This window comes from Enterobacter sp. BIDMC 27, from assembly GCF_000534415.1.
In the GTDB taxonomy this organism is placed as follows: Bacteria; Pseudomonadota; Gammaproteobacteria; order Enterobacterales; family Enterobacteriaceae; genus Enterobacter; species Enterobacter hormaechei_C.
The window spans coordinates 3,685,998-3,743,271 of record NZ_KI973178.1 but is presented as its reverse complement, the minus strand read 5'-3'; the positions used below and the strand labels follow the sequence as shown (position 1 = coordinate 3,743,271).

58 protein-coding genes and 3 tRNA genes (2 of these 61 only partly in view) are annotated in these 57,274 nt (G+C 54.4%); 41 read left to right on the top strand and 20 right to left on the bottom strand.

The window, feature by feature from the left end:
- On the bottom strand, positions 1–1,074 hold the 5' portion of the coding sequence (fliF, locus tag L463_RS05105; protein WP_017383346.1) for a flagellar basal-body MS-ring/collar protein FliF. It extends 609 nt beyond the left edge of the window; the window shows 1,074 of its 1,683 coding nt (coding positions 1–1,074); the start codon lies at positions 1,072–1,074; its stop codon lies beyond the left edge, outside the window.
- Between the two features lie 228 nt (positions 1,075–1,302).
- Between fliF and fliE the strand changes: the two genes are divergently transcribed.
- Positions 1,303–1,617 (top strand): flagellar hook-basal body complex protein FliE, encoded by a 315-nt coding sequence (gene fliE, locus L463_RS05110; protein WP_023294952.1) that lies wholly within the window; start codon positions 1,303–1,305, stop codon positions 1,615–1,617.
- A 75-nt stretch (positions 1,618–1,692) separates the two neighbouring features.
- Complete coding sequence (yedD, locus tag L463_RS05115; RefSeq protein WP_003859613.1) at positions 1,693–2,106, top strand: lipoprotein YedD; 414 nt, start codon at positions 1,693–1,695, stop codon at positions 2,104–2,106.
- 102 nt (positions 2,107–2,208) lie between these two features.
- Here the strand turns inward: yedD and amyA are convergent, their stop codons facing one another.
- The 4 genes from amyA to fliD form a co-directional block, all read right to left on the bottom strand.
- Entirely contained in the window at positions 2,209–3,696 is a 1,488-nt protein-coding gene (amyA, locus tag L463_RS05120; RefSeq protein WP_032104238.1) for an alpha-amylase, read from the bottom strand.
- Positions 3,697–3,794: 98 nt separating this feature from the next.
- Positions 3,795–4,166 carry a flagella biosynthesis regulatory protein FliT gene (gene fliT / locus L463_RS05125; RefSeq protein ID WP_006811148.1) on the bottom strand — a complete coding sequence of 124 codons (372 nt, stop codon included), beginning with the start codon at positions 4,164–4,166 and terminating at the stop codon, positions 3,795–3,797.
- Positions 4,166–4,576, bottom strand: a complete 411-nt coding sequence (gene fliS / locus L463_RS05130; RefSeq protein WP_003859616.1) for a flagellar export chaperone FliS — start codon at positions 4,574–4,576, stop codon at positions 4,166–4,168. Before fliS ends, fliT begins: the two co-directional genes overlap by 1 nt.
- A 30-nt stretch (positions 4,577–4,606) precedes the next feature.
- A complete protein-coding gene (fliD, locus tag L463_RS05135) occupies positions 4,607–6,019 on the bottom strand; it encodes a flagellar filament capping protein FliD (RefSeq protein ID WP_017693218.1) in 1,413 nt (470 codons plus the stop codon).
- Positions 6,020–6,288: 269 nt separating this feature from the next.
- Here fliD and L463_RS05140 point away from each other — a divergent pair, with 269 nt between their 5' ends.
- From L463_RS05140 to sdiA, 8 genes are all read left to right on the top strand, one after another.
- Positions 6,289–7,557, top strand: a complete 1,269-nt coding sequence (locus tag L463_RS05140; RefSeq protein WP_023294951.1) for a FliC/FljB family flagellin — start codon at positions 6,289–6,291, stop codon at positions 7,555–7,557.
- 163 nt (positions 7,558–7,720) lie between these two features.
- Positions 7,721–8,440 carry an RNA polymerase sigma factor FliA gene (locus L463_RS05145; RefSeq protein ID WP_003859623.1) on the top strand — a complete coding sequence of 240 codons (720 nt, stop codon included), beginning with the start codon at positions 7,721–7,723 and terminating at the stop codon, positions 8,438–8,440.
- A gap of 54 nt (positions 8,441–8,494) precedes the next feature.
- Entirely contained in the window at positions 8,495–9,046 is a 552-nt protein-coding gene (fliZ, locus tag L463_RS05150; protein ID WP_015570235.1) for a flagella biosynthesis regulatory protein FliZ, read from the top strand.
- 86 nt (positions 9,047–9,132) lie between these two features.
- Entirely contained in the window at positions 9,133–9,933 is an 801-nt protein-coding gene (gene tcyJ, locus L463_RS05155) for a cystine ABC transporter substrate-binding protein (protein ID WP_003859627.1), read from the top strand.
- A gap of 103 nt (positions 9,934–10,036) precedes the next feature.
- Positions 10,037–11,023, top strand: a complete 987-nt coding sequence (gene dcyD / locus L463_RS05160) for a D-cysteine desulfhydrase (RefSeq protein ID WP_032104236.1) — start codon at positions 10,037–10,039, stop codon at positions 11,021–11,023.
- Between the two features lie 21 nt (positions 11,024–11,044).
- Positions 11,045–11,713, top strand: coding sequence for a cystine ABC transporter permease (gene tcyL, locus L463_RS05165; RefSeq protein ID WP_003859632.1), 669 nt, complete (start codon positions 11,045–11,047; stop codon positions 11,711–11,713).
- A complete protein-coding gene (gene tcyN, locus L463_RS05170; RefSeq protein ID WP_003859634.1) occupies positions 11,710–12,462 on the top strand; it encodes an L-cystine ABC transporter ATP-binding protein TcyN in 753 nt (250 codons plus the stop codon). The genes tcyL and tcyN overlap by 4 nt, the downstream gene beginning before the upstream one ends.
- A gap of 223 nt (positions 12,463–12,685) precedes the next feature.
- Complete coding sequence (gene sdiA / locus L463_RS05175; protein ID WP_017384479.1) at positions 12,686–13,408, top strand: transcriptional regulator SdiA; 723 nt, start codon at positions 12,686–12,688, stop codon at positions 13,406–13,408.
- A 64-nt stretch (positions 13,409–13,472) separates the two neighbouring features.
- Here sdiA and L463_RS05180 read toward each other — a convergent pair whose 3' ends face one another.
- Positions 13,473–13,697: a DUF2594 family protein gene (locus L463_RS05180; RefSeq protein WP_003859644.1), complete on the bottom strand. Its 225-nt coding sequence runs from the start codon at positions 13,695–13,697 to the stop codon at positions 13,473–13,475.
- A 464-nt stretch (positions 13,698–14,161) separates the two neighbouring features.
- Here L463_RS05180 and uvrY point away from each other — a divergent pair, with 464 nt between their 5' ends.
- From uvrY to L463_RS05215, 7 genes are all read left to right on the top strand, one after another.
- A complete protein-coding gene (uvrY, locus tag L463_RS05185; RefSeq protein ID WP_017384478.1) occupies positions 14,162–14,818 on the top strand; it encodes a UvrY/SirA/GacA family response regulator transcription factor in 657 nt (218 codons plus the stop codon).
- On the top strand, positions 14,815–16,647 hold the full coding sequence (uvrC, locus tag L463_RS05190; RefSeq protein WP_017384477.1) for an excinuclease ABC subunit UvrC: 1,833 nt from the start codon (positions 14,815–14,817) through the stop codon (positions 16,645–16,647). Before uvrY ends, uvrC begins: the two co-directional genes overlap by 4 nt.
- A 56-nt stretch (positions 16,648–16,703) precedes the next feature.
- On the top strand, positions 16,704–17,252 hold the full coding sequence (pgsA, locus tag L463_RS05195) for a CDP-diacylglycerol--glycerol-3-phosphate 3-phosphatidyltransferase (protein ID WP_003859652.1): 549 nt from the start codon (positions 16,704–16,706) through the stop codon (positions 17,250–17,252).
- Positions 17,253–17,415: 163 nt separating this feature from the next.
- Positions 17,416–17,491, top strand: a tRNA-Gly gene (locus L463_RS05200).
- Positions 17,492–17,542: 51 nt separating this feature from the next.
- Positions 17,543–17,616 (top strand) — tRNA-Cys (locus tag L463_RS05205).
- An 11-nt stretch (positions 17,617–17,627) separates the two neighbouring features.
- Positions 17,628–17,714, top strand: a tRNA-Leu gene (locus L463_RS05210).
- Between the two features lie 250 nt (positions 17,715–17,964).
- Positions 17,965–18,891 carry a LysR substrate-binding domain-containing protein gene (locus L463_RS05215; protein WP_032104235.1) on the top strand — a complete coding sequence of 309 codons (927 nt, stop codon included), beginning with the start codon at positions 17,965–17,967 and terminating at the stop codon, positions 18,889–18,891.
- A gap of 5 nt (positions 18,892–18,896) precedes the next feature.
- On the opposite strand, the gene L463_RS05220 is transcribed toward L463_RS05215, so the two are convergent.
- The 6 genes from L463_RS05220 to L463_RS05245 form a co-directional block, all read right to left on the bottom strand.
- Positions 18,897–19,367, bottom strand: coding sequence for a hypothetical protein (locus L463_RS05220; RefSeq protein WP_032648789.1), 471 nt, complete (start codon positions 19,365–19,367; stop codon positions 18,897–18,899).
- A gap of 165 nt (positions 19,368–19,532) precedes the next feature.
- Positions 19,533–20,249 (bottom strand): ABC transporter ATP-binding protein, encoded by a 717-nt coding sequence (locus L463_RS05225; protein WP_017384431.1) that lies wholly within the window; start codon positions 20,247–20,249, stop codon positions 19,533–19,535.
- Positions 20,246–21,121, bottom strand: a complete 876-nt coding sequence (locus tag L463_RS05230) for an ABC transporter ATP-binding protein (protein ID WP_015570244.1) — start codon at positions 21,119–21,121, stop codon at positions 20,246–20,248. Before L463_RS05230 ends, L463_RS05225 begins: the two co-directional genes overlap by 4 nt.
- A complete protein-coding gene (gene livM / locus L463_RS05235) occupies positions 21,118–22,392 on the bottom strand; it encodes a high-affinity branched-chain amino acid ABC transporter permease LivM (RefSeq protein WP_032104234.1) in 1,275 nt (424 codons plus the stop codon). Before livM ends, L463_RS05230 begins: the two co-directional genes overlap by 4 nt.
- Before the next feature lie 11 nt (positions 22,393–22,403).
- Positions 22,404–23,318 carry an ABC transporter permease subunit gene (locus L463_RS05240; RefSeq protein WP_003859667.1) on the bottom strand — a complete coding sequence of 305 codons (915 nt, stop codon included), beginning with the start codon at positions 23,316–23,318 and terminating at the stop codon, positions 22,404–22,406.
- 68 nt (positions 23,319–23,386) lie between these two features.
- A complete protein-coding gene (locus L463_RS05245) occupies positions 23,387–24,508 on the bottom strand; it encodes a branched-chain amino acid ABC transporter substrate-binding protein (RefSeq protein ID WP_003859669.1) in 1,122 nt (373 codons plus the stop codon).
- 411 nt (positions 24,509–24,919) lie between these two features.
- Here L463_RS05245 and L463_RS05250 point away from each other — a divergent pair, with 411 nt between their 5' ends.
- Complete coding sequence (locus L463_RS05250; protein ID WP_003859671.1) at positions 24,920–25,588, top strand: YecA/YgfB family protein; 669 nt, start codon at positions 24,920–24,922, stop codon at positions 25,586–25,588.
- A gap of 316 nt (positions 25,589–25,904) precedes the next feature.
- On the opposite strand, the gene tyrP is transcribed toward L463_RS05250, so the two are convergent.
- Complete coding sequence (tyrP, locus tag L463_RS05255) at positions 25,905–27,116, bottom strand: tyrosine transporter TyrP (RefSeq protein WP_032104239.1); 1,212 nt, start codon at positions 27,114–27,116, stop codon at positions 25,905–25,907.
- Between the two features lie 191 nt (positions 27,117–27,307).
- Here tyrP and L463_RS05260 point away from each other — a divergent pair, with 191 nt between their 5' ends.
- A complete protein-coding gene (locus L463_RS05260; protein ID WP_003859673.1) occupies positions 27,308–27,544 on the top strand; it encodes a YecH family metal-binding protein in 237 nt (78 codons plus the stop codon).
- A 36-nt stretch (positions 27,545–27,580) separates the two neighbouring features.
- On the opposite strand, the gene ftnA is transcribed toward L463_RS05260, so the two are convergent.
- Positions 27,581–28,078, bottom strand: a complete 498-nt coding sequence (gene ftnA, locus L463_RS05265; RefSeq protein WP_003859676.1) for a non-heme ferritin — start codon at positions 28,076–28,078, stop codon at positions 27,581–27,583.
- A 200-nt stretch (positions 28,079–28,278) separates the two neighbouring features.
- Positions 28,279–28,617: a YecR family lipoprotein gene (gene yecR / locus L463_RS05270; protein WP_032104233.1), complete on the bottom strand. Its 339-nt coding sequence runs from the start codon at positions 28,615–28,617 to the stop codon at positions 28,279–28,281.
- 245 nt (positions 28,618–28,862) lie between these two features.
- On the opposite strand from yecR, the gene L463_RS05275 reads away from it, so the two are divergent.
- A complete protein-coding gene (locus tag L463_RS05275) occupies positions 28,863–29,501 on the top strand; it encodes an RpiB/LacA/LacB family sugar-phosphate isomerase (RefSeq protein ID WP_003859680.1) in 639 nt (212 codons plus the stop codon).
- Between the two features lie 42 nt (positions 29,502–29,543).
- Here L463_RS05275 and L463_RS05280 read toward each other — a convergent pair whose 3' ends face one another.
- A complete protein-coding gene (locus L463_RS05280) occupies positions 29,544–30,962 on the bottom strand; it encodes an MFS transporter (protein ID WP_032104232.1) in 1,419 nt (472 codons plus the stop codon).
- A 214-nt stretch (positions 30,963–31,176) separates the two neighbouring features.
- Between L463_RS05280 and azuC the strand changes: the two genes are divergently transcribed.
- Entirely contained in the window at positions 31,177–31,260 is an 84-nt protein-coding gene (azuC, locus tag L463_RS24350; RefSeq protein ID WP_003859682.1) for a stress response protein AzuC, read from the top strand.
- 106 nt (positions 31,261–31,366) lie between these two features.
- Entirely contained in the window at positions 31,367–31,618 is a 252-nt protein-coding gene (locus L463_RS05285) for a DUF2766 family protein (protein ID WP_003859683.1), read from the top strand.
- Positions 31,619–31,698: 80 nt separating this feature from the next.
- Here L463_RS05285 and L463_RS05290 read toward each other — a convergent pair whose 3' ends face one another.
- Positions 31,699–33,042 carry an anaerobic C4-dicarboxylate transporter gene (locus L463_RS05290; RefSeq protein ID WP_017693227.1) on the bottom strand — a complete coding sequence of 448 codons (1,344 nt, stop codon included), beginning with the start codon at positions 33,040–33,042 and terminating at the stop codon, positions 31,699–31,701.
- Positions 33,043–33,618: 576 nt separating this feature from the next.
- The gene (locus tag L463_RS05295; protein ID WP_017384424.1) at positions 33,619–34,122 is read right to left on the bottom strand and encodes a non-heme ferritin-like protein; all 504 of its coding nucleotides are present in this window, start codon (positions 34,120–34,122) and stop codon (positions 33,619–33,621) included.
- Positions 34,123–34,625: 503 nt separating this feature from the next.
- On the opposite strand from L463_RS05295, the gene L463_RS05300 reads away from it, so the two are divergent.
- The 6 genes from L463_RS05300 to otsA all read left to right on the top strand — a co-directional run bounded on the left by L463_RS05300 (position 34,626) and on the right by otsA (position 41,427).
- Entirely contained in the window at positions 34,626–35,183 is a 558-nt protein-coding gene (locus L463_RS05300) for a DJ-1 family glyoxalase III (RefSeq protein ID WP_032103973.1), read from the top strand.
- 317 nt (positions 35,184–35,500) lie between these two features.
- Positions 35,501–36,490 (top strand): arabinose ABC transporter substrate-binding protein AraF, encoded by a 990-nt coding sequence (araF, locus tag L463_RS05305; protein WP_017384422.1) that lies wholly within the window; start codon positions 35,501–35,503, stop codon positions 36,488–36,490.
- 71 nt (positions 36,491–36,561) lie between these two features.
- Entirely contained in the window at positions 36,562–38,076 is a 1,515-nt protein-coding gene (gene araG, locus L463_RS05310; protein WP_003859688.1) for an L-arabinose ABC transporter ATP-binding protein AraG, read from the top strand.
- Positions 38,077–38,090: 14 nt separating this feature from the next.
- A complete protein-coding gene (araH, locus tag L463_RS05315) occupies positions 38,091–39,071 on the top strand; it encodes an arabinose ABC transporter permease AraH (RefSeq protein WP_003859689.1) in 981 nt (326 codons plus the stop codon).
- Between the two features lie 153 nt (positions 39,072–39,224).
- Complete coding sequence (otsB, locus tag L463_RS05320) at positions 39,225–40,028, top strand: trehalose-phosphatase (RefSeq protein ID WP_017384420.1); 804 nt, start codon at positions 39,225–39,227, stop codon at positions 40,026–40,028.
- Positions 40,003–41,427: an alpha,alpha-trehalose-phosphate synthase gene (otsA, locus tag L463_RS05325; RefSeq protein WP_032103962.1), complete on the top strand. Its 1,425-nt coding sequence runs from the start codon at positions 40,003–40,005 to the stop codon at positions 41,425–41,427. The genes otsB and otsA overlap by 26 nt, the downstream gene beginning before the upstream one ends.
- A gap of 15 nt (positions 41,428–41,442) precedes the next feature.
- Here otsA and uspC read toward each other — a convergent pair whose 3' ends face one another.
- Positions 41,443–41,871, bottom strand: coding sequence for a universal stress protein UspC (gene uspC / locus L463_RS05330; RefSeq protein ID WP_017384418.1), 429 nt, complete (start codon positions 41,869–41,871; stop codon positions 41,443–41,445).
- Between the two features lie 796 nt (positions 41,872–42,667).
- Between uspC and flhD the strand changes: the two genes are divergently transcribed.
- From flhD to cheW, 6 genes are all read left to right on the top strand, one after another.
- Positions 42,668–43,018: a flagellar transcriptional regulator FlhD gene (gene flhD / locus L463_RS05335; protein ID WP_003859693.1), complete on the top strand. Its 351-nt coding sequence runs from the start codon at positions 42,668–42,670 to the stop codon at positions 43,016–43,018.
- Between the two features lie 2 nt (positions 43,019–43,020).
- The gene (gene flhC, locus L463_RS05340) at positions 43,021–43,599 is read left to right on the top strand and encodes a flagellar transcriptional regulator FlhC (protein ID WP_003859695.1); all 579 of its coding nucleotides are present in this window, start codon (positions 43,021–43,023) and stop codon (positions 43,597–43,599) included.
- A gap of 123 nt (positions 43,600–43,722) precedes the next feature.
- Positions 43,723–44,610, top strand: a complete 888-nt coding sequence (motA, locus tag L463_RS05345; protein WP_003859696.1) for a flagellar motor stator protein MotA — start codon at positions 43,723–43,725, stop codon at positions 44,608–44,610.
- Complete coding sequence (gene motB / locus L463_RS05350) at positions 44,607–45,536, top strand: flagellar motor protein MotB (RefSeq protein WP_017693230.1); 930 nt, start codon at positions 44,607–44,609, stop codon at positions 45,534–45,536. Before motA ends, motB begins: the two co-directional genes overlap by 4 nt.
- Before the next feature lie 4 nt (positions 45,537–45,540).
- Positions 45,541–47,550 (top strand): chemotaxis protein CheA, encoded by a 2,010-nt coding sequence (cheA, locus tag L463_RS05355; RefSeq protein WP_032673253.1) that lies wholly within the window; start codon positions 45,541–45,543, stop codon positions 47,548–47,550.
- Positions 47,551–47,569: 19 nt separating this feature from the next.
- Positions 47,570–48,073, top strand: coding sequence for a chemotaxis protein CheW (cheW, locus tag L463_RS05360; RefSeq protein WP_003859699.1), 504 nt, complete (start codon positions 47,570–47,572; stop codon positions 48,071–48,073).
- A 96-nt stretch (positions 48,074–48,169) separates the two neighbouring features.
- Here cheW and L463_RS05365 read toward each other — a convergent pair whose 3' ends face one another.
- Positions 48,170–49,429 (bottom strand): dicarboxylate/amino acid:cation symporter, encoded by a 1,260-nt coding sequence (locus L463_RS05365; protein WP_017384415.1) that lies wholly within the window; start codon positions 49,427–49,429, stop codon positions 48,170–48,172.
- Positions 49,430–49,856: 427 nt separating this feature from the next.
- Between L463_RS05365 and L463_RS05370 the strand changes: the two genes are divergently transcribed.
- From L463_RS05370 to tap, 7 genes are all read left to right on the top strand, one after another.
- On the top strand, positions 49,857–50,429 hold the full coding sequence (locus L463_RS05370) for a Csu type fimbrial protein (RefSeq protein WP_017693232.1): 573 nt from the start codon (positions 49,857–49,859) through the stop codon (positions 50,427–50,429).
- Between the two features lie 7 nt (positions 50,430–50,436).
- Complete coding sequence (locus tag L463_RS05375) at positions 50,437–50,985, top strand: Csu type fimbrial protein (RefSeq protein ID WP_032103963.1); 549 nt, start codon at positions 50,437–50,439, stop codon at positions 50,983–50,985.
- A 16-nt stretch (positions 50,986–51,001) separates the two neighbouring features.
- Positions 51,002–51,763 carry a fimbrial biogenesis chaperone gene (locus L463_RS05380; RefSeq protein WP_015570266.1) on the top strand — a complete coding sequence of 254 codons (762 nt, stop codon included), beginning with the start codon at positions 51,002–51,004 and terminating at the stop codon, positions 51,761–51,763.
- Positions 51,739–54,123: a fimbria/pilus outer membrane usher protein gene (locus L463_RS05385; RefSeq protein ID WP_032673252.1), complete on the top strand. Its 2,385-nt coding sequence runs from the start codon at positions 51,739–51,741 to the stop codon at positions 54,121–54,123. The genes L463_RS05380 and L463_RS05385 overlap by 25 nt, the downstream gene beginning before the upstream one ends.
- Entirely contained in the window at positions 54,120–55,082 is a 963-nt protein-coding gene (locus L463_RS05390; protein WP_017384412.1) for a Csu type fimbrial protein, read from the top strand. Before L463_RS05385 ends, L463_RS05390 begins: the two co-directional genes overlap by 4 nt.
- Positions 55,083–55,167: 85 nt before the next feature.
- Positions 55,168–56,835 carry a methyl-accepting chemotaxis protein II gene (gene tar / locus L463_RS05395; RefSeq protein ID WP_032103964.1) on the top strand — a complete coding sequence of 556 codons (1,668 nt, stop codon included), beginning with the start codon at positions 55,168–55,170 and terminating at the stop codon, positions 56,833–56,835.
- Between the two features lie 44 nt (positions 56,836–56,879).
- Positions 56,880–57,274, top strand: partial view of a methyl-accepting chemotaxis protein IV gene (gene tap, locus L463_RS05400; RefSeq protein WP_017384410.1) — the start only. The gene runs 1,207 nt beyond the window's last position; 395 of the gene's 1,602 nt are visible here — the first part of the coding sequence; its start codon is at positions 56,880–56,882; its stop codon lies beyond the right edge, outside the window.

Below are 57,274 nucleotides of genomic sequence, written 5' to 3'. Positions count from 1 at the left end.
GCTGTTACGCGGGCCGGTACTGTTCGCGGTCGAGGTCGTCTGCTGATTCGTTTGCTGACCGTTCTGCGGGTTTGCCGGCGGGGTGGAGATTGGCGCGGCGTTGGCAGGCGCAGGCTGGTTAGAGAGCGCGCCCGGCACACCGCCAGGATACTGGCCGCCGACCTGTTCCGTCTCATTGATCTGACGCGAGCGTAACACGGCGCGGGAGGCATCCCCGTTCGGAGCGTACTGCTCTTCGGTCTGTTCTTTATTCGAGAAATCAATCTGCGCGGTGACCTGCGCGTGTACGTTGCTGCTGCCGACCACCGGGCCCAGAATCGCTTCGATGCGACGCTGGAGACGGCCTTCCACATCCGCGGCGTATTTCAGCTGAGCGTCGTTGAGATCGCGCCCGGCGGTGTTGGACTGCGTCAGCAGATGACCACTCTGATCGACAAGCGTAACGTTACCCGGCGGCAGACCGGCCACCGCACTGGAGACCAGGTGCGTGACGGCGCTGATCTGCCCTTCATCCAGCGCACGGCCAGGTTCGAGGTTAACGGTCACAGAGGCCGAAGGGGACTTTTGTTCACGGACAAACAGGGACGGCTTAGGCATCGCCAGGTGCACGCGGGCACTTTTCACCGGGCCTAAGGTTTCAATCGTACGGGCCAGCTCACCTTCCAGTGCGCGCTGATAGTTAACCTGCTCGCTGAACTGACTGATGCCGAATTTTTCCTGATCCAGCAGCTCAAACCCAACCGCGCCGCCTTTTGGCAGCCCCTGCTGGGCGAGACGCAGGCGAAGCTCGTGCACTTTATCTGCCGGTACTTCAAGCGCACCACCGTTATCGGCAAAGCGATACGGGATGTTCATCTGGGTTAACTGGGTGACGATGGCACCGCCATCCTGGTCGGAAAGGTTGCTGTAGAGCGTGCGGTAATCCGGGCTTTTTGCCCATAAGACCATCGCGACAACGATCGCAATGGCGGCAGCGCCTGCCACAATCAACGGGATCTTAGGGTTGGCGCGAAGGCGGTTCATCCACTCGAGTGATTTATTCTGTGGCGCTGTCGATGCTGCTGTCGCACTCATTGCGCACCTCTTAAATCCTGGTGGTTTACGTTATTCGTGTAGAGAAACAAAACTGACTCCCGGGTCGGCAAACACGACAAAAGTTCCATACTGATGGCCCTGCCATTATTTGATGATTCGGGATTTTCTATGCGTCAAATAACCTGGTTTTTTAACGCTATTTACCGCCATTATCTTATTGACAAGCTGTTAGTCTTGACCTCGTAAAAAACCATCCAGGGGAGAGTCATGGCTATACAGGGCATTGAAGGGGTACTCAGTCAGTTACAGGCAACGGCGATGACCGCCCGTAATCAGAGCGTGGCTGACCAGCCGCCGGGCGTTAGCTTCGCCGGTCAACTGCATGCGGCGCTGGACCTGATCAGCGACAAGCAAAACGCGGCCCGTACCCAGGCTGAGAGATTTACCCTTGGCGAACCCGGCGTGGCGCTCAACGATGTGATGGCCGATCTGCAAAAAGCGTCGGTGTCATTGCAGATGGGGTTGCAGGTGCGTAACAAGCTGGTGTCGGCATACCAGGAAGTGATGGGGATGCAGGTTTAATCAATACCTATCTTACGCTGGCAGCCTGATGGCTTTAATGCCACAATATTTTTTTCTTCGCATGCAGGAAAGATGATGAAAAAAGTAGCAATTGTGGCTGCGATGCTGACGTTAGCGGGATGTGTTCAGGTAGATAACTATCAGGAAGTGATTAAGCACCCGGTACCTTCGCAACTGGCAGGTTACTGGCAGTCGAAAGGGCCGCAGAGCGCGATGGTGAGCCCGGAAGCGATCGCCACGCTGGTGGTGACGCCAGAGGGGGATACGCTGGATTGCCGTCAGTGGCAGCGCGTTATCGCGGTGCCGGGTAAGATCATGCTGCGTTCAGATGATTATTACAACGTGACCCGTAAGCTGGATGTCTATCCGCTGGAGCGTGATGGGGCGGCGCTGGAGTATGACGGTATGGAACTGTACAAGGTTGACCGTCCAACGGTGGAATGCGCAGATTACCTGAGCAAGAATCCGCTGGAGAGTAAGCTTCCGTAGCGGTAAAAGCAAAACGGCAATCATATTGCCGTTTTTAGGGTTTGCTCCCTCTCCCGGTGGGAGAGGGTCGGGGTGAGGGCATCAGGCCGCACTTTCCCAGCACTACAGCGCTTCCTCAATCACCCAGACGCTGACGCTTCCCCCGTTACAGAAGAACGTCCCTTCGCCATCCGCCGCCGTGGTCACGGTTTCCTCGCGGTTGCCTAAAAAATCACGCCAGGTCTTATTGCCGTAATTTTCCCCGAGGCAGATGGTCTTCTCGCCGTCATCACCATTTGACAGCACCACCACACAGCCCGGGTGCTCCTCAGTCCCGCTGCGGCTGAACGCAATGCAGTTTGGATGGTCGAAAAAGAGCGTCTGCACGCCGTGGGCAAAACGCTGCCGGGCGAGGATCAGCTCGTGGAGCTGTTCAATCACCGGCATATCGATGTGATACGTCTCGCCATCCCCGCCGGTGTCGTCATAGCTGGCGCCAAAAAGATCCGGGTAGAATACGCTCGGCACGCCGTTTTCACGCAGCAGGATGAGCGCGTAGGCCAGCGGTTTGAACCAGGCTTCAACCGGGGCTTCCAGCGCCTGCAAGGGTTGGGTATCGTGGTTGGCTACCAGGGTCACGGCATGGAACGGATCGGCTTCCACCAGCGTACCGGTGAAAATCTGGCTCATATCGTAGTCGCGTCCCTGGCGTGAGGCTTCGTGAAATTTCATTTGCAGTGGCGCATCAAACAGCATGGTTTTACCGTCCACCTGATTGATGTAGTGCTGCAATTTATCCACTTCGTGAGACCAGTATTCCGCCACGATAAACAGCGGCTGCGGGGCCACCTCCTGGACGTGCTCAATCCACTCTTTATAGAACCAGGCCGGGATGTGTTTTACCGCGTCCAGGCGGAAGCCGTCGCAGTGGGTTTGCTCCATCACCCAGCGCGCCCAGTATTTGATCTCCTCCGTCACCGCATGGTTGCGAAAATCGATATTTTCACCCATCAGGTAATCGAAATTGCCCATCTCGTCGTCGACCTGATCGTTCCAGCCTTCGCCGGTGTAGTCGTTCACGATTTTGAAGATACCGTCCTCATTGGGGTTTTCAATGTGGTCGATACCGCTGAAGCATTTGTAATCCCAGATGAACTGCGAATACTGCCCGGCCCGAACGGGGAAGGTGTAGCGCGTCCAGGCTTCGCATTCGATGATCTCATCGCTGATTTGGGTGCGATCCTGAGCATCCACGCGCTGCACGCGGACGGGTTCCTTTTCATCGGCCCCCATTTTATGGTTGACCACCACGTCCAGAAGCACCGCAATCTGGTTGCTTTTTAAGGCGTTGATGGCCTCCAGCAGCTGGGCTTTATCGCCGTATTTGGTGGCGACGCTGCCTTTCTGGTCAAACTCACCGAGGTCGAAAAGGTCATAAGAGTCATACCCGACGGAATAGCCGCCGGATGCCCCCTTATATGCCGGCGGTAACCAGACCATATTGATGCCGATTTCGTTCAGGTTGGGGGCTAATGCCGTGACTTCTCGCCACAGTTCACCGCCGGTGGGGTAGTACCAGTGAAAACATTGTAAAAGTGTTGGGTTGCGCATGCACCATCTCCATGAGGTCGCGAAACTCAAGTATGGAGCAGGTTTGGCAGAAATGCCTGGCGAACGAAACGGTTAACGCTCGAACGCCAGTTAAATGGCTAATTAATATCGCTATTACTTTGCGGAACCAGGACATGACCGCCCTGGTTACCGTAGGTGGAGAGAACGGTTTTCTGGATGGAGGATTGCCCAACCAGCTTCGCCAGTTCATCCATTCTGGCTTGCAGCAACGTTTTTACCTGGCCTTCGTTGTCCAGGATCACCCGCAGCGTCGGGCGAAGCTGCTCCTGAATCTGCATCGAAGGCTCACTTTCCTGAGTGAGACGAGCCAGTGAGTGCACCGCATTAACATAGTCGGTTTCACAGATGATCAGATCATCCCATAGTCCCTGCCGGGCCAGTCGCAACATCAACTGGCTCTGCTCAAGGAGTTGCTGATAAAGGGCATAAAGTTGCGGTGCGTTACTCATTAGACGGCGTCCTGCATCAGTTGTGGCGTACCGGCAACCTCCTTCCACCCGTCAGCGATATTGCGCAGCAAGTTTTCCACCTCTTCGATGGCGCTGGCGTCGTTATTCACGTTGGCGTGCAGGAGGCGACGTACCATATAGGCATAAAGGGCAATCAGGTTTTGCGTAAGCTCATCACCGTTATTTTCCACCAGGCCAACCTTCAGCCCGTTTTCGATAATGTTGATGGCTTTTGAGAGCGCCAGCCCTTTTGCCGGGATATTACCGTCTGCCAGGAACAGACGCGCGCGTACCAGCGCGCTGAGGGCTCCATCAAATAGCATGATAACCAGCTGCTGCTGGCTGGCGCTCATCACCGCGCTTTCAACTTCTATCTTTGCGTAGGCTTGCGTGCCTTTTGCGCCGTACATGTTATCCCCCTCGGGTCTGATTAGCGTTTACTACTTGTTGCTGGACGTATTTTCGAACTGCTGCGTCAGGTAGCTGCTGGTGTTGTTCAGCGAGGTCATCAGTACGTCCAGCTGGGTAAACTGGGCTTTGTACTGCGCCACTCTCGCGTCAATACGTTCGCTCACGGCGTTATATTGATCCGTTAACTTGTTCAGCGTTTTGCTGACGCCATCTTTGGCCGCCTGGATAATGCCTTTACTGGAAAGCCAGTCAGTCAGATGGGTGGCCATGGTGGTAGTGATCCCGGTGGTTTTACCGTCACCCACAACCAAATCTTTCACGGCAGACGGGTTATCCGTCAGCGCTTTTTTCAGCTTGTCGCTGTCCAGCTCCAGCTTACCCGTACTTGGATCGGAGGTAATGCCGACCTGAGACAGCGTTTTATAGGCGGTTCCGCCGACGGAGTTGCCCAGCATGGTTTTCAGCTGCGTCTGGATAGTACGCAGCGTACTGTCTCCGAGCAGGGCACCGTTGCTGGAATCCTGCGCATCTGTACCCGCATCAACCGCCGTATATTTGGTTAATGATGCAAAGCTGTCCTGAAGGGTGTTGTAGGCATCCACCCAGGCTTTCATCGCCGTTTCCGCTTTCGATGTATCTTTAGCGATCGTCAGCGTCTGGTTACCGGTGGTGACATCGTTCAGGTTCAGGGTGATATCTTCCAGCGCATCGCTGATGGTGTTGCTGCTGTTTTCGATATCGACGTTATTCACCTTCAGCTTGGCGTTCTGCGCGGTGACGCTTTCTGTCATGCCGTTGCTGGCGTCGGTGCTGGTGCCGTTGTAACCCATAAAGGATTGCAGGGCGCTGTCGCCGCTCACGCTGATGCTGACCGCGTTGTCCGCCCCGGTTTCGGTGGAGGTGATGGACAGACGGTACTGACCATTACCGACGTTAATAATACTGGCGGTCACGCCGGCGTCAGCTTTGTTAATCGCATCGCGAATGCCGGTCAGCGAGGAGTTTGCCGCGCTGATATCGACGGTCACCGGATCTTTACCGTTACCGGCGGTAAAGGTGATCTTGCTGTCAGCCGTGGCAATGGCCGTTTTGGTATCCGGCTGCGCGTTTTTGGTCGTCAGGGTTTGCGCCTGCGCCAGCTGCGACACGCTGATGGTGTATTTACCGGCAATCGCGCTGCCGGTGGTGGTGGCGCTGAATGCCGTGGTACTGCTCGACGTGCTGGTCGCTGTAAACAGATCGGCTTTATTCAGCGCGGTGTTGGCGGTCTGAAACGCTTCCAGTGAACTTTTCAACGTGCCGTAAGCGCTCAGCTTGGCGGTATACGATGTCTGTTGTTTGGAAATTGGCGTCAGCTGTGCTTTTTCGGCCGTGGTCAGACTATCCAGAATGTCTGCTAACTTAAGACCCGAACCAATCCCCAATGATGAAATACTTGCCATATTTATTCCTTAATCTATCGACACGTAGAACGAATAGTGGGGTTATCGGCCTTAATGGGGGAAAGTTTACGGTTAATTTCTTTTTTTTAATGGCGGGAATAACGGTAATAGAGAAGAGCTTTTCCGTGGCTAAAAAAATTAACGCGATCCTGAAAAAATATCTAAAGGTTGGTTTGGACCAGACGATAACACCTTTGACGGCGATGAAGCCGAAGGGTGGAAACCCAAATCTAACCAAACAGATTTGATGAACAACAGGAATCGAAATCATGGCACAAGTCATTAATACCAACAGCCTCTCGCTGATCACTCAGAACAACATCAACAAGAACCAGTCCGCTCTGTCTTCTTCTATCGAGCGTCTGTCTTCTGGTCTGCGTATCAACAGCGCGAAAGATGACGCTGCGGGCCAGGCTATCGCTAACCGCTTCACCTCTAACATCAAAGGTCTGACTCAGGCTGCACGTAACGCTAACGACGGTATCTCTCTGGCGCAGACCACTGAAGGCGCGCTGTCTGAAATCAACAACAACCTTCAGCGTGTTCGTGAACTGACCGTTCAGGCCTCTACTGGTACGAACTCTAAAACTGATTTGTCTTCAATCCAGGATGAAATTCAATCTCGACTGGATGAAATCGACCGTGTTTCAGGACAGACCCAATTTAACGGTGTCAATGTCTTGGCTAAAGACGGTTCTATGCAAATTCAGGTTGGTGCCAATGATGGGCAAAACATTACCATTGATCTGAAAAAAATCACAGCCTCAACTTTGGGTCTGACTGGTTTCGATGCCACCAAACTTGCTACAACCGTCAGTAATGGTACTAAGTTAAATGCTACTGTAGATTTTGCTTCCGCCACAGTTAGCAATACAGGGACTACGAATACTACAGCAACTGGTGATTCTTTAGTTCAAGATGATGCAGGTAATTATTTTGTTAAAGGCAGTGATGATAAGTATTACGCAGCAACGGTCGATTATACAGCAAATACCATCAAATTTAATGCAGATACAGCTGGCACGGTATCTGGTTCCGTATCTTCTGTTGCAGCAGCAACAGACACTGTAAGCGCAAAAATTGCTGTTGATACAACTACTTTAGGTGCAACTGAGTCACTGGTTTCATATAAAGATACGAGCGGCAATAACGCATATGCAGTTTATGATTCTGCTGCTAATACCTTTACTTCAGCGACCATTGACAGCACTGGTAAAGTGACTGCGGCTGCGGCTGCAAATACTGCGCTGAGCGATCTGAATTTGGATCCTTTAGATAAACTGGATGCTGCTATCTCTGATGTTGATAAATTCCGTTCTTCACTGGGTGCGGTACAGAACCGTCTGAGCTCTGCCGTAACCAACCTGAACAACACCACCACCAACCTGTCTGAAGCGCAGTCCCGTATTCAGGACGCCGACTATGCGACCGAAGTGTCCAACATGTCTAAAGCGCAGATCGTTCAGCAGGCCGGTAACTCCGTGCTGTCCAAAGCTAACCAGGTTCCTCAGCAGGTTCTGTCTCTGCTGCAAGGCTAATCGCCTGATGACGCTTAAACCCCGCTTCGGCGGGGTTTTTTCTGTCCGCATTTACGCGTAACCCCCCAAATAACCCCTCATTTCACCCACTATTCACCCGATTAAAACCCCTCCAGAATCGGATAATCATGCCGATAACTCAACTAACGCAGGGCTGTTTATCGTGAATTCACTCTATACCGCTGAAGGTGTAATGGATAAACACTCGCTGTGGCAGCGTTATGTTCCGCTGGTGCGTCACGAAGCATTGCGCCTCCAGGTGCGTTTGCCGGCGAGCGTGGAACTGGACGATCTGCTACAGGCGGGCGGTATCGGGTTATTGAATGCAGTTGACCGGTACGACGCTCTGCAAGGAACGGCATTTACGACTTACGCAGTGCAGCGTATTCGTGGTGCGATGCTGGACGAGCTGCGCAGCCGCGACTGGGTGCCGCGCAGCGTTCGCCGCAACGCGCGCGAAGTGGCGCATGCGATGGGGCAGCTGGAACAGGAGCTGGGGCGCAACGCGACGGAAACCGAAGTAGCGGAGCGTCTGGGCATTCCTGTTGAAGAGTATCGCCAGATGTTGCTCGATACCAATAACAGCCAACTCTTCTCTTATGATGAGTGGCGCGAAGAGCATGGCGATAGCATCGAGCTGGTGACCGATGAACATCAGCAAGAAAACCCGTTACACCATTTACTGGAAGGGAATTTACGCCAGCGCGTGATGGAAGCGATCGAAGCTTTACCGGAACGTGAGCAACTGGTGTTAACCCTCTATTACCAGGAAGAGCTCAATCTCAAAGAGATTGGCGCCGTGCTGGAGGTGGGCGAGTCTCGGGTGAGCCAGCTGCACAGCCAGGCCATTAAACGCCTGCGCACAAAACTGGGTAAGTTATAGGTGAGTTATTCGCCTTGGAAATGCCGCACAACGTATTGACAACCAGGAGTTATCATGACGGTGCAGCAATCTAAAAGACGGCCTTTAAGCCGCTACCTGAAAGACTTTAAACACAGCCAGACGCATTGCGCCCACTGTAAAAAATTACTCGACCGCATCACGCTGGTTCGTCGCGGTGAAATCGTGAATAAGATTGCGATTTCCCGCCTCGACACGCTGATGGATGAAGCCGCCTGGCTTGAAGAGCAAAAAGAGTGGGTAGCGCTTTGCCGTTTCTGTGGCGATCTCCATTGCAAAGAGCAAAGCGACTTCTTCGATATTATCGGCTTCAAGCAATTCCTGTTTGAACAAACGGAGATGAGTCACGGCACCGTGCGTGAATACGTGGTTCGCCTGCGCCGCCTGGGTCAGCATTTGACCATGCAAAATATCTCCCGCGATCTGCTGACGACCGGATACCTGGATGAAAATCTGGAACCCTGGTTGCCCGCCACCAGTACCAATAATTACCGCATCGCGCTGCGAAAGTACGCGCAATATAAAGTCCAGATGCCGGGCGTCATAAAGCAGAAAGTCCGCGCCGGAACAACTTCTGATATATATTAAAAAAGAATAAGATGTAGCGCAGCCGCCTTTGACGTTGCAGGCGATTTCTCTACACTACTCAAAAATTCCACTGTATCGGGGTACTTATGAAATTAGCACTTCTGGGTCGTCAGGCGCTGATGGGGATGATGGCCGTTGCGCTGGTCGCGGGGATGAGCGTGAAAACGTTCGCGGCAGAGAATCTGCTCAACAAAGTTAAAGAGCGCGGCACGCTGCTGGTTGGGCTGGAAGGAACCTATCCTCCGTTCAGCTTCCAGGGCGACGACGGTAAACTGACCGGTTTTGAAGTGGAGTTTGCGCAGGAGCTGGCAAAACACCTCGGCGTTAAAGCCTCCCTGAAACCCACCAAATGGGACGGGATGCTGGCGTCACTGGATTCCAAACGTATTGACGTGGTGATTAACCAGGTAACCATTTCTGACGAGCGTAAGAAGAAGTATGACTTCTCCACGCCGTACACCGTGTCCGGTATTCAGGCGCTGGTGAAGAAAGGTAACGAAGGCAGTATCAAATCCGCAGCGGATCTGAAAGGTAAGAAAGTCGGCGTCGGTCTGGGCACCAACTACGAGGAGTGGCTGCGCCAGAATGTGCAGGGCGTGGACATCCGTACCTACGATGATGACCCGACGAAATACCAGGATCTGCGCGTAGGCCGTATTGACGCCATTCTGGTTGACCGCCTGGCAGCGCTGGATCTGGTGAAGAAAACCAACAATACCCTGGCTGTCGCGGGTGATGCGTTCTCCCGTCAGGAATCCGGCGTGGCGGTGCGTAAAGGTAACGAGGATCTGCTGAAAGCCATCGACGGCGCCATTGCTGAGATGCAGAAAGACGGTAGCCTGAAGGCGCTTTCTGAGAAGTGGTTTGGTGCAGACGTGACGAAATAAGTCTCTGACTGACAAAAAAAGGCGCTTTTAAAAGCGCCTTTTTTATTTCTCGCGCGTCTGCGTGCATAATGAAATAACAATTGTTTGCGTGACCGGAGGAACCATGTCACTACAGAATTTAACGCGCTTTCCCCGTCTGGAATTTATCGGCGCACCCACGCCGCTGGAGTATCTGCCGCGATTTTCTGACTACCTGGGGCGCGATATATTCATTAAGCGTGACGATGTGACGCCCATGGCGATGGGCGGAAATAAGCTGCGCAAGCTGGAATTTCTCGCCGCCGATGCCCTGCGCGAAGGCGCGGACACGCTGATCACCGCCGGGGCAATTCAGTCTAACCACGTTCGCCAGACGGCGGCAGTGGCGGCGAAGCTGGGACTCCACTGCGTAGCCCTGCTGGAGAATCCGATCGGCACGCAGGCAGAGAATTACCTGACTAACGGTAACCGTCTGCTGCTGGATCTGTTCAACGTGCAGGTTGAAATGGTCGACGCGTTGACCGACCCGGCTGCACAGCTCGACGAGCTGGCGACGCGTCTGGAAGCGCAGGGTTTTCGTCCGTACGTGATCCCGGTTGGCGGCTCGAATGCGCTGGGTGCCCTCGGCTATGTTGAGAGCGCGCTGGAATTCGCTCAGCAGTGCGAAGGCGCGGTAAGTTTATCCTCGGTGGTGGTGGCGTCCGGCAGTGCGGGAACCCATGCCGGTTTAGCGGTCGGGCTTGAGCAGCTGATGCCAGACGTCGAGCTGATTGGCGTGACCGTTTCCAGAAGCGTTGCGGACCAGAAGCCGAAAGTCGTCACCCTGCAACAGGCGGTGGCTGAACAGCTTGCGCTTCAGGCGAAGGCGGAAATAGTGCTGTGGGATGACTATTTCGCGCCGGGCTATGGCACCCCCAATGATGAAGGGATGGAGGCGGTTAAGCTGCTGGCCCGTCTCGAAGGTATTCTGCTCGACCCGGTCTATACCGGCAAGGCAATGGCGGGCCTGATCGACGGCATCGCCCGCAAGCGCTTTAAGGATGAAGGACCCATTTTGTTTGTTCATACTGGCGGAGCGCCTGCGCTGTTTGCCTATCATCCTCATGTCTAAAAATCAGGTAGAAAAATAATAATGCAAGAAAGTATTCAACTGGTTATTGATTCGCTGCCGTTCTTGCTTAAGGGCGCGGTGTTTACTTTACAGCTCAGTATCGGCGGGATGTTCTTCGGGCTGGTGCTCGGGTTTGTGCTGGCACTGATGCGCATGTCGAACATCTGGCCGGTGCGGTGGCTGGCGCGGTTTTACATCTCCGTGTTCCGCGGAACGCCGCTTATCGCCCAGCTGTTTATGATTTACTACGGTCTGCCACAGTTCGGTATTGAGCTGGATCCGATCCCGGCGGCGATGATAGGCCTGTCGCTGAATACCGCGGCGTACACCTCTGAAACGCTGCGTGCGGCGATCTCCTCCATCGATAAAGGACAGTGGGAAGCGGCGGCCAGTATCGGGATGACCCCGTGGCAGACGCTGCGCCGGGCGATCCTGCCCCAGGCGGCGCGCGTGGCGCTGCCGCCGCTGAGCAACAGCTTTATCAGCCTGGTGAAAGACACCTCGCTTGCGGCGACCATTCAGGTGCCGGAGCTGTTCCGTCAGGCGCAGCTGATCACCTCGCGCACGCTGGAAGTGTTTACCATGTATCTGGCGGCCTCTCTGATTTACTGGGTGATGGCGACGGTGCTGTCCGCTCTGCAAAACTATTTTGAAAACCAGCTTAACCGCCAGGAGCGTGATCCAAAATGAGTGCAATTGACGTTAAAAACCTGGTGAAAAAATTCCATGGACAAACGGTGCTGCATGGCATTGACCTTGAAGTTGAGCAGGGCGAAGTGGTGGCCATTATCGGCCCGAGCGGATCAGGCAAAACCACGCTGCTGCGCAGCATCAATTTACTGGAGCAGCCCGAAGGCGGGACGATCCGCGTGGGTGATATCACCATTGATACCGGGAAACCCATCAGCCAGCAAAAAGGGCTGATTCGCCGCCTGCGCCAGCATGTCGGCTTCGTGTTCCAGAGCTTTAATCTCTTTCCGCACCGCACGGTGCTGGAAAACATTATTGAAGGGCCGGTCATCGTCAAGGGGGAACCTAAGGAAGACGCGACGGTCCGCGCCCGCGAGCTGCTGGCGAAGGTTGGGCTGGCAGGGAAGGAGACGAGCTATCCGCGTCGCTTATCTGGCGGGCAGCAGCAGCGTGTCGCCATTGCGCGCGCGCTGGCGATGCGCCCGGATGTGATCCTGTTTGACGAACCCACATCCGCGCTCGATCCTGAGCTGGTCGGGGAAGTACTGAACACGATCCGACAGCTGGCGCAGGAGAAACGCACGATGGTGATTGTGACGCATGAAATGAGCTTCGCTCGCGACGTTGCCGATCGGGCTATTTTCATGGATCAGGGGAGAATAGTTGAGCAGGGGCCGGCTAAAGCGCTGTTTGCCAATCCGCAGCAGCCCCGAACCCGTCAGTTCCTTGAAAAATTCTTAATGCAGTAGCATTTTAGCGTTCAATTTGCTCCAGATGCCGCTTCTGGAGCAAATTATCCTCCCTTAAACTCCGTTCTGTTGCTTTTTTATTCCGCCTGATGTGGATAAGCCATCGCCAAATTAAAGATAATCTGCCTGTGGCCGATATTTTATATAAATAATCATGCTTTATGTGTTAGGTTATATTCACCATAATAATGATTATCTTTATCAGAGGCTTCATTCAGTAAGTATGAGGGATATAGACTTTTTCACCTGGCGACGGGAATGCTTCCTCCGGTTTCAGGAAATGACCTGTGCCGAAGAGGTATATCAGGAACTTCAGCGACAAACGCAGGCGCTTGAATTCGATTATTATGCGCTTTGTGTTCGACACCCTGTGCCATTTACCCGCCCGCGAACCTCCGTCCATTCCAGTTATCCGCAACAATGGATGGCGCAATATCAGTCCGAGAATTATTTCGCCATTGACCCGGTGCTGAAGCCCGAGAATTTCATTCAGGGACATTTGCCCTGGACGGATGAATTATTCACGGATGCCCAGCAATTATGGGACGGCGCGCGGGACCACGGATTACGCAAGGGAATAACGCAGTGTCTGATGATGCCAAATCATGCGCTCGGTTTCCTCTCCGTGTCATGTACCAGCTTACAGGCACACTCGATATCCAGTGAAGAAGTTGAGCTGCGTTTACAAATGCTCGTCCAGATGGCGCTCACCACACTGTTACGCTTTGAACATGAGACGGTGATGCCGCCTGAAATGAAATTCAGCAAGCGTGAGCGGGAAATTCTGAAGTGGACCGCAGAAGGGAAGACGTCGGCAGAAATCGCCATCATTCTCTCCATCTCGGAAAATACCGTCAATTTCCATCAAAAGAATATGCAGAAGAAATTCAACGCACCGAATAAGATCCAGATAGCGTGTTATGCCGCGGCGACGGGGCTTATCTGACTGATATCACGTTCTGCGTGTCAGACGAGAAAACGGCTGAATGCTTTGCATCCAGCCGTTTTTGTTACTGGCGGTAGGCTTGTTTAATTTGCTTAACCGTATTGGCAAAAACAGCGGATTCCGCCTGGTCTTCCATCTGCGCGATCTGTTTTTCCATTTTAATGATCACACGACCAGCATCAGCCTGGCCCATCGCTTGTAGCATTAGCGTCAGCAGCGACTTCAGGCAGTTTACTTCCTGTGCCAGTTCCTGGTTATTCTCGGCAGTGGCAAATTCAGGTGTGCTCATTTATTTTCCTCATTATAAAACAGCGCATGAGCGCGACGATGAAAGTTAAGGCGGCGGAGTATACCACAAGCTACGGCAAAAAATGCAGTGGTTGTTTTTTATACTTATCGCGCAGTGATTATTGGGCGGCGCGGATTATGAAGGTACTCTGTCCAATATGTTAGCGACAATTAAATGTTTATCCCCGGTTCGCCATTCGTTAATTGTTGTTACAAAAAATCGCGCGCTCTTTTTCGTTTGAGTTAACAACTGTTTTAGTAACTTTTCGAATGTCGATGCTATAAAATAGAGGTAAAAGCCCAGCGGGCAAGGGTTTTCTTTCCACTTACTGTACAGCTTAATTTCCAAAAACGAGACAAGAATCGAATAGCCGATTTTTTAGCGTTTTAATCTTGCATGGAAAACCGTTAATATAAACCCAATTAGCAGTCAGTAGCGTTATCCCTATTCTGGAGACATTTCCTTTGATCAACGTCCTTCTTGTTGATGACCACGAACTGGTGCGCGCAGGGATACGACGCATTCTTGAAGATATAAAGGGTATTAAAGTTGCCGGCGAGGCGTGCTGTGGCGAAGATGCCGTTAAATGGTGTCGCGCTAACTCCGCAGACGTGGTGCTGATGGATATGAACATGCCCGGTATTGGCGGGCTTGAAGCCACGCGCAAAATCGCGCGCATGTTCGTTGATACCAAAGTTATCATGCTGACCGTCCATACCGAAAATCCGCTGCCTGCCAGGGTTATGCAGGCGGGTGCTGCCGGGTATCTCAGTAAAGGCGCCGCGCCGCAGGAAGTCGTCAATGCGATCCGCACCGTACACGCCGGGCAGCGCTACATCGCTTCTGATATTGCTCAACAGATGGCTCTGAGTCAGATTGAACCGGAAAAAACGGAATCTCCGTTTGCCAGTTTGTCTGAGCGCGAATTGCAGATTATGCTGATGATCACTAAAGGTCAGAAGGTGAATGAGATCTCAGAGCAACTGAATCTCAGCCCGAAAACGGTCAACAGCTATCGCTATCGAATGTTCAGTAAACTGAACATTCACGGTGATGTCGAACTGACTCACCTGGCCATTCGCCATGGTTTGTGCAATGCGGAGTCGTTAATAAGTCAGTGAGTGAAGCGTTCGATTCAAAAGCATTTCTGAAAACCGTCACCAGCCAGCCAGGCGTCTACCGTATGTACGATGCTGGCGGTACGGTTATCTATGTCGGTAAGGCGAAAGATCTGAAGAAACGCCTTTCCAGCTATTTCCGCAGCAACCTTGCTTCCCGTAAAACCGAAGCGCTGGTCGCACTTATACATAACATTGATGTCACCGTAACGCATACGGAAACGGAAGCGCTGCTCCTTGAGCACAACTATATTAAGTTGTATCAGCCGCGCTACAACGTTCTGCTGCGCGATGACAAATCCTATCCGTTTATCTTCCTGAGCGGCGACACGCACCCGCGGCTGGCGATGCATCGTGGCGCTAAGCATGCGAAAGGTGAATATTTCGGCCCGTTCCCGAACGGTTATGCCGTGCGGGAAACGCTGGCGCTTTTGCAAAAAATCTTTCCTGTTCGCCAGTGCGAAAATAGCGTTTATCGCAACCGCTCCCGGCCATGCCTGCAATATCAGATTGGCCGCTGCCTGGGGCCGTGCGTTGAAGGGCTGGTGAGCGAAGAAGAGTACGCGCAGCAGGTGGAATATGTCCGCCTGTTTTTAGCCGGGAAAGACGATCAGGTGCTGACGCAACTGATTGCCCGTATGGAAAAAGCCAGCGCGGCGCTGGAATTTGAGGAGGCCGCACGCATCCGCGACCAGATTCAGGCGGTGCGCAGGGTGACCGAGAAGCAGTTTGTTTCCAATACGGGCGACGACCTCGATGTTATCGGCGTAGCCTTTGACGCCGGTCTGGCCTGCGTTCATGTGCTTTTTATTCGTCAGGGCAAAGTGCTCGGCAGCCGCAGCTACTTCCCGAAAGTGCCGGGCGGCACTGAGCTGGGTGAAGTGGTGGAGACCTTCGTCGGCCAGTTTTATTTGCAGGGCAGCCAGATGCGTACGCTGCCCTCGGAGATCCTGCTCGACTTCACGCTCGATGATAAAACCCTGCTGGCGGAGTCGCTTTCAGAGCTGGCAGGCCGCCGGGTGAATGTTCAGACGAAACCGCGCGGCGATCGCGCGCGTTATCTGAAGCTGGCGCGAACCAATGCCGCCACGGCGCTGACCACCAAACTGTCCCAGCAGTCGACCGTCAGCCAGCGTTTAACCGCGCTTGCTACGCTGCTTAAGCTGCCGGAAGTGAAACGCATGGAATGCTTCGACATCAGCCATACGATGGGTGAGCAGACCGTGGCGTCGTGTGTGGTCTTTGATGCCAACGGTCCGCTGCGGGCAGAGTATCGTCGCTATAACATCACCGGCATTACGCCCGGTGACGATTATGCTGCCATGAACCAGGTGCTGCGCCGTCGCTATGGCAAAGCGATTGAAGAGAGCAAAATCCCGGACGTTATCCTTATCGACGGCGGGAAAGGGCAGTTGGGGCAGGCGAAGGCGGTATTTGAATCACTCGACGTGGAGTGGGATAAGAACCATCCGCTGCTGCTAGGGGTAGCGAAAGGGGCAGATCGTAAGGCTGGCCTGGAAACGCTGTTCTTTGAGCCGGAAGGCGAGGGCTTTAGCCTGCCGCCGGATTCCCCTGCGCTGCACGTGATCCAGCATATCCGCGATGAGTCGCACGATCACGCCATCAGTGGGCACCGTAAAAAACGGGCAAAAGTGAAAAATACCAGTACCCTTGAGACGATTGAAGGCGTCGGGCCAAAACGTCGCCAGATGCTGTTGAAGTATATGGGCGGATTGCAAGGATTACTCAACGCCAGTATGGAAGAAATTGCAAAAGTGCCGGGTATTTCGCAAGGGCTGGCAGAAAAGATCTACTACTCGTTGAAACATTGAGGGCTCTGTAGCAACATAGAGCTAAATTTTACTGACAACAGACAGTTACCGTCATCATGCGATTTAATATCCCTACGTTGCTCACTCTCTTTCGCGTTGTGCTCATTCCGTTCTTCGTCCTGGCATTTTACCTGCCGGTCGTCTGGGCGCCTTTTGCCTGTGCGCTTATTTTCCTGATCGCTGCCGTGACGGACTGGTTTGACGGTTATCTGGCGCGTCGCTGGAACCAGAGTACCCGCTTTGGCGCGTTCCTCGATCCGGTTGCGGATAAGGTGATGGTGGCAATCGCGATGGTGCTGGTGGCGGAACATTATCATACCTGGTGGGTAACGCTGCCTGCCGCGACCATGATTGGCCGTGAGATTATTATCTCTGCCCTGCGCGAGTGGATGGCGGAGCTGGGTAAACGCAGCAGCGTGGCGGTGTCCTGGATCGGTAAAGTTAAAACCACCGCACAGATGGCGGCGCTGGTATGGATGCTGTGGCGTCCGAATGCCTGGGTAGAGTGGGCCGGCATTGGTCTGCTGTGGGTTGCGGCGGTGCTGACGCTGTGGTCAATGCTGCAATATTTGAACGCTGCGCGCGGTGATTTGCTTGAACAGTGATCGTTTCGGCTTAATTTTCAGCAAACGATCCTGAGATGCAAAAAATAACGTTGACTCAAAACGTCATATCAGTAGAATGCAACGCATCGAACGGCGGCACAGTTAGCCGGACGACAATGAAATCAAGTGGTTAGGAAGTAGTTAAATAGTTACTTGATGACATGCGGGAATAGCTCAGTTGGTAGAGCACGACCTTGCCAAGGTCGGGGTCGCGAGTTCGAGTCTCGTTTCCCGCTCCAGATTAATGCATCGGCAGCTTGCGGGTGCAGGTCGAAAGACAACAGATTTAAGGCGCGTTAGCAAAGCGGTTATGTAGCGGATTGCAAATCCGTCTAGTCCGGTTCGACTCCGGAACGCGCCTCCACTTTCTTCCCTGGCCGGATGGTGGAATCGGTAGACACAAGGGATTTAAAATCCCTCGGCGTTCGCGCTGTGTGGGTTCAAGTCCCACTCCGGCTACCATGGGAAAAAGCAGAATAATCAAAGCAATAAGCAGTGTCGTGAAACCACCGAAAGGTGGTTTTTTTGTGCCTGCCATTCTGCTAATCAACAACCTTCATTTCTGACCCTCACGTAATAAAACAACGATCCTTTTCAACGGAATTAAACAGATACCCATTATGCTATCGTGTAGCGGGCGCGATTTGCAGTGTGAAGATTTGCAGGTTTGCGATCCTGATTCCCCATGCCATCACCTCATTTAAGGGACGCTATGTCTTTACCGCCATTGTATGCACTGCGTGCGTTTGAAGTTGCTGCGCGGTTGAATTCCTTCAGTAAAGCCGCTGAAACGCTCAATATTACACCGGGCGCGGTCAGCAGACATGTTCGTACCCTTGAACTGTGGTTCGACTGCGAGCTTTTCAAAAGGCAAGGTCCTCGGGTGGAGGTCACTGAAGCCGGGCGAGTGCTTGCCGGGCAGCTGAACGAAAGCTTCACGAGCATTGAATGGGCCTGCCGGGTATTTCGTAGTGAAAACCACCTGCTGCGGCTTAAAGCACCCAGTACCCTGACCATGAGATGGCTTCTCGACGTGCTGCGATCTTTTCGCAACAACCATGCAAAACCACAGGTTGAGATTGCCAGCGTCTGGATGGACATTGACACCGTTGATTTCAATCTTGAGCCCTACGATTGCGCCATTCTTCTCGGCAATGGGCGTTTTGGTGACACAACGGAAAGCCAACTGCTATTTCATGAATGGCTTATCCCGGTTTGTACTCCATCGCTTATCGAACCGGCCCGGCAGCGGCTTCCGCAATGCGATCTGATCCATCCTTCACCGGACAGACGTGACTGGCGGCGCTGGCTGCGAAGAACAGGATTGTTCCCGGGGCTCGATATGAGCAGCGGTATGGTGTTCGATACCCTTGAACAGGGAAGTATTGCCGCGATGAACGGGCACGGCATCGCTATCGCCGACCTGCATCTCACGCTTGATGCCCTGAAAAGTGGCCTGCTGGGCCTGCCTTTCAGGAAAGCTATCGCGACGGGGGATGGCTACTACCTCGTCTGGCCAAAAAATTCACTCAAAAGAGAGAGCATTCAGCATCTTCTGGCCTGGCTGCAAAACCATACCCCGGTCGTTCCGGCGCTGGATATCGATTATCTGGCATACGATGACAGTCGGATTTATTAATACCGTTATGAATAAGATATATTTGCCATCTTTTTATAACGTTCTGGCAAAGCGCTGTTCAGGTTGAGCACCTTATCCAGAATATAAAATGCTGGCGTGTTTTTCTGTTGCTCAGCGTCAATAATTGCCGCACGTAATAGCGTGGCGGCAGACGAAATCTTGTGAAAATAGTCCTCAGACTCGGGCGTCTGTAATTCACCAGAAGTGGCGTAACGCACGTCCGGCCAGCCAGAGAAGTTGAGCAGCGGGAGAGGGTTGCCTGCTTCGGGCTGACAGGATGAAAGCAACGCAGCTGCTTTTTGGGGATCGCGATAGGCAACTGAAAGCATATACGCGCGCTGCGAAAACGGTAACAGGGCGTCAGAATGATTTTTGGTGGAGATAAGCAGGGTCATAAAATTCGCTAAATCGCCATCTGATGGAGTTTCAGATGGCGATATAATTTTTATTAATTGAAATAAAGCATCAAGTGTCATGTTTGCCCCGGTTCCTCTCATTATGACTATTCAGTTTGCGCCTGAATGTTTTAATTGGCCCACCGTCAGGGTAGGTCGAGAGGATAATATTGGAAGGCGTGCGTTTTTGAAAAACGATTAATAATGGCAATCACTGTGAGTTTTTCTCACTATAGCCTTTTCATTTCACACTCCACCCAGATACGCCTTCCTCACCTCCGGATCCTTCAGCAACGCCTCGCCGCTGCCGCTTAACCGAATCTGCCCGTTAACCATCACATAGCCGCGGTCGGACAACTTCAGCGCGTGGTGCGCATTCTGCTCGACCAGAAAAATCGTCATTCCGTTACGGGCCAGTTCGCGCAGCGTCTGGAAAATCTGTTTAACCACGATTGGCGCGAGGCCGAGGCTGGGTTCATCCAGCAGCAGAAGTTTAGGACGGCTCATCAGCGCGCGGGCGATAGCCAGCATCTGCTGTTCACCGCCGGAGAGCGTCATCGCCCGCTGGTTACGTCGCTCCTTGAGGCGGGGGAAGAGGTCGAACATGCTTTGCATATCTTCCGCTGCATGCTGATTGCCGACGGGGATTGTCCCCATCAGCAGGTTCTCTTCTACAGACATATCCGGGAAAATGCGTCGTCCCTCAGGTGCCTGCGCGATGCCACCGGTGGCAACATAGTGGGTGGATTTGTGGCTGATATCCTCGCCGCAGAAGAGGATCTGCCCGTTGCGGATCCGGGGCTGACCAAAGACAGACATCAGTAATGTTGACTTCCCCGCGCCGTTAGCGCCAATCAGGGCCACGGTTTCCCCTTTGTTAACCTCAAGCGAAACCTGCTTCAACGCCTGGATCACCCCGTAGAAAACATCCACATCCTGAAACTGAAGCATCGGTTCGCTCACAGATTTACCTCGCTTTCGTCGGTGCCCAGATACGCGGCAATCACTTTTTCATTGTGCTGGATTTCAGCCGGTTTACCTCTGGCAATCACATCGCCATGATCGAGCACAATGATGTCATCCGAAATGCCCATCACCATCCCCATATCATGCTCGATCAGCAAAACCGTAATGTCATGGTGGTCGCGCAGGAACCGGATGATCTCACTCAGCTTGTGCGTTTCCACCGGGTTCAGGCCGGCAGCAGGTTCATCGAGACAAATCATCTCCGGGCCGGTACACATGGCGCGGGCGATTTCGAGGCGTCGTTGCTGGCCATAGGACATTTCCCCGGCCAGACGGTTCGCGCAATCCACCAGATCCACCACCTCCAGCCAGTAAAACGCCCGGTCCAGCGCATCGTTCTCTGAGCGACGATACGCAGGGGTGTTCAGCACCCCCGCCAGCAGATTGCGGTTGACGCGCATGTGCTGTGCCACCAGCAGGTTTTCCACAACGGACATCTCGCGGAACAGGCGGATGTTCTGAAACGTGCGCGCAAGACCCGCGCGGTTCACCAGATGCGTGCCGCCAAACATCTTATAGAACAGGCGTTGACCAAGCTGCGCCGGGTTGAGCCAGTCGCCCGGCTGGAATTTCTGGCCGAGCACCTGAATGACATTGGTGGTTTTATTTCGTGCATTGAACAGAATGTTGCCGCCGGAGGCCCGGTAGAAACCGGTCAGGCAGTTAAAGACGGTCGTTTTTCCCGCGCCGTTAGGCCCAATGAGTGCGGTAATGGAGCCGCGCTGCACCTCAAGATTGACGTCGTTTAAGGCCTTGATCCCGCCGAAGTGCATCATCAGATGTTCTACACGTAAAATCGTTGCGTTCATGGCGCCACTCCTTTACGCACGGCAAATCCGCTGCGGTTGATGCGGATCAGACCGCGAGGACGCCAGATCATCATCACCACCATCAGCATGCCAAACAGCAGCACGCGATATTCCGCAAAGCTGCGCAGCAGTTCCGGCGTGACGGTCAGCACAAAGGCGGCCAGTACGACGCCGACGGTAGAGCCCATCCCGCCCAGGACCACAATGGCGAGGATCAGGGCCGATTCAAAAAAGGTGAAAGAGGTCGGGTTAACAAACCCCTGGTAGGTGGCAAAAAACACTCCGGCGATACCTGCCGTCGATGCGCCCAGGGTGAAGGCCGAGAGTTTGACCAGAACGTGATTTAGCCCCATTGAACGGCAGGCAATCTCATCCTCACGGAGCGCTTCCCACGCCCGTCCAATGGGCATTCGGGTCAGCCGGTGTTTAATGTACAGCACCAGCATGACTACCAGGAACAGCACCGCATAGATGAAGATAAACTTCAAGTTGGGGTTATAGGTCAGGCCGAAGAACTCGTGGAAGGGGACGCCGCCTTCTTTGGCGCGTCGGCCAAACTCCAGGCCAAAAAAGGTCGGGGCAGGGGCTGAAACGCCGTTAGGCCCGCCGGTGAAGGTGAGCCAGTTGTTCAGCACCAGGCGGATGATCTCGCCAAACCCGAGCGTGACGATGGCGAGATAATCCCCGTGCATGCGCAGCACCGGAAAGCCGAGCAGGGCGCCCGCGCCCGCGGCCATTAGCGCCGCCAGCGGCAGCATGCTCCAGAACCCAAGCCCCAGATACTGATACCCGAGCGCTAGCCCGTAAGCGCCGATGGCATAGAAGGCGACATAACCCAGATCCAGCAGCCCTGCCAGGCCAACAACAATGTTCAGCCCAAGACCGAGCAGGACGTAGATCAGTCCGAGAATGGCAACCGTCAGAACGTATTTAGTGGCCACAAACGGGAAGCAGATCGCCAGCGTGACAATTAGCGGAATGATCCAGCGCATGCGGCTTTTATACGCCGGCGGCCGGACATACACCCCCGCATTGTCGGATTCAAACCGTGCCTGTAAACGTCTTCCGGCCGCCGTAGCTGAAAAGGCGCTCAGTAAAAAGCGTCCCACCATCACCGTGCCTACAATCCACGCCAGCCGCTGGCCGTCAAAGATAAAGCTGTAACCATCCAGTATCACGCCCGCAATCGGGCCGAAAATAATCAGGGCGATCATTCCGGAAAAAATCGAGTCCAGAATGCAGCGCTTCAGGGAAAAACCGTCAGAGGTCATCGCGTTGTTCCTTACACTTTAGCCACGACGGGGCGGCCCAGCAGCCCCTGAGGACGAAAGATCAGAATTAAGACCAGCAATCCAAACGAGAACACGTCTTTATAATCCGAGTTCACCATCCCGGAGAATTGCGCTTCTGCGACGCCCAGAATCAGCCCGCCAAGCATCGCACCGGGCAGAGAGCCGATGCCGCCCAGCACCGCCGCCGTAAAGGCCTTGATGCCGATAACAAACCCGACGTAAAAATCAAAGGTGCCGTAATTCATGGTGATTAGCACGCCCGCCAGCCCGGCCATGGCTGCGCCGATAACAAACACCAGCGAAATAATTCTGTCGGTGTTGATACCCAGGATGGAGGCCATCTTACGATCCTGCTGTACCGCACGGCACATGCGTCCTAAGCGGGTACGGTTGATAATCCAGGTCAGCACCAGCATGCCCGCGAACGAGGCGATGAGAATAAAGACTTTGGTATAGGTTATCTGGACAAACCCTTCGCCGAGGTGAAAACGCAGCACGCCATCAAGCATGGTGGGCACGCCCTGCTGGCGCGGGCCCTGGCTGAGCTGGACGTAGTTTTGCAGTATCAACGACATCCCGATGGCCGAAATCAGCGGTGCCAGACGCGTCGAGTTGCGTAGCGGCTTATAGGCGATGCGCTCAATCGTCCAGCCATAAACGCCGGTGACCACGATGGTGAAAACCAGCGTCCCCAGGATCAGCAGCGGAAAGGAGTGGAGTCCAAAAAACGCCAGCAGGGCCAGGCCAATGGCCGAGAGATAGGCGGAGATCATATACACTTCGCCGTGGGCGAAATTGATCATACCGATGATGCCGTACACCATGGTGTAGCCGATGGCGATAAGACCGTAGACCGAACCCAGCGTTAAGCCATTAATTAATTGTTGCAGGAAGAATGTACTCATGGTCGCGCACCTGAATAAAGGGTTACGCCGACAGTCAGACCTGCCGGCGCTGAGCAGATTCCGTCCCGTTATGGCACTTCTTTATATTTGCCTTTGTCATCCCACTGATAGACCACGTAGTCAGAGACTTTGAGGTCACCTTTGCTGTCCCAGGCTTTTTTACCCATCACCGTGTCGACAGGGTTGGCCTTCAGCCACTCGCTGGCTTTTGCGGAATCCGTCCCTTTTGTGGCCTTGAATGCCGCCGCGATAGCCTGCACAGACGCGTAGGCGTAGAGGGTGTATCCTTCAGGTTCAAATTTACCGGTGCGGAATTTCTCGATGACGGCTTTTCCGTCCGGGATCAGGCGCGGATCTTTACCGAAGGTCATGTAAATACCGTTGGTGTATTGCGCCCCACCGGCGGCGGTGACCATCTCTTCATTGACGATACAGTCTCCCGAGAAGAACTTCGCCTGCACGCCCTGTTCACGCATCTGGCGAACCAGCGGGCCCGCTTCCGGGTGACAGCCCCCGAAGAACACCACGTCCGGTTTTTGTGCGCCGATTTTGGTCACCAGCGCGTTAAAGTCTTTCTCCCCGCGGGATAACCCTTCGTACATCACCTCCTTCACGCCGCGTTTAGCCAGCGCCGCCTTAGTGGCGTCCGCCAGCCCCTGGCCGTAGGTGTCTTTATCGTGGATGATGACCACCCGTTTGGCTTTCAGCTTATCAAGAATGAAATCGCTGGCGACCTGGCCCTGCTGGTCGTCACGTCCGCACATGCGAAATATATCGCTCATGCCACGTTCGGTAATAAGCGGGTTCGTTGAGCCGGGGGTGATGGAGAGGATCCCGGCATCGCTGTAGACCTCGGAGGCGGGCATGGTCGACGAGGAGCAGAAGTGGCCGACGACCGCTTTCACCTTATCCTGATCGACTAAGCGGTTGGCAACGGCGACGGCCTGTTTGGGCTCGCAGGCGTCGTCGCCCTGAACCAGTTTGATTTTCTCACCGTTGATCCCGCCGGCGGCGTTAATGTCTTCCGCCGCCTGCGTAGCGCCATGCCAGTATTGATCGCCGTAGGTTGCGTTCGGGCCTGTGAACGGCCCGGCCACGCCGATGACGATATCGGCCTGCGCGGAAAAGGCCGTCACCAGACAACCGGCCAGCACCAGGGAGAGGGGAGTTTTGGTAAATTTCAGCGACATTATTATGTTCCTTAGCAAAGAGGTTTTTGCACCAGGTATAAACCCGAACGCCTGATGGCATCGTAAATCCAAAAACAAGAGCGAGAACAAAATGCACTTTAGAAGCAATCTCATGCTTAATACGGCGAGGATCCCACGCACCGCGAAGCGCGCAGAACATTAAGCAAAAAGGTTGCCAGAATGGTTAATCCCTTGACCGGGTCACAACACGTTGAGTATAGAGCGCCGTTTTATGCGCCTTTGCGGGAGGAGATGAATTTACAGCGGAGATCACATCTCCTTAACAACAAAGCCCATAAGTTGTGCAACGGTCACGATTTGCACGTTTTTGCAGCAATAAAGACCTAAACTTCAGATAGGCACGCGCGGCGATATATGTCAGGATCGTTTTTTTTATCAGGAGTATCAGCAATGGCTGAAGGCCCATTAAATGAAAGCGAGATGGCGTGGCTGGAAGAGACATTAATCTCTTACGGTCACGACGATGCATCCGTGATTGACGTGTCCGAACTGGACGGCATGCTTACCGCAGTACTTTCCGGTCCCGTTGTGGTGGAGCCCGACACCTGGCTGGTGGCGGTCTGGGGTGGTGAGAAATATATTCCGCGCTGGAAAAACGATCGTGAGATGAACCGTTTTATCGATCTCTGCTTTAAGCACATGAACGATATTGCCGAGCGTTTGAGCGAATACCCGGATCAGTTTGAACCGCTGTTTGGCTATAACGACGTTGACGGTCAGAGCTATACCGTGGTGGAAGAGTGGTGCTATGGCTACATGCGCGGCGTGGCGCTGACGGACTGGTCATCCCTGCCGGAAGCGCTGGAAGCGGACCTGGCGGTGATTGCCCTGCACGGGACGGAAGAGAACAGCGAGAAGCTGGATGCGCTGACCGAAGAGGAGTACATGGCCAGCATCGAAAGCATTCAGCCTGCGGCGCTGCGTTTGTATAACTACTGGGTGGCTAACCCGCAGCAGCCGGAAGCGAAAAAGCCGATCGTGAACGGGTCGAAGGTGGGGCGTAACGATCCGTGCCCGTGCGGGAGTGGGAAGAAGTTTAAAAGCTGCTGCCTGCATTAAATCATTAATTACTGTGGCCTGAATGGGGCACGGGTGTTGAGTCCCCGCTAAAATCGGCGAACCGGAGACCAGATGACAAGGGCTGGACGCCATGGATGGCGGCCAGAGGCGAATCGAGACAGGATGTCGAGTTGAGCCGACCGCAGGCAGATGGTCGGGAGGTGAGCGCAGTGCGAAGCACCGATTTTTCGCGGGGCCGCGGGGATTGATAAGGGGGCCGCGGCGGCCCCCTTATCCCGTTCACATGCTGTGAAAAAATTATATTCTGTTGATCTTAAGGTGAACGGAACAGTACCTCAGGACCTGTATAAATAAGTTATCCCACTTCCGGCAGCATCCCCGCTGCAATCAAAATCTGCACCAGAATAATCACCACCCCACAACCAAACACCGCGCAAAGCATTGGCGTACCGCCCGCTACGCGATACCCCTGCTGCGGATGTTGCTGGCGGCTCTTCCACGCCAGCAGGGAAGGCAGCAGCAGGGCCAGTACCGATAACGCCACGCCAGCATACCCCAGCGCCATCACAAACCCGCGCGGGTAAAAGAGCGCGAAGGCCAGCGGCGGCAGGAAGGTCATCGCCCCCGTCTGTAAGCGTCCGGCAACGGTATTGCGACGCTGGAACAGATCCGCCATATAGTCAAACAGGCCAAGCGCTACGCCGAGGAAGGAGGTTGCCAGCGCCAGGTCTGCAAACAGATGTACCGCCAGCTCCACGTGTGAAGAGGCCACCACGTTACGCAGGGCAACCAGGAATCCATTCAGACCAGAATGCTCTGCCATCAGGCCGATAAAGGTATTGGAATCAATACTGCCCAGCGTCACCAGCTGCCAGAACAGGTAAGCAATCAACGGAATGGCGCTGCCGATAACAAAGACGCGGCGCAGCTTGCGAATATCACCGTTCATATAGCTCACGATGCTCGGCACGCTGCCGTGAAAACCGAAGGAGGTGAAAATAACCGGGATGGCCGAAAGCGCCAGACCTTTCTCCAGCGGGAGGGAGAGCAGGTTAATCTTGTGAACATGCGGTGCCAGCAGCACCAGCATCACAATCAGGAAGAGAATTTTGGCGCTGAACAAAAAACGGTTAAACAGATCGACCAGCGATGTGCCCGCACAAACCACGCCGCCACCGATCAGCGTAAAGACAATGGCGCCTGTTTCCGGTGAAAGTGACGCACCGAAGCCGTCATTGATACTTGACGCAATCAGCTCCCCGGCGCCGCTGATGTAAGCGGCAGTCAGGGCGTACATCAGGAATATCATGCTGAAACCGGTGATCCACTGCCCGTAGCGTCCAAGATAGCGTGCAGCCAGGGAGCCTAAGCCAGTATCGGCAGGGACATGCTGATAAACCTCCAGCAATAATAGCGCGGTGTAACACATCAGGGCCCACAGACCGCCCAGCAGCACTACGGTAACCCCAAACCCGACGCCGGCGGCAGCCAACGGCATGGCCAACATTCCTGCGCCAATTGTCGTTCCGGCGACGATAAAAATACTTCCCAGAGTTCTGTTCTTCACGCTTTCCTCTACAACGCTTCCATACCGCGACTCATTCTGCGGCGCAGAGTAAGGGAAAAGCACCATCTCGTCAAATCACCGTTACATAGGGTGTAATAATTAATTTACAAAAAGAAAAGGGTAACCTGCGCCAGCGCAAAGCGTGCCGTAGAGGGAACGTTTAGTCTGCTTTTTATTTGCGAGAGGTAACCATGTCAATTCACGGACACGACGTGCTGAATATGATGATTGAGTCAGGTGAGCGCTATACGGAGGAGAGTCTGGTTGAGGCGATACATGCCCGCTTTGGCGAAGCGGCGCGTTTCCATACCTGTTCAGCTTCGGAGATGACGGCCGCGGAGCTGGTGGCGTTTCTGGCGGCGCGCGGAAAATTCATTCCAGCAGCAGACGGATTTTCCACTCACGAAAGTAAAATCTGCCGCCATTAAATAATGCGGTGCTGAAAACTCAGCACCGCTTTTCTGTTAATTCTGGGTATCGAGCGTCGACAGCTCTTTATCAATGAAGTACAGACCTTCCCCGGATTTACCTGCCAGAGATAATTTATCCAGCACGGATTTAAACAGCTTCTCTTCTTCGTGCTGTTCAGCCACATACCACTGAAGGAAATTAAAGGTTGGATAATCCTGGCTGGTCATGGCGGCATGAGCCAGTTCATTAATTTTCTGGGTGATCAGCTGTTCATGCTCATAGGTGGCGCGGAACAGTTCATCAAGAGAGCCGTATTCGGCAAAAGGCGATGCCACGTTATCAATGCGCGGCAGGCTGCCGGTGTCCGTCAGGTAATCAAACAGACGCTGCATGTGCGTCATCTCTTCCTGGGCATGGCGACGCAGGAAGGCGGCCGCCCCTTCAAAGCTGTGATAGCTGCACCAGGCGCTCATCTGCTGATAGAGCAGGGAAGAAAAAAGCTCAAGATTCATTTGCGCATTGAGCTTGTCGATCATTTCAGTTTTTAACATGGTGCAGCTCCGGTTTATTAATTCTGGTTCACGATGAGCGACACTATAATTTGTTATTTAATTATTTGCAAAAAGTAAAATAAGTATTTCTTTATTAAAAATACGAATGGGAATAAAACGCATTGCCGCCTTTTATATTTATTAATGAGAATTATTTTAGTTCTTATTAAATAAACTGCCAGCATGACTGGCAGTAGCGGTTAATACCACGGATTCTGGCTGGAAGAGGTAACGGCATATCCCTGACATTTATACTGAATGGTCACACTTTCGTTCAGACAGAGTGAACCGCTGATCAGGGTGCAGGTTTTAATTGGCTGCCCGTAGGCTGAGGCGGTGGCGTAGCCCATATGTTGACAGGCTTTGGTTGCCGTACCGTTATTAACATAGTCATCAGACCAGGCGTTTTGCAGCATGGCCTGGCCATAGTCGAGGCGCACAATTCCGTTTGGGGCATCCGTACTGCTGACTTCTGCCTGCCGGTTGATACTGCACCCGGCGAGCAACAGGATCGTTCCGGCTATGATTACACGTTTCATGGTTCACTCTGCGTGACGGGAAATACGCCATTGTAACCAACGCGATGGTACGCAATGGCTGGAATAGCCGGAGGATCTGCCCTCTCACTGTGCAACGAGCCGGGCCACCGCGCGAAATTGTGAGCGCATCTTTGTTTTTTAAAACAAGTTTTCACTTAATTTGAAAGTGCGTTTGTTTGATAGTAAGGTTAAGTTGAAAAGGTATCCACAGCGGGATCGCCCGCCATGCATTCAGGAGAGACAAGATGAAAATTGCACTGATGATGGAAAACAGCCAGGCCGCTAAGAATCCCATCATCCTTAATGAGCTGAAAGCCGTTGCTGATGAGAAAGGTTTTCCGGTCTATAACGTCGGTATGAGTGATGAGAACGATCATCATCTCACCTATATTCACCTGGGCATCATGGCGAGCATTCTGCTTAACGCTAAAGCCGTTGATTTTGTTGTTACCGGCTGCGGTACCGGGCAGGGCGCGCTGATGTCCCTGAACATCCATCCGGGTGTGATTTGCGGTTACTGCATCGATCCTGCGGATGCTTTCCTGTTTGCGCAAATCAACAACGGTAACGCGCTTTCTCTGCCGTTTGCGAAGGGCTTCGGCTGGGGGGCAGAACTGAACGTACGCTTTATCTTTGAGAAAGCCTTTACCGGACGCAATGGCGAAGGCTATCCACCAGAGCGTAAAGAGCCGCAGGTGCGTAACGCCGGGATCCTGAACCAGGTGAAAGCGGCGGTGGTGAAAGAAAACTATCTGGATACCCTGCGAGCAATCGATCCTGAGCTGGTTAAAACCGCCGTATCAGGCCAGCGCTTCCAGCAGTGCTTCTTCGAGAACTGCCAGGACAAAGAGATTGAAGCCTTCGTGCGCGGTATTGTTGGCTGATTAACTTTGCCGGGCGGTGCGTTGCCTGCCCGGCAGATAGCGTTACTTTTTCGATGAGACCGCGCTGCCCGCATCTTTAGTCAGACGCAGCGTGTCAACCATTCCCACCAGGCAGATCAGCGCGATTGCCACAAATGCCAGCCGGAAGCTCATTCCCGGCATACCGGCAATCCCCATCGCCTCACTGACTTTTTCCCCGATACGAATACCAATCGCCCCGAGCGTGATCCCAAGCCCCACGGCAAGCTGCGTTGCGGTTGAAAACAGAGTATTGGCATAGCTCATCTGCGCCGATGGCACATCCGCAAAAGCCAGCGTACTGATGGCTGTAAACTGAATCGAACGGAAAACGCCGCCCAGATAAAGGATCAGCATGATGAGCCACGCGGGCGTCTGCGGCGTAAGAAACGCGCAGGCCAGCAACGCCAGGACATTCAACGCACCGTTAATCAGCAACAGCCGCTTAAACCCCAGGCTGCGGATCAGCGGCGTCGTCGCCGGTTTAATGGTGAGATTGCCAACGAAAACCGCCAGCACCAGCAGGCCAGAATGGAACGCGTCCATGCCAAAGCCGACCTGGAACATCAGCGGTAACAGGAACGGAACCGCGCTGATGGAGGCGCGAAACAGCGATCCGCCGTACAGGGTGACGCGAAACGTCGGCACCTGCATCGCATCGAGCCTGATCATCGGCCAGGTTGCCCGCTTAAAGTGACGCAGCGCCAGGCTTAAGGCGACGACACCGACGATAAACAGCGTGGCGGTTAAACCTGTTTGCAGAGGCTCTGCGCCCATCAACTCCATCGCATAAACCAGGCTCACCATGGCAAGGGTGGTGACAACAAAACCCGGTAAATCAAACGGTCGGCGCGTATCTTCATGCAGGTCTGGAATGATGCGCAGTGCCAGCAAAATGGCGATTATCCCCAGCGGCACGTTAATAAAGAAGATCCAGCGCCAGTCGGCATAACTGGTAATGAACCCACCCAGCGGCGGGCCGATGATCGGCGCGACCAGCGCAGGCCAAGTCAGGGTGGCGATTGCCGTGATGAGCTGATGTTTTGGCGTGGTGCGTAGCACGGCCAGGCGACCTACGGGCACCATCAGCGCGCCACCCATGCCCTGGAGGACGCGCATCGCAACGAACTGATCGAGCGTGGTGGACAGGCCGCAAAATACCGAGGCCAGCGTGAAGATCGCCAGCGCGAGGGCAAACACTTTTCGCGCGCCGAAGCGGTCGGCGATCCAGCCGCTGGCGGGGATCAGCACGGCCAGGGTGATCAGATAGGCGCTGATGCCGATATTCAGATCCACCGCCTGGTCGCCGAAGCTTTTTGCCATATCCGGCAACGCGGTGGCGATCACCGTCCCGTCCAGAAACTCCATAAAGAAAGCACCGGCCACCAGCAGCGCCGCAGGCGATAATCCACGGCTCTCTTTGCCGGATACGTTTTCACTCATTCTCTTCCTGCCCGCTCAAAAAATTTTATAAACATTTACTGGAATTTCTAAGCCTGTAACGTGCGGATTTATCATGGCTTTTTTTAACAAACCAGCAGCACTGAGGGTTTAATAACCGTGATGCAGGTCACAAAATGGTTGATTTTTGTGATGGTGGTCATATTATAAGCGTATTGACAATAACACCTGCATAACACGTTACTGGAGCAACATAATGAAACTGCGCAAAATCCTGAAAAGCATGTGGGCAAACTACTGCACAACGTTTAAAGACGTCCCACCGGGTGCGATGTTCTGATAAAAAAACCTGCTTCGGCAGGTTTTTTTATATCTGCGGACGACGAGAGGGAGATGGAAGGGCGTCTGTTTTGCTACTATGGCGGCCTTTGAATAAGGAGAACCCCATGTCACAAAACCTGAGCGCCGATCAGGAACTGGTATCTGACGTCGTCGCCTGCCAGCTGGTTATCAAACAAATCCTTGATGTGATTGACGTTATCGCGCCGGTTGAGGTACGCGAAAAGATGTCGACCCAGCTGAAAAACATCGATTTCACCAACCATCCTGCTGCGGCGGACCCGGTTACGCTCCGCGCGATCCAGAAAGCGATTGCGCTGATTGAACTCCGCTTCACACCGCAGGGTGAGTCACACTAAAATAAACCGATGTTTTAAAATTAGAAACTCTTTTCTGCTTTTACGTCGAAGGGCGACAGAGCCTGTCGCCCGCAGAAGGATCAGAAGAACGTCTGCACCAGCAGATAGCTCACCACGCAGGCACAGCTGACGCCAATCAGCCCCGGCAGAATAAAGCTGTGGTTGATGATGAATTTACCGATGCGGGTGGTGCCGGAGCGATCGAACCCGATACAGGCCAGATCGCTCGGATAGGTGGGCAGCACAAAGTAGCCGTAGGATGCCGGGAAGAAGGCCACCAGCATTTTCGGATCGATGCCCAGCATCAACCCCATCGGGGCGACCGCGGTCAAGGCCGCAGCCTGGCTGTTGACCAGTTTTGATACCAGGAACAGCACGATGGCATACGTCCAGGGATGACTTTTCACCACCCCCTCCAGCGCCATTTTCAGCTCGTCGAGATGCGCCTGAAAAAAGGTATCGCTCATCCACGCCACGCCAAACACCGAGAAAATCGCGACCATCCCCGCCTTAAATACCGCCCCGTTTGAAATGGCCGACGCATTCACCTTGCAGGTCATCAGCATGATGGCCCCGGCGATCAGCATCATCATTTGAATGACAAGGTTCATCGACAGGGCCGTCATTTTCCCTTTGATCTCAAACGCCGGACGCAGCTCGGGCAGCGCACCCAGCAGGACCACTACGGCAATTCCGGCGAAGAAGATCCACGTGGACCAGTAGGCCTGTTTCGGGAAACGTTGATCCATCAACGTCTCCGTTCCTCCATAGATAAACTCCCGCTGTTTCGGATCTTTCAGCTTTTCCTGAAATTCAGGATCGTCTGCGAGGTTTTTCCCGCGACGCAAGCTCCACAGTGCCGCAATGGCGACGCCAGACAGTGAGGCCGGTACGGAGACCGCAAGAATTTCAAGGATCCCCCACGCGTGGCCGATACCGTGCTGCGCACCCAGAATCGAGACCAGCGAAACGACGGCCACGGAAACGGGGGAGGCGGTGATCGCCATCTGAGATGCCACCGAGGCCACCGCCATCGGCCGTTCCGGGCGTATGCCTTTTTTCAGGGCGATATCCGCGATAATGGGAAACATGGTGTAGACGACGTGCCCGGTCCCGCACAGGAAGGTCAACATCCAGGTGGTAAACGGTGCGAGAAGGGTGATGTGCTGGGGATGTTTACGCAGCAGGCGCTCTGCAAACTGCATCATTACATTCAGGCCACCGGCGGTCTGTAGCGTGGCCGCACAGCCGATGACGGCGAGGATCGTGAGCATCACGTCAACCGGCGGTTTACCGGGTTGCAGACCAAAGACAAAACTCAAAACAAACAGGCCGATGCCGCTTATCAGCCCCAGGCCCATCCCGCCGAAGCGGGTGCCTATCAGCAGGCAGAGGATAATGACAATAAACTCAATGGTGATCATGATGCTCCCTCGTTAATGAATGTAATTAAACAAATCATTACACGATGTATGGTTATTCATTGGGAGCAAGATCTGATTTGTTAAATGTCAGCAAAAGCAGGGAGTTGGTACCCACTCCCTGACGGGCTGATGGATCCCCAGTAATTTGAAAGCAAAAGCGATAACGTTGCCTTCAGAATAACTGAAGGCTTTCAGCGATGCCTCGGTCCGGCTGTAAATCGCTGAGGCGTTTCCTGTAGGCCGGGGCGAGGCGCAGGGATGCGCCGAGAGGGCGGGCTTTACAGGGATGTTACCTCCGCCCGTCCCCGATAAGCCGGAAGGAATAAGCTGAAGGTACCGCGAAGCGGCGATTTTCCGCCGGAAGCCCGGGTCGCCAGGGTGGTGGCGACTGAGCCACCCTGGCACGTTCACCGGTTATGCCGTGACAGAGTAGCAAGGAACATAAAGTGAACGGAATGACCACCAGAGCCGTATGTTCCCCCTCACCCCAGCCCTCTCCCTCAAGGGAGAGGGGGCCGTCTGTGCAGGCATTATTTTGTGGGGAACTCTCAGCCCTGATGGGAGCGGGTGAAGGACTTAGTGGTGTTGCACGGTAGCAATGTCGAGAAGATGGCGGTCCGTCTGCTCCAGACAAATCCCCGCGCGTTTCGCGTTGCGGATTTCATCTGCGAGCGTCTTCAGCAGCATGCCATCCTGCTGCTGCTCTCTGTCCATATCACGTAAAAACTTGAGGGTAATGATGTCCCGTTGCGCTTTGGCTTCATCAGCCAGTTTGCTCAGCTTCGCACAGCGTTGCTCATACTCTTCGAGCGTTTTCTGAAACAGTTCTTCCAGAGAAGTGTAATTATCTTCAATCGTTTCAAGCTCTTTGACGGTAGGGTTTGCCCCGACAGCTTTCAAAAAATTAAAGACGCGCATCATGTGCGTGACGTTACTTTGCGCCTGAGTACGAAAGAAGGTGGCAGTGCCGTTGAGGCTTTTTCTGGAACACCACGCGCTCAAATGCAGATGCAGATTTGAAGCATAAAACTCCAGGTTCATCTGGGCATTCAGTTTTTGCATCATCGTTTGGGTAGTCATTCTCATATCCTTATTGACTGTGGGACTTGATGTCCGCTACTTAACCTGACCCGGCAGGTATTGACGATTGAATGGCAGAAATAGATTTCTGCAAGGTAAAAAACTCGAAAATTCACTTCCTGTGTTCGATTTAAATAAGCATACGCTTCTCTTTGACTTAAGAAAACTCTTAATAAGGCTGTGTTTACCATACATTACAAATTTAAATATAGGCCAGAATAGAAAGAGGGTTAAGAGATTGTATTTAATATAACTTGTTGATTTTAATGGGTGTGAAATTAATATCGCTCATTTTTATCGTTTCAGGAAACGTTCTTTGGCGGGAAATTCTGTAAAAGTGTTAAATCAGAAATAATATCTGCAAATATATCCTGTCGTATCAAATTTGAGCTAAATCAATTTTCACTCAATATACGGTTCTGTGATCGCGTCGCAAGATTGTGATCTGATAAAGAGTGAAAATGAAACACTGTTTTACATCGTTTCATTCGTTGAGGTTTATGATGGCTAACGTTGCGGTGCTGCTGGCACCCGGTTTTGAAGAAGCAGAAGCGATTATCACGATTGATATTCTGCGGCGTTTACAGATTGAGGTGGAGACGCTGGCCTGTGCGGAGTCCCGTGCGGTAGTGAGTTACCACAATATCCCCATGGTGGCTGACAGTACGTTAACGGAGCGCATTAATACGCTGTATGACGCAGTCGTGTTGCCCGGTGGGCCGCAGGGGAGCGTCAATCTTGCGGCTAGCAAGCAGGTGATCCGCTTTGTTTCCGCGCATGACGAGCAGGGCAAACTCATCTGCCCAATCTGCTCTGCGGCCGCGCGGGTGCTGGGCGGTAACGGGCTACTGAAGGGGCGCCGCTACGTCTGTTCCGGCGATCTCTGGCAGAGCGTTGATGAGGGAGTATATGTGGATGCGCCGGTCGTGGTGGATAATAACCTCATCAGCGGCAAGGGGCTGGGGCACGCTTTTGACTTTGCGCTGGCGCTCTCTGCTCGTCTGTTGGGTGACGACGCCCCCGTGCGCGATCATGCTGAACACATCTATTACCGCTGGTAATTTTTTCTGCCGGGCGCTAAGGCGTCCGGGTTACAGGGATTTCTTAGCTGACCTTATGGATAATCCTGCTTAACTCCTTTCCATTTGTAGGACAATTACGTCCTTTTTTATGTCATTTTTCGCTGAATTTATGTACGCAATTACTGTAATTCTGCGGTGTGATGTCGCTCTCTTATGGATGATTAATTTCCCGCTAAAACTATCTCCAGCAATAACGCTTATGACGAGGTAAGCGCTAATGCCTTGTTTTAAGTCCGATTAAATAAGTTGTTCGCCATTATTCCCTACAGATAAGAATGCTAAAGCTGGAGTTTACCATGCACAAATTTACTAAAGCGCTGGCGGCCATCGGCCTGGCTGCCGTTATGTCACAATCCGCTATCGCTGAAAATTTAAAGCTCGGTTTTCTGGTTAAACAGCCGGAAGAGCCGTGGTTCCAGACCGAATGGAAATTTGCTGATAAAGCCGGAAAAGATTTGGGATTTGAGGTAATTAAAATCGCCGTACCTGACGGTGAGAAAACGCTGAACGCCATTGATAGCCTGGCGGCCAGCGGCGCGAAAGGTTTCGTTATCTGTACGCCGGATCCAAAACTGGGGTCAGCGATTGCCGCGAAAGCGCGCGGTTACGACATGAAAGTGATTGCGGTGGACGATCAGTTCGTAAATGCCAAAGGCAAACCGATGGATACCGTTCCGCTGGTAATGATGGCGGCCACTAAAATCGGTGAGCGTCAGGGCCAGGAGCTCTACAAAGAGATGCAAAAACGCGGCTGGGATGTCAAAGAGACCGCCGTGATGGCCATTACCGCTGACGAGCTGGACACCGCCCGTCGTCGTACTACCGGGTCCATGGACGCCCTGAAAGCGGCTGGCTTCCCGGAAAAACAGATCTACAAAGTTCCGACCAAATCCAACGATATTCCGGGCGCCTTTGATGCGGCGAACTCCATGCTCGTCCAGCATCCGGAAGTGAAGCACTGGCTGGTGGTGGGGATGAACGACAACACCGTACTGGGCGGCGTGCGTGCAACGGAAGGCCAGGGCTTTAAAGCACCGGACGTGATCGGGATCGGCATCAACGGCGTTGACGCCGTGAGCGAACTGTCTAAAGCGCAGGCGACCGGCTTCTATGGCTCTCTGCTGCCAAGCCCGGATGTCCACGGTTATAAATCCAGCGAAATGCTCTACAACTGGGTGACTAAAGGGGTTGAGCCGCCGAAATTCACCGAAGTGACCGATGTGGTGCTGATCACCCGCGATAACTTCAAAGAGGAGCTGGCGAAAAAAGGACTGGGCGGTAAGTAATACGCTGTGATTGCGCCCCTCACTCACCGTGAGGGGCCAGACGTACACACTACAGGAATCACGGAGTCGTTATGCAACAGTCTGATCCGTATCTCTCTTTCCGCGGCATCGGTAAAACGTTCCCCGGTGTAAACGCGCTGACCGATATCAGCTTCGACTGCTATGCCGGCCAGGTTCACGCCCTGATGGGGGAGAATGGCGCGGGAAAATCCACGCTGCTAAAAATTCTCAGCGGCAACTACACACCCACCACCGGCACGCTGGCTATTCGCGGCGAAGAGGTGGCCTTTGCCGACACCACGGCAGCGTTAAATGCGGGCGTCGCTATCATCTATCAGGAGCTGCATCTCATTCCTGAAATGACCGTGGCGGAGAACATCTATCTGGGCCAGCTTCCGCATAAAAGCGGCGTGGTCAACCGCTCGCTGCTCAACTATGAAGCGGGCTTGCAGCTCAAGCACCTTGGGCTGGATGTCGATCCGCAAACGCCCCTTAAGTATCTCTCCATCGGCCAGTGGCAGATGGTGGAAATTGCCAAAGCGCTGGCGCGTAACGCCAAAATTATCGCTTTTGACGAGCCAACCAGCTCGCTCTCGGCGCGTGAAATAGAAAATCTCTTTCGCGTGATCCGCGAGCTGCGCAAAGAGGGCCGCATCATTCTGTACGTTTCTCACCGAATGGAAGAGATTTTTGCCTTAAGCGATGCCATCACCGTGTTTAAAGATGGCCGCTACGTGCGCACCTTCACCGATATGCAGCAGGTCAATCATGACCAACTGGTGCAGGCGATGGTCGGACGCGATCTGGGGGATATTTACCACTGGAAACCGCGCGAGTATGGCCCGGAGCGTCTGCGTCTGGATAACGTCAAAGCCCCGGGCGTGCGCACGCCCATTTCACTCTCGGTGCGCAGCGGCGAAATCGTCGGGCTGTTTGGCCTTGTGGGGGCAGGGCGCAGCGAGCTGATGAAAGGGCTGTTTGGCGGCACCCGAATAACCCAGGGCCAGGTTTTCGTCGACGGGAAAAAGGTCGATATTCAGAAGCCTGCGCAGGCGATTAACGCGGGGATTATGCTCTGCCCGGAGGATCGAAAGGCCGAGGGCATTATTCCGGTGCACTCGGTGCGCGACAACATCAACATCTCTGCCCGGCGCAAGTTCATCCGCGCGGGATGTCTGATTAACGACGGCTGGGAGGCGAGCAACGCGGATCACCATATCCGTTCGCTGAACATCAAAACCCCCGGGGCTGAACAGCTGATCATGAACCTGTCCGGCGGCAATCAGCAAAAAGCCATTCTGGGGCGCTGGCTGTCGGAAGATATGAAGGTCATTTTGCTGGATGAGCCAACGCGCGGTATCGACGTGGGGGCGAAACACGAAATCTATAACGTCATCTATGAACTGGCAAAACGCGGTGTGGCGGTCCTGTTCGCCTCCAGCGATCTGCCTGAGGTGCTGGGCGTCGCCGACCGCATTGTTGTGATGCGTGAAGGTGAAATTGCCGGTGAATTGCTGCATGAACAGGCGAATGAACAACAGGCGTTGAGTCTCGCCATGCCTAAAGTTAGCCAGGCTGTCGCCTGAGTAAGGAGTCAATGATGTCCTCTGTTACTACATCCGGAGCGCCGAAGTCGGCTTTCAGTTTTGGCCGCATCTGGGACCAGTACGGCATGCTGGTGGTCTTTGCTGCCCTGTTCGTCGCCTGCGCGATTTTTGTGCCGAATTTCGCCACGTTCATCAATATGAAGGGGCTGGGGCTGGCTATCTCCATGTCCGGCATGGTGGCCTGCGGAATGCTGTTCTGCCTGGCCTCCGGTGATTTTGACCTGTCGGTTGCCTCGGTGATTGCCTGTGCAGGCGTCACCACTGCCGTGGTGATCAACATGACCGAAAGCCTGTGGATCGGCGTGCTGGCCGGGCTGCTGCTCGGCGTGCTGAGCGGCCTGGTGAACGGGTTTGTCATTGCGCGCCTGAAGATTAACGCCCTGATCACGACGCTGGCGACCATGCAAATCGTGCGCGGTCTGGCCTATATCATCTCCGACGGGAAAGCCGTGGGGATTGAAGACGAGCGTTTCTTCACGCTGGGCTATGCCAACTGGCTGGGGCTGCCTGCGCCAATCTGGCTGACGGTAGGCTGTTTGATCCTGTTCGGTTTCCTGCTTAACCGCACCACGTTTGGCCGTAACACGCTGGCGATTGGCGGCAATGAAGAGGCGGCGCGTCTGGCGGGTGTCCCGGTCGTACGGACCAAGATCATTATCTTCGTGCTTTCCGGGCTGGTATCGGCGGCGGCGGGGATTATTCTGGCGTCGCGTATGACCAGCGGCCAGCCAATGACCTCCATTGGTTATGAGCTAATCGTCATCTCAGCCTGCGTTTTAGGGGGCGTTTCCCTCAAGGGCGGCATCGGAAAAATCTCATATGTGGTGGCGGGGATCCTGATTCTGGGGACCGTGGAGAACGCCATGAACCTGCTTAATATTTCTCCGTTCTCTCAGTACGTCGTACGCGGCCTGATCCTGCTGGCAGCGGTGATCTTCGACCGTTACAAGCAAAAAGCGAAGCGTACCGTCTGATTTATTTTTAGCCATCAATATGCTCAACTATTAACCATAGTTGACCCCCTGACCGGCCCGCCAGTTTTGCTGACGGGCCGGTTGCCAAATGGCGAGCACCGTCACACTGTCTATACTTACATGGCTGTTTTGTTCACTGTAAGGAGGATTAGGGTGGCTGACTTGTTAACCGCACCGCCTGTACTGCCCGGAAAATTTGCTTTCTTTTTTGACCTCGACGGGACGCTCGCCGGGATTGAACCGCATCCGGATGACGTCGTTGTACCGGACACGGTGTTAGAGAATTTGCAGCAGCTCTCCCGACAGAACGAGGGGGCACTGGCATTGATTTCAGGGCGCTCAATGGCCGAGCTGGACGTGCTCGCCAGTCCTTATCACTTTCCGCTGGCCGGTGTGCACGGAGCGGAGCGCCGCGATATCCATGATCAACTGCATATAGTTTCACTCCCCGACACGCTGATTCAGGCGCTGCGTACGCAACTCTCTTCGGCTCTGGAAATGCTTCCCGGTACGGAACTGGAAGCCAAAGGCATGGCCTTTGCGCTGCACTACCGTCAGGCGCCCCATCATGAGGCGGCGATATTTGCGGTGGCAAGAAGCGTGGCGGAAGCCCATCCGGAGCTGGCGTTACAGCCGGGTAAATGTGTGGTCGAGATTAAACCGGCAGGAATTAATAAAGGCGCTGCCATTGCAGCGTTTATGGCGGAAGCGCCGTTCAAAGGGCGTACGCCAGTCTTTTTTGGGGATGACCTGACCGACGAGGCCGGGTTCAGGGTGGTAAACCAGGCCCAGGGCATGTCTGTCAAGGTGGGATCTGGTGAAACCATTGCCGGATGGCGGCTGGAAAATGTCGCCAGCGTCTGGCAGTGGATATCTGACGTCGCTAACCAGCAACAACAACAAATAGCGCAAAACAACGGGAGAAATCATTATGGGTCGCTTAGTCGTCGTCTCTAATCGCATCGCACCGCCGGATGATAAAAAAGCCAGTGCCGGTGGCCTGGCGGTCGGGGTATTAGGTGCCCTCAAAGCCGCGGGTGGTCTCTGGTTTGGCTGGAGCGGGGAAATCAGTAATGATGAGAAACCGCTAAAAAAGGTGTCACGGGGCAATATCACGTGGGCCTCCTTCGCACTTAGTGAGAAGGACTACGATGAATATTATTCCGAGTTCTCAAACGCCGTGCTGTGGCCAGCGTTTCACTATCGTCTGGATCTGGTGAAATTCCAGCGTGAAGCCTATGAAGGCTACATGCGCGTTAACGCGCTGCTGGCAGATAAACTGCTGCCGCTAATCGAAGAAGACGATATTTTATGGATCCACGATTACCATCTGCTGCCCTTCGCCAGGGAGCTGCGTAAACGGGGTGTGAAGAACCGGATCGGCTTCTTCCTGCATATTCCGTTCCCGACCCCGGAGATCTTTACGGCGCTGCCGCAGCATGATGAAATTCTTGAAGCATTGTCTGATTACGACCTGCTCGGTTTCCAGACGGAAAATGACAGGCTGGCGTTCCTCGACAGCGTGTCGGGTAAAACCCGGCTGGTCACTCACGGCGGCAAATCTCACACCGCGTGGGGACGAAATTTCCATACCGAAGTCTACCCGATTGGTATTGAGCCAGACGAAATCGCCGAGCAGGCCTCTGGTCCGCTGCCGCCGAAGCTTGCCCAGCTCAAGGACGAACTCAAGCACGTTAAGAATATCTTTTCGGTTGAACGACTGGATTATTCCAAAGGGTTGCCGGAGCGATTCCTCGCTTATGAAACCCTGCTGGATAAATTCCCGCAGCATCACGGCAAGATCCGCTATACCCAGATAGCGCCGACCTCGCGCGGTGAGGTTCAGGCTTACCAGGATATTCGTCACCAGCTGGAGACCGAAGCAGGGCGCATCAACGGGCGCTATGGTCAGCTCGGCTGGACTCCACTTTTCTATCTGAATCAGCACTTTGAGCGCAAAATCCTGATGAAAGTGTTCCGCTATGCGGACGTCGGGCTGGTCACCCCGCTGCGCGACGGGATGAATCTGGTGGCAAAAGAGTATGTAGCAGCACAAGATCCTGCTGACCCGGGCGTGCTGGTGCTGTCCCAATTTGCTGGTGCGGCAAACGAGTTAACCTCGGCGCTGATTGTGAACCCTTACGATCGCGATGACGTGGCAAATGCCCTGAACCGCGCGTTAACCATGCCGCTTGCGGAACGTATTTCACGTCATTCAGAAATGATGGAGACCATCGTTAAGAATGATATCAACCGCTGGCAGGCGCGTTTTATTGACGATTTGCGCGCGATCCAGCCGCAAACTCAGGAAGGTGATCTGCAAAAAAAGATCGCGACCTTCCCTAAACTCGCCTGATTTTCTCCGGGGGCATTAATTGCCCCCGAGAGGCACCAGCAGGACATCCACCTGGCTTGACGAAACGATGGATTTTGCCGAGCATGCCGCCCGGGAAAAAAAGCTCTGGTTATGATTTCCGCAAATGACCAGGTCAACATTCTGTTTCTGACAAATGTCGAGAATATGTCCACTTAACTCGCCGGTGGCAATCACCGTCTGGTGGACAGGATATTTTGCCCGCTCAACCAGCTCGCGCAGAAATTGCTGCGTTTCCTCCTGAAGAACCTCACGAATATCTTCCAGCATTGGCGCTGCCAGTTGATTATACATTTCGGGTTCAGCTGCCAGGGTGATCAGACTTATGCGGGCATTATTCGGGCGGGCAATGGAAACGGCACGGGCGACGAGTTGATGACTTTCGGGGGAAACCGCAACAGAAACAAGAAGATGGGAGTAACTCATCACACACTCCTTTTATGTCAGAATGACACGTTTCTCAAGCTTTACCGCGAATCTGCCGCTTCTGCAAGAGGCACATGCGACAATAGTGTGAAGCTTATCATAATTATTCATTAATTATTCTTATAAGAAGAATAACGAAATGGGGACGCTAAATGAAAGTAATTAACAACTTAACGTAAATCACACATTTAGCCTTCCGTGCTGTTAAATCGCGTTAACCGATCGTCAACGCAAGCGTGATGGTTACCCATGGAAACTTTTTTCTCGAAAGGAAAACTTAAGCTGCTGTTTTTACTTAATTAACTCCGCCTCTTCTCTGGCGTTCGCGCCCGCTGTGACGCGAAAGGGCAGTGCTTCTTCGACGTAGCAATTTTCATACCCGATCCCCTCATCCCTCTGCATGAGTATTCGTTCCATAAGAATATAAACAAGCTTCAGTTGCTCAATAAATAGTCAAATTACAAGTCACGCTGATGGATTTATGGGTTACATTCGCGTAAATTATGTGACGGAGATCACATTTTTTTTAAATTCCAGGGGGGGCTGCATTGTATGTGTCAAAACTGACGAGTAGAGTTTGCGTCGAATTAGGAAAAATCTTAGTTATTTGTAAGAAAAGATAAAATGTGTAACCGACATTTTGGCCATGTTAACCGGTCACGCGCTTTACGACGTACAAACCTAAATTCAACTATGCATTTGGCCTTTTCTTTTTATACCGGGTGATTTCCCGGCGACATCACGGGGTGCGGTCTTTCCGCATAAAAATAATAGTTGGTTATTCGGGATGGGAAAAATGCATACATCCGAGTTGCTAAAACATATTTATGACATCAATTTGTCGTATTTATTGCTCGCGCAGCGTTTGATTAGTCAGGACAAACCGTCAGCGATGTTTCGTCTGGGTGTTAACGAAGAGATGGCAACCATGCTGGGTGGATTAACCCTCCCGCAAATGGTCAAGCTGGCTGAAACCAATCAACTTGTCTGCCAGTTCCGTTTTGATAACCCGCAGACCATTACGCGTCTGACTCAGGAATCCCGCGTGGACGATCTGCAACAGATCCACACCGGTATTCTTCTCTCCACCCGCCTGCTCAACGAAATCAGCCAGCCTGATGACGTAGCCCGGAAGAAAAGGGCTTAACAATGAGCGAAAAAAGCATTGTTCAGGAAGCCCGTGATATCCAGCTGGCGATGGAACTCATCACGCTCGGTGCGCGTTTACAAATGCTGGAAAGCGAGACGCAGCTGAGCCGTGGTCGTCTGATCAAGCTGTACAAAGAATTGCGTGGTAGCCCGCCGCCAAAAGGCATGCTGCCGTTTTCGACTGACTGGTTCATGACCTGGGAGCAGAACATCCATGCTTCCATGTTCTGTAACGCCTGGCAGTACCTGCTTAAAACGGGCTTATGCAGCGGCGTTGATGCCGTGATCAAAGCCTACAAACTTTACCTTGAGCAATGCCCGCAGCAGGAAGAGGGACCCCTGCTGGCGCTGACCCGCGCCTGGACGCTGGTGCGTTTTGTTGAAAGCGGAATGCTTGAATTGTCCCGCTGCAACTGCTGTGACGGCAATTTCATTACCCACGCGCACCAGCCTGCGGGCAGCTTCGCCTGTAGTTTGTGCCAGCCTCCATCCCGAGCCGTAAAAAGACGTAAACTTTCCCGGGATGCTGCCGATATTATTCCACAACTGCTGGATGAACAGATCGAACACGCTGTTTAACCCGAACCTGTGGGCAAGATTCCAGCAGCGGTAAGCGATTACCGCTGCTTTTTTTTACCCTGCGTTCAGGTCATGCGCTCGAAATGAACGTCCTGCCATAGTCACTAGCGGAAGGATGATGTCGTGCTTATCTTATTAGGTTACCTGGTAGTTCTCGGTACAGTTTTCGGCGGTTACATGATGACCGGCGGGCACCTTGGAGCACTCTATCAACCGGCTGAACTTGTCATCATCGGCGGTGCAGGGGTAGGGGCTTTTATCGTTGGTAACAACGGCAAATCGATCAAGGGCACGCTGAAGGCGATTCCGCTGCTGTTTCGTCGCTCGAAATACACCAAAAGCATGTATATGGATCTGCTGGCGCTGCTCTATCGCCTGATGGCGAAGTCACGTCAGCAGGGGATGTTCTCGCTGGAGCGGGACATCGAAAACCCGAAAGAGAGCGAAATTTTCGCCAGCTACCCGCGTATTCTGGCCGACGCGATGATGCTCGATTTTATCGTCGATTACCTGCGACTGATCATCAGCGGCAACATGAACACCTTCGAAATTGAAGCCCTGATGGACGAAGAGATCGAAACCCACGAGAGCGAATCCGAAGTACCGGCCAACAGCCTGGCGCTGGTGGGCGACTCGCTTCCGGCGTTCGGCATCGTGGCGGCGGTCATGGGCGTCGTTCATGCCCTGGCCTCGGCGGATCGCCCGGCGGCTGAACTGGGGGCGCTGATTGCCCACGCGATGGTGGGGACGTTCCTCGGTATTTTACTGGCCTACGGCTTTATCTCCCCGCTGGCGAGCGTGCTGCGCCAGAAGAGCGCCGAAACCACCAAAATGATGCAGTGCGTGAAAATTACGCTGCTCTCAAACCTCAACGGCTATGCGCCACCGATTGCCGTCGAATTTGGTCGTAAGACGCTTTACTCCAGCGAACGTCCGTCGTTTATCGAACTGGAAGAGCACGTGCGCGCGGTGAAAAACCCTAACCAACAGACGACAACTGAGGACGCATGAAAAACCAGTCCCATCCGATCGTCATCGTAAAAAAGCGCAAGCATAAGGGGCACGGGCACGGTTCTCACGGCTCCTGGAAGATCGCGTACGCCGACTTTATGACCGCCATGATGGCCTTCTTTCTGGTGATGTGGCTAATCTCCATCTCCAGCCCGAAAGAGCTTATTCAGATTGCGGAATATTTCAGAACGCCGCTGGCGACGGCGGTTACCGGCGGGCCGCGCATTTCTAACAGCGACAGCCCGATCCCCGGCGGCGGTGACGATTACACCCAGCAGCAGGGTGAAGTGAAAAAACAGCCTAACATCGACGAGCTGAAAAAAAAGATGGAGCAGGCGCGTCTGAAAAAACTGCGCGGTGACCTGGATCAGCTGATTGAAGCAGACCCTAAGCTGCGCGCGCTGCGTCCGCATCTGAAAATTGACCTGGTACAGGAAGGGCTGCGTATTCAGATCATCGACAGCCAGAACCGGCCGATGTTTAAAACCGGCAGCGCCGACGTGGAGCCCTACATGCGCGATATTCTGCGTGCGATTGCACCGGTGCTGAACGGTATTCCAAACCGCATTAGCCTGTCCGGACACACGGATGATTTCCCGTACGCCACGGGAGAGAAAGGATACAGCAACTGGGAGCTTTCTGCCGATCGCGCCAACGCCTCGCGTCGCGAGCTGGTGGCGGGTGGGCTTGATGATGGCAAGGTCCTGCGCGTGGTCGGCATGGCTGCAACCATGCGCCTTACCGACCGCGGACCGGATGACGCCATCAACCGTCGTATCAGTCTTTTAGTGCTGAACCAGCAGGCGGAGCAGGCCATCCTGCATGAAAACGCCGAAAGTCAGAATGAGTCACTGGACGATTTAAAACAGCCTGGGGCCGTCCCTTCGGCTGCCGTTCCAACATCGCCACCAGCCAATCCGAGGTGATAGCGTGAGCATGGATATTACCGATTTTTACCAGACATTTTTTGATGAAGCCGACGAATTGTTGGCCGATATGGAGCAACATTTGCTGGATCTGGTGCCCGAGGCACCGGACTCAGAACAGCTCAATGCCATCTTCCGTGCGGCGCATTCCATTAAAGGCGGTGCCGGAACGTTTGGATTTACCATTTTGCAGGAAACCACCCATTTAATGGAAAACCTGCTGGATGAAGCACGACGCGGTGAGATGCAGCTCAATACCGACATTATCAACCTGTTTTTGGAAACGAAAGATATTATGCAGGAACAGCTCGACGCCTATAAAAGTTCGGCAGAGCCTGATGCCGCCAGCTTTGAATACATCTGCAACGCGCTGCGTCAGTTAGCGCTGGAAGCCAAAGGTGAGGCGTCTGCGCCCGCTGTCCCTGCGGCAAAACTGAGCGTTGTTGACGCCGTGGCCGAACCCGATACGGCGCCTGACGCGCCCGCAGGAAAACTGCGCGTGGTGCTGTCACGTCTGAAGGAGAACGAGGTCAACCTGCTGGAAGAGGAGCTGGGGAACCTGGCGACGCTCAGCAACGTGGTGAAGGGCAAAGACAGCCTGGCCGCGACGCTCGACGGCGGGATCGGCCAGGATGACATCGTGGCGGTGCTCTGCTTCGTGATTGAAGCGGATCAGATTGCGTTTGAAACCGAGGCGGCGGCCGTTGAAGCGCCTGCTCCGGCAGAGAATACCCCTGCGGTAGTTGCCGCTGCCCCGGCCCTGAAAGCCGTGCCAAAAGAGACGGCCGCTCCGGCCCGCGGTGAAAAACCAGCGACGCGTTCCAGCGAGTCCACGAGCATTCGCGTGGCGGTGGAGAAAGTGGATCAGCTGATCAACCTGGTGGGTGAACTGGTCATCACCCAGTCGATGCTGGCCCAGCGCTCCAACGAGCTGGACCCGGTGACCCATGGCGATCTCATCACCAGCATGGGCCAGTTACAACGTAACGCCCGCGATTTGCAGGAATCGGTGATGTCCATCCGCATGATGCCGATGGAATATGTCTTCAGCCGCTTCCCGCGCCTGGTGCGCGACCTGGCCGGCAAGCTCAACAAACAGATCGAACTCACGCTGATGGGCAGCTCCACCGAGCTGGACAAGAGCCTGATTGAACGCATTATCGATCCGTTAACGCACCTGGTGCGTAACAGCCTCGACCACGGCATCGAGCTGCCGGAAAACCGCGTAGCAGCTGGAAAATCGCCCGTGGGCAACCTGATCCTGTCAGCGGAACATCAGGGCGGCAACATCTGCATCGAAGTGACCGATGATGGCGCCGGCCTGAACCGCGAGCGCATTCTGGCGAAGGCGATTTCGCAGGGAATGGCGGTTAACGAAAACATGACCGACGAAGAGGTGGGCATGCTGATTTTTGCCCCGGGCTTCTCAACCGCAGAGCAGGTCACCGACGTTTCCGGCCGCGGCGTGGGCATGGACGTGGTGAAACGTAACATTCAGGAGATGGGCGGTCACGTTGAGATCCAGTCTAAGCAGGGCGCGGGCACCACGATTCGTATCCTGTTGCCGCTGACGCTGGCCATTCTTGACGGCATGTCCGTTAAAGTGGCGGACGAAGTCTTTATTCTGCCGCTGAACGCGGTGATGGAGTCCCTCCAGCCGCGTGAAGAAGATCTGCATCCGCTGGCGGGCGGCGAGCGCGTGCTCGAAGTGCGCGGCGAGTACCTGCCGCTGGTGGAACTGTGGAAAGTGTTTGAAGTGGACGGGGCAAAAACCGAGGCCACGCAGGGTATCGTTGTGATCCTGCAAAGCGCCGGACGCCGCTACGCGCTGCTGGTCGATCAGCTGATTGGTCAGCATCAGGTGGTGGTTAAGAACCTGGAAAGTAACTACCGCAAAGTGCCGGGGATCTCTGCTGCCACCATCCTGGGTGATGGTAGCGTCGCGCTGATCGTCGATGTATCGGCACTTCAGGGATTAAATCGTGAACAACGTGTGGCGAACACAGCCGCCTGATTAAGTAAAAGGTAATAACATGACCGGTATGAGTAACGTAACGAAACTGGCGGGCGAGCCATCTGGACAGGAATTCCTGGTTTTCACTTTAGGGGATGAAGAGTACGGTATCGACATCCTGAAAGTGCAGGAAATTCGCGGTTACGACCAGGTAACGCGCATTGCGAACACGCCAGCGTTTATCAAGGGTGTGACCAACCTGCGCGGTGTGATTGTGCCTATCGTGGACCTGCGCGTGAAGTTTAGCCAGGGCGATGTGGAGTACAACGATAACACGGTGGTGATCGTCCTGAATCTGGGGCAGCGCGTGGTGGGGATCGTGGTGGATGGCGTGTCTGATGTGCTGTCGCTGACCGCCGATCAAATCCGTCCTGCGCCGGAGTTTGCGGTCACGCTGTCGACGGAATACCTGACGGGGCTGGGTGCGCTCGGCGAGCGTATGCTGATTCTGGTGAATATTGAGAAGCTGCTGAACAGCGAAGAGATGGCGCTGCTGGATATTGCGGCGAATCACGTGGCATAAAATAAAGCCGGGTGGCGGCTTCGCCTTACCCGGCCTACAAATGGCTCGAACACGTAGGCCGGGTAAGCGTCAGCGCCACCCGGCTCTTTTGTAACCTTACGCCTCCTGCTCCACCAGCGCTGATTCCGCTTCCCGCGCCCCTTCATTCTGCGACAGCATCGCCGTCGCAATCCCGTTCCCCAGCACGTTAATGGCCGATCGTCCCATATCCAGGAAATGGTCAATCCCCATCAGCAGCAGGATCCCGGCCACCGGAATGTTAAAGCTCGGAATAGTTGCCGCCAGCACCACCAGCGACGAGCGCGGTACGCCCGCAATCCCTTTCGAGGCCAGCATCAACGTTAACATTAGCACCGTCACCTCGGTGAAACTCAGGTGAATGTTGTATGCCTGGGCGATAAACATCGAGGCGAACGAGCAGTATACCATGGAGCCGACCAGATTAAACGAGTAGCCGATCGGCAGGACGAAAGAGGCGATATTACGTGAACAGCCGAAGCGCGCTAACTGCTCCAGCGTTTTCGGGTATGCCGCTTCTGAGCTGCTGGTGGTAAACGCGACCAGCACCGGATCTTTCAGCATCGCCACCAGACGGAAAATCTCTTTTTTCAGTACCATGTAACCTACCGCCAGCAATACCAGACAGGTCAGAAGGATCGCCACATAGTAACCGCCAATGAACGAGGCATAGTTCAGCAAAATGCCCAGACCCTGAGTGGCAATCACGGACGAAATCGCGGCAAAAATGGCCAGCGGCGCAACGTACATCACATAGCCCGTCACTTTCAGCATAATGTGGGAGACCACATCCAGCGCCGCCACCAGCGGGGCGTTGAATTTTTGACCTAATGACGCGCCGCCGATGCCGAAGAACATCGAGAAGACCACAATTTGCAGGATCTCATTGTTCGCCATCGCGCCGGCAATGCTGGTTGGAATAGTGTGTGACAGGAAGGCTTTCAGCGACATCCCGCTAACGGCCAGGCCGGTATCAACCGTCTCTGTCGGAATGCTCAGGTTCAGACCGCTGCCGGGTTGTTCAAGGGTAACAATAAACAGCCCCACCAGAATGGAAAGCACGGATGAGCTGATAAACCACACCATCGCTTTACCCCCGACGCGCCCAATCGTCGACGTTTCACCCAGCTTCATAATGCCCACCGTCAGGGTGCTGAACACCAGCGGGGCAATCACCATCTTAATCAGCCGCAGGAAAATATCGGTCAGCAGCGTAATGTTCTCCGACCAGGCCTGTATCGCGTCGGGCGAAGCATACTCATGGATCGCCGCACCTGAAAGAATACCCGCCAGCATGAAAATCACGATGAAGAGCGTGAGTTTGTTTGCACTTGCCACAAAAAGATCCTCTATGCGCTAAAAGAGTTTCCTGCGTCAATGCATACAAAATTTTTATTTAAGCGCAGGAAAATATTCGGGGCATAAATTGAAGTAAAGCTGCGTGAGTTACAACTTGTTTTTAATTTTTATGAAATTCGTTGTTTTTATAATGACGATATATTGTGATGCGGATCACATTACAGGCGATATATCCTCAAATTAAGCAAGAATAATGCCCGTTTTATTTTGCTAACTCTTTGTAATGTTTGTTAATAGTCTGTTAATTGGAGGGCGGGTGTCTCACCTTCGCTGAAAGTGGTTGAAGCGTGAACCATAAACTAAATTCTCAGTAACCGCGCCGGGGAATGTTTAAGCGGGGCTAACATACTGAACAGTATGAATAAAATAGGGTAAGCGGACCATTATTTCTTCTGGAGGGTGGTAAATGAAAAGAACACTTCTTTTTATCTGCGCGGGTACACTGCTGACGGCGGCGACTGTCGGTCAGGCGCTGGCAGTCACTAGTAGCGGTACTATCGGGGCGACGCTGACGCTGACGAACGGTTGTTTGATCAACGGCTCGCCAACGCAAAACGGCATTAACTTCGGGACACTCGATTTCGGGACCCATCCTGCGACATTCTCCACCCTGACAACCCAGTTAACCGGGGCCAGCGGCGGAAACACCTTTACCATTCAATGTACCACTGCCAGTTACACGGTGGCGATCACCGGCAACACCAACGCGACCGCACCCGGAACCGTTGTCGGCACCCCCGGCACACCCGCCCGCTATCTGGTGAACACCGCCAATGCGGCACAGGGCGTGGCATACAGCCTCTATAGCGACAGCGGGTACAACAACGTGATCGCTAACAACGCCGCGTTGCCCGTTGCCTCCACGGCGGGCGGGGTGGACAGCTATACCCTCTACGGACGCATAACGGGCGGTGGCAATAGCGTAACGGTTGTACCGGGAACCTATACCGACACGATTAACGTCAGCGTCACCTACTGATTCAGCCATGAAGGCATTGTGTTTATGTCTGCGCGAAAGCGCAGAGGGCGTCGTGCACCCTTTTTTGGCCCTGATCGTCGGGCTGATGATGAACTGCGACGCCGGGGCGGTGACCTCCCAGTCCTTCAGGGTGAGCGCGACGGTAGTACCAGGGTGCTCGGTGAGTACCGGCACGGGCGGGCGCTTTGGGACGCTGGATTTTGGAACCCGTAACGGCGTGGACAACACGCCGGTCAGCACCAGCTTTGTCGCCGACGGTGCGTTGTCCATCGCCTGCACGCCGGGCGTGGCGCTGAGCATGAGCATTGACGGCGGCCAGAATTACAGCTCGGTGCGACGGATGACGCGTTCAGGTGGGACCGAAGTTGTTGGTTACCGGCTTTACAGCAGCAGCTCTCTGGCGGCGAACAGCGAAATTGGGGTTAACCAGGCCATACCGATTACCTATACCAACAGCAATAACATCGCGCTGCCTCTTTTTGGCGTCGCGCTCCTGACGGGGTTTAGCCTGCCGGGAACATATTCAGATCAACTCACCGTGACCTTGTCATGGTAGGAAAGGGAGAACATCGATGAAGCCATTTTTCAGGCGATCAGGCCTGGTGGGTCTGTTGGGGGCAACGGCTCTGGCAGCGGGCCAGGCGCAGGCAGCGGCAACCATTCTTTTGTGGCCGATCGATCCGTGGCTTTCGGCAGAGGCCAGAGCAACTGAATTGTGGATCCAGAATCAGGGCAACAGCGCCACGACAATGCAGGTGCGTATTGTGCGCTGGAAGCAGGAGGGAGGATATGAGCGTTACACCGCCCAGCAGGATGTGGTCGCCAGCCCGCCGATCGTGACCATCGCCAAAGGCAGTAAACAGCTTATTCGCTTGATCAAGCAGGGGACGATCCCGTCGGGGGTTGAGCAGGCCTACCGCATTATTGTGGATGAAATTCCCCAGCCGGATGCCAAAGCGGAACCGTCCATGGGCCTCAAACTGCAAATGCGCTATTCCATTCCCTTATTTGTTTATGGGCAGGGGATCCCCACCCTCAACGAAGGGGCGCACCACGCGCTGGCGAATACTCAACAGCTGAGCTGGCGGGTCGTTCAGGAAGGGGGGAAACCCGCGCTTCAGGTCCGTAATCAGGGGGATGTGCACGTCCGGCTCAGCCAGGTTGCGGTTGAGCAGGGCGGGCAAAAACGCACGGTTGCGGAGGGGCTGCTGGGCTATGTGCTGCCAGGCAGCACCCGAAGCTGGCCGCTTCCGGCAGGGATTTATCAGCCGAACCGGATGAGCGCGCAAATTAATGCCAGGGATACGCAATGGCAATCGACGCCCGTCAACTGAAACCGGCGATGATGATCCTGCTTTGCGTCAGTACCAGCGCCTTTGCCGAAACCGGCGACGACAGTTTACCGCCGCCGCCGGATGCACGGACGATAAACGGCGAAGCAGTATTCCAGCTCGCCCTGGTGCTGAACCACTATGACACGGGTCTGGTGGTGCCGGTGACGCAGCGTGAGGGCGCCTGGTTTATTTCGGGCGCGGATTTGCTCCGCGCCGGGCTGCCGCCCGCGCATGTGCCAGCCGGAGAGGTGAATCTCTCGACGCTTACGTCGGTACGCGCAGAGTACGACAGTACGGCCCAGCGCCTGTTGCTGACGGTCCCCCGGGACTGGGTCGCGGCGCGGATCACGCCGTTCAGCGAACAGAGCACGCAAAGCAAACCGCACTATGGCCGCGGCGCGCTGCTCAATTACGACGTTTATACCAACCATTCCGAACACACGGGCGGTCAGGCATCGGTCTGGCACGAGTTCCGCTATTTCAATGAGGATTATTCATTTTCATCGACGGGTTACGCCCGGCAGAATTTCACCGGTAACAGCGGGCAGCAGGAAGGGTACGTGCGTTATGACTCTACGTTACTGATCACCAACGAAGAGGATGCCACCACCTGGTCCGCCGGGGACGTCATCAGCGATGCGCTGAGCTGGAGCACCAGCGTGCGCATGGGCGGGATCAGCTACGGGCGCGACTTCTCCCTGCGTCCGGATCTGGTGACCTGGCCGCTGCCGGCGTTTTCCGGCGAGGCGGCTGTCCCGACCTCGGTCGATCTCTTTATTAACGGCTACCGTTCCGGCTCCACCCGCCTTCAGCCGGGGCCGTTTACCCTCACCAATCTGCCGTATATCAACGGTGCTGGCGATGCAGTACTGGTTACCACTGATGCGCTGGGTCGTCAGGTGAGTACCACGCTGCCGTTTTATGTCAGCAGCGATCTGCTTAAGCAGGGGTTAAGCGACGGCGCCGTGACGCTGGGCAGCCTGCGGCGTAACTACGGTATTGAGAATTTTGACTATGGCCCGGCGGCGGGCAGCGGATCGTACCGCTACGGGGTGACCGACTGGCTGACGCTGGAGGGGCATGCGGAAGGGGCGGAGTCGCTGGCGCTTGGCGGCGCGGGCACGGTACTGAAGCTCGGGCGTTTTGGCGTGGTAAATACCTCGTGGACCCAAAGCCGCATGCGCGGCGATAGCGGCGGCCAGATAAACTGGGGCTATCAATACAACACCAGCGAGTTTAGCGTAGCGACCCAGCATACCCGACGTGATCGTGGTTTTGGCAATCTCGCCCTGTACGATCAGCCCACCGTTTATGATGAAAATGATAACCCCGTTGCCAGCCTGAGCCGCAATACCGACCAGTATTCCTTAACCTTTAACCTCGGCGGATACGGCAATATCGGCGCGGCGTGGATCGGCGTTGAGAGTTTTGACAGCCAGAAAACTGAGCTGCTCAACCTCTCCTGGAGCCGTAATCTGTGGGGCTCAAGCAGTATTTATCTGGCTGCCAGCCGTGACCAGCAGCGGGGCGACTGGACGGTTGCGCTGTCGTTGCAGGTCCCCCTCGGCGAACGTGATAGCGCCGCCGTCACCTTTGAAAACACCCCTGACGCAGGCAGCACTCAACGCATTAACTACAACCACTCGATGCCTTCAGACGGTGGCTTTAGCTGGAACATGGCCTGGGCCAACCAGTCGCGGTCGAGTAACTATCAGCAGGCCACGCTCGGCTGGCGGAATAACAACGTGGAGCTACAGGGCGGCGGCTACGGTGAGAAGGGCATGATGACCTGGTGGGGCGAGGCGATGGGCTCTGTCGTGCTGATGGACGGTGAACTGTTTGCGGCGAACAAAATCAACGATGCGTTTGTGGTGATCAGCACCGACGGACATCCGGATGTTCCCGTCAGCTACGAAAACCAGCCGGTCGGTAAAACCAATAACAAAGGTTATCTGCTGGTGAGCGGCGTTTCAGCCTATTACCCGGCAAGTTACCGCATCGATACCCTGAACTTACCCGCGGATACCCGGCTGAAAGAGACCGAGCGTCGGGTGGCGATTCGTCGGCATAACGGTTATCTGGTGGATTTCCCGATGGAGCAGGAGCGGGTTGCCAGCGTGATCCTGCACGATGCGCAGGGCAATTCGATCCCGGTAGGAAGCCAGGTCAGACGCGCGTCCCGCAGCAGCGCGGTTGTCGGCTACGACGGCCTCGCCTGGCTGGAAAACCTCAACGACGTGAATCCGCTCGAGGTCATCACCCCGGAGGGTAAACGCTGTACGGCAACGCTGACCGTTGGCGCAAACCCTGAACATAAGCTGCAAACCTACGGTCCGCTGACCTGTCGGGAGGCGCCGTGAGACGCCTGTTAATCGCGCTCCTGCTGCTGTGCTCCGGCGGCAGCTGGGCGGCCTGTACCGTCAGTACGGTGAATGCCTCGTTTGGCAGCGTCACCTCGTTCGCACTCAGCGGCACCGGGGAAGTGGAAACGACGGGCACGCTGGTGGTGACCTGCGATACCGTTCTCAACCTGTTAACTAACGACTCGGTGACGCTGAATTACACCTCGGCATCCGTCTTCGCGAATAGCCGGGCGACCATGAAGCGTACGGACAACGCGGCTATTACCGATGTCATCCCTGCGCGGCTGTGCGGGGCGTCCGGCTGCGGCGGAAACAGTGAAATACAAATCAGCAAAGCCTATACCTGGAGCGGAAACACGCTGCTCGGGCTGCTGGGTTCAAGGCGCTACAACATTCCCCTTTATTTCCGGACCGTAATGGGGCAGAACGTCACCGCCGGGCCGTATCAGGTGTTGTTAACGTTCAGCATTAACTACAACGTGTGCGCCGTTGGCGCGGTCGGAGCGTGCCTGACCCCGCAAACCGGTACGGCAACCACCTCGATCCTCCTCAACATGACCGTCACCAACGATTGCAGCACCATGACCACGCCGGACGTGAATTTTAACAGCGCGCCGCTGGTGCAAAATTTTCCCACCGTTTCACAGTCGGTTGCCGTCACCTGCACCAAAGGCAGCACCTACACCATAGGCATTAATAATGGGGCAAATGCCCTGAACAACGTGCGTCGTATGGTCAGCGGCAGCAACTTCATGAGTTACGACATCTACAAAGAGGCGACCAGCAACCGCTGGGGTAGCAGCGGCAGCGAGCGCTGGGCCAGCGCCAGCTCATCGCAGGTCAGTACGGACGGGCTTTTACGTACCTACAACTACACCGCCAAAGTTCTGACCAGCCAGGCCACGCCGCCTGCCGGAACCTATACCGACACGCTGATTGTCGACGTCGCATTCTGACTCCCGCGCTTTTCCCTTTCGCAAATGTAAAGTTCCTGTGGCCTGTGCCGATAACACCGTTAATAAATCTATGAGAAGGTGTTGTATGTTGAACCGTATCCGCGTTGTCACAATGCTTATGATGGTGCTGGTCATTTTCGCACTTCTTCAGCTTACTTCTGGCGGCCTCTTTTTCTCGTCGTTAAAACAGAACCAGGACAGCTTCGCGGCCTCGAACGATTTGCGTATGCAGCAAAGCGAACTGACCACGACCTGGGATCTGATGTTGCAGACGCGTATCAACCTGAGCCGCTCGTCTGCCCGCATGATGATGGACCCAAATAACCAGCAGAGCAGCGCAAAAACGGAACTGCTGAAGAATGCGCGCGCCACGCTGGCAGACGCGGCGAAACATTACGACGCCTTCAAAAAAATCGCCCCTCAGCCAGCAATGGCGCAGGCGAGCGCGAACATAGATGAAAAATATCAGGCCTACTTCGCCGGCCTCACGGAGCTGGTACAGTTCCTGGAGCAGGGCAATATGGACGCCTATTTCGCGCAGCCGACCCAGGGAATGCAGAACGCCCTCGGCGCGGCGCTCGGCGAGTACGCCAAAGCCAGCGGCGAACTTTATCACTCCGCCTTTACGCAAAGCCAGAACGACTACCGTTTCGCGAAATGGCAGATGGCGGTTCTCGCCCTCGCGCTGGTCATCGTACTGGTGGCCGTGTGGTACGGCATTCGTCATATCCTGCTTAACCCGCTTGGCCGCGTCATTGCCCATATCCGTGATATTGGCCGGGGCGATCTCACGAAAACGCTGACCGTTTCTGGCCGCAATGAGATCACCGAGCTGGCAACCAGCGTCGACCATATGCAGCGTTCGCTGATTGATACCGTCGCCAACGTGCGCGAGGGGGCGGATGCCATCTATACCGGCACGAGTGAAATCGCGATGGGCAACAACGATCTCTCGTCCCGTACCGAACAGCAGGCATCCGCACTGGAAGAGACGGCGGCCAGCATGGAGCAGCTCACCGCGACCGTGAAGCAGAATGCCGACAATGCCCGCCAGGCGTCGCAGCTTGCAGAAAGCGCGTCCGACACCGCCCAGCGCGGCGGTCGGGTGGTCGACGGCGTGGTGAAAACCATGCATGACATTGCCGACAGCTCGAAGAAAATTGCCGACATCATCAGCGTAATCGACGGCATCGCCTTCCAGACCAATATCCTGGCGCTGAACGCGGCCGTTGAAGCGGCGCGTGCGGGCGAGCAGGGGCGCGGGTTTGCCGTGGTCGCCGGCGAAGTGCGTAACCTCGCCAGCCGCAGCGCCAATGCGGCGAAAGAGATCAAAGCCCTGATTGAAGACTCTGTTTCACGCGTGGATACCGGCTCGGTGCTGGTGGAAAGTGCGGGTGAAACCATGAATGACATCGTGAATGCCGTGACGCGCGTGACGGACATCATGGGTGAAATCGCCTCTGCATCGGATGAGCAGAGTCGTGGTATTGACCAGGTCGCCCTGGCGGTATCGGAAATGGATCGTGTGACGCAGCAAAACGCCGCCCTGGTGCAGGAGTCCGCTGCCGCGGCCGCTGCGCTGGAGGACCAGGCGAGCCGCCTGAAAATGGCCGTCTCGGCGTTCCGTCTTACTTCAAAAACGACAAATACGGTCAGCTCGCGGTCGGCGTACAGCGAAGCAACCCCGGCGCCCGTGACAACACGTACGCGCGCAGCGGTGACCGGACAAGATGAAAACTGGGAAACATTTTGACTGACAATTAAACCGCGGCTGCTTGCCGCTTGATGGGAGCGTGGATGTTAAATCGTATTCGTATCTCGACCACACTGTTTTTGATTCTGATCCTGTGTGGGGTTTTGCAGGTTGGCAGTAACGGGTTGTCTTTCTGGGCGTTTCGCGATGGCTATCAGAATTTGCAGGAAGTTGAGACGAGTAATCAGCAGCGCTCCGCACTGGCACAAACGCGTGCCGTGCTGTTGCAGGCAAGCACTGCGCTGAACAAAGCAGGGACGTTAACCGCGCTGAGCTATCCGCCGGAGGATATTAAGGCGCTGATGGTCGTGGCCCGCAGCAGCCTGAAGCAGGCCGACGCGCAGTTTAAGGCCTTTACGGCGCAGGAGGCGGTCAGTGAGAAAGAGAAAGCGCTGAAAGTCGCCATGAAAAAGACCTTTGATGTGTGGTACGGCGATCT

What these genes read in the sequence shown, in the direction of transcription:
- araF (WP_017384422.1), top strand. Translation starts at nt 35,501, where the DNA reads ATGCACAAATTTACTAAAGCGCTGGCGGCCATCGGCCTGGCTGCCGTT.
- flhD (WP_003859693.1), top strand. Translation starts at nt 42,668, where the DNA reads ATGCATACATCCGAGTTGCTAAAACATATTTATGACATCAATTTGTCG.
- L463_RS05140 (WP_023294951.1), top strand. Translation starts at nt 6,289, where the DNA reads ATGGCACAAGTCATTAATACCAACAGCCTCTCGCTGATCACTCAGAAC.
- yedD (WP_003859613.1), top strand. Translation starts at nt 1,693, where the DNA reads ATGAAAAAAGTAGCAATTGTGGCTGCGATGCTGACGTTAGCGGGATGT.
- sdiA (WP_017384479.1), top strand. Translation starts at nt 12,686, where the DNA reads ATGAGGGATATAGACTTTTTCACCTGGCGACGGGAATGCTTCCTCCGG.
- L463_RS05275 (WP_003859680.1), top strand. Translation starts at nt 28,863, where the DNA reads ATGAAAATTGCACTGATGATGGAAAACAGCCAGGCCGCTAAGAATCCC.
- L463_RS05290 (WP_017693227.1), bottom strand. Translation starts at nt 33,042, where the DNA reads ATGATCACCATTGAGTTTATTGTCATTATCCTCTGCCTGCTGATAGGC.
- L463_RS05230 (WP_015570244.1), bottom strand. Translation starts at nt 21,121, where the DNA reads ATGAACGCAACGATTTTACGTGTAGAACATCTGATGATGCACTTCGGC.
- tcyL (WP_003859632.1), top strand. Translation starts at nt 11,045, where the DNA reads ATGCAAGAAAGTATTCAACTGGTTATTGATTCGCTGCCGTTCTTGCTT.
- livM (WP_032104234.1), bottom strand. Translation starts at nt 22,392, where the DNA reads ATGACCTCTGACGGTTTTTCCCTGAAGCGCTGCATTCTGGACTCGATT.
- tar (WP_032103964.1), top strand. Translation starts at nt 55,168, where the DNA reads ATGTTGAACCGTATCCGCGTTGTCACAATGCTTATGATGGTGCTGGTC.
- azuC (WP_003859682.1), top strand. Translation starts at nt 31,177, where the DNA reads ATGAAACTGCGCAAAATCCTGAAAAGCATGTGGGCAAACTACTGCACA.
- L463_RS05260 (WP_003859673.1), top strand. Translation starts at nt 27,308, where the DNA reads ATGTCAATTCACGGACACGACGTGCTGAATATGATGATTGAGTCAGGT.
- otsA (WP_032103962.1), top strand. Translation starts at nt 40,003, where the DNA reads ATGGGTCGCTTAGTCGTCGTCTCTAATCGCATCGCACCGCCGGATGAT.
- fliD (WP_017693218.1), bottom strand. Translation starts at nt 6,019, where the DNA reads ATGGCAAGTATTTCATCATTGGGGATTGGTTCGGGTCTTAAGTTAGCA.
- L463_RS05295 (WP_017384424.1), bottom strand. Translation starts at nt 34,122, where the DNA reads ATGACTACCCAAACGATGATGCAAAAACTGAATGCCCAGATGAACCTG.
- L463_RS05215 (WP_032104235.1), top strand. Translation starts at nt 17,965, where the DNA reads ATGTCTTTACCGCCATTGTATGCACTGCGTGCGTTTGAAGTTGCTGCG.
- L463_RS05370 (WP_017693232.1), top strand. Translation starts at nt 49,857, where the DNA reads ATGAAAAGAACACTTCTTTTTATCTGCGCGGGTACACTGCTGACGGCG.
- fliZ (WP_015570235.1), top strand. Translation starts at nt 8,495, where the DNA reads ATGACGGTGCAGCAATCTAAAAGACGGCCTTTAAGCCGCTACCTGAAA.
- amyA (WP_032104238.1), bottom strand. Translation starts at nt 3,696, where the DNA reads ATGCGCAACCCAACACTTTTACAATGTTTTCACTGGTACTACCCCACC.
- L463_RS05245 (WP_003859669.1), bottom strand. Translation starts at nt 24,508, where the DNA reads ATGTCGCTGAAATTTACCAAAACTCCCCTCTCCCTGGTGCTGGCCGGT.
- motB (WP_017693230.1), top strand. Translation starts at nt 44,607, where the DNA reads ATGAAAAACCAGTCCCATCCGATCGTCATCGTAAAAAAGCGCAAGCAT.
- L463_RS05180 (WP_003859644.1), bottom strand. Translation starts at nt 13,697, where the DNA reads ATGAGCACACCTGAATTTGCCACTGCCGAGAATAACCAGGAACTGGCA.
- L463_RS05380 (WP_015570266.1), top strand. Translation starts at nt 51,002, where the DNA reads ATGAAGCCATTTTTCAGGCGATCAGGCCTGGTGGGTCTGTTGGGGGCA.
- L463_RS05385 (WP_032673252.1), top strand. Translation starts at nt 51,739, where the DNA reads ATGGCAATCGACGCCCGTCAACTGAAACCGGCGATGATGATCCTGCTT.
- pgsA (WP_003859652.1), top strand. Translation starts at nt 16,704, where the DNA reads ATGCGATTTAATATCCCTACGTTGCTCACTCTCTTTCGCGTTGTGCTC.
- fliT (WP_006811148.1), bottom strand. Translation starts at nt 4,166, where the DNA reads ATGAGTAACGCACCGCAACTTTATGCCCTTTATCAGCAACTCCTTGAG.
- araH (WP_003859689.1), top strand. Translation starts at nt 38,091, where the DNA reads ATGTCCTCTGTTACTACATCCGGAGCGCCGAAGTCGGCTTTCAGTTTT.
- L463_RS05280 (WP_032104232.1), bottom strand. Translation starts at nt 30,962, where the DNA reads ATGAGTGAAAACGTATCCGGCAAAGAGAGCCGTGGATTATCGCCTGCG.
- tcyJ (WP_003859627.1), top strand. Translation starts at nt 9,133, where the DNA reads ATGAAATTAGCACTTCTGGGTCGTCAGGCGCTGATGGGGATGATGGCC.
- yecR (WP_032104233.1), bottom strand. Translation starts at nt 28,617, where the DNA reads ATGAAACGTGTAATCATAGCCGGAACGATCCTGTTGCTCGCCGGGTGC.
- L463_RS05220 (WP_032648789.1), bottom strand. Translation starts at nt 19,367, where the DNA reads ATGACACTTGATGCTTTATTTCAATTAATAAAAATTATATCGCCATCT.
- flhC (WP_003859695.1), top strand. Translation starts at nt 43,021, where the DNA reads ATGAGCGAAAAAAGCATTGTTCAGGAAGCCCGTGATATCCAGCTGGCG.
- uspC (WP_017384418.1), bottom strand. Translation starts at nt 41,871, where the DNA reads ATGAGTTACTCCCATCTTCTTGTTTCTGTTGCGGTTTCCCCCGAAAGT.
- araG (WP_003859688.1), top strand. Translation starts at nt 36,562, where the DNA reads ATGCAACAGTCTGATCCGTATCTCTCTTTCCGCGGCATCGGTAAAACG.
- fliS (WP_003859616.1), bottom strand. Translation starts at nt 4,576, where the DNA reads ATGTACGGCGCAAAAGGCACGCAAGCCTACGCAAAGATAGAAGTTGAA.
- fliE (WP_023294952.1), top strand. Translation starts at nt 1,303, where the DNA reads ATGGCTATACAGGGCATTGAAGGGGTACTCAGTCAGTTACAGGCAACG.
- dcyD (WP_032104236.1), top strand. Translation starts at nt 10,037, where the DNA reads ATGTCACTACAGAATTTAACGCGCTTTCCCCGTCTGGAATTTATCGGC.
- cheW (WP_003859699.1), top strand. Translation starts at nt 47,570, where the DNA reads ATGACCGGTATGAGTAACGTAACGAAACTGGCGGGCGAGCCATCTGGA.
- tcyN (WP_003859634.1), top strand. Translation starts at nt 11,710, where the DNA reads ATGAGTGCAATTGACGTTAAAAACCTGGTGAAAAAATTCCATGGACAA.
- L463_RS05250 (WP_003859671.1), top strand. Translation starts at nt 24,920, where the DNA reads ATGGCTGAAGGCCCATTAAATGAAAGCGAGATGGCGTGGCTGGAAGAG.
- ftnA (WP_003859676.1), bottom strand. Translation starts at nt 28,078, where the DNA reads ATGTTAAAAACTGAAATGATCGACAAGCTCAATGCGCAAATGAATCTT.
- L463_RS05240 (WP_003859667.1), bottom strand. Translation starts at nt 23,318, where the DNA reads ATGAGTACATTCTTCCTGCAACAATTAATTAATGGCTTAACGCTGGGT.
- L463_RS05375 (WP_032103963.1), top strand. Translation starts at nt 50,437, where the DNA reads ATGAAGGCATTGTGTTTATGTCTGCGCGAAAGCGCAGAGGGCGTCGTG.
- L463_RS05300 (WP_032103973.1), top strand. Translation starts at nt 34,626, where the DNA reads ATGGCTAACGTTGCGGTGCTGCTGGCACCCGGTTTTGAAGAAGCAGAA.
- L463_RS05285 (WP_003859683.1), top strand. Translation starts at nt 31,367, where the DNA reads ATGTCACAAAACCTGAGCGCCGATCAGGAACTGGTATCTGACGTCGTC.